Origin of the sequence: Pseudomonas fluorescens (genome assembly GCF_001307155.1) — a bacterium.
GTDB lineage: Bacteria > Pseudomonadota > Gammaproteobacteria > Pseudomonadales > Pseudomonadaceae > Aquipseudomonas > Aquipseudomonas helvetica.
This window is the reverse complement of record NZ_CP012830.1, coordinates 5683048-5738976: the sequence shown is the minus strand read 5'-3', so window position 1 is coordinate 5738976 and position 55929 is coordinate 5683048. Positions and strand designations below refer to the sequence as shown.

Here is a 55929-nt window from a genome sequence, read left to right as displayed (position 1 = left end):
CGTTGACGCCGCAGCTACTGGCTACGTGATTGATCCCGCGGCGGTGGTCAATGCTTTCAAACGTCTCGATGCTGCCGGCCATCCCATCAAAGGGCTCATGACCTGGTCGATCAACTGGGACGATGGCGTTAGCGCGCACAATGTCCCCTACGATTGGGAGTTCTACAATCGCTACGCCCCGTTGATTCACGGTGAGGTAGGTATTGGTGACCGGCCAACAGCTCCGGCGAATCTGTCCGCCAAGGACGTGACCGAAATCAGTCTGACTTTGAGCTGGGGAGCCTCAGCCGGTCCTCGTCCGATCGAGACGTACACGTTGTACCGAAACGGGACTGCAATAGGTCATACACCGGCTTTAACGCTGAAAGACTCGGGTCTGACGCCGAACACGCAGTACAGCTACTTTGTCACGGCAACAGATTCTTCCGGAAAAGAGTCGCTTCCGAGCAAGCGCCTGAGCGTTAGAACCGCTGGAGACATCTCCGATCCAGAATACCCTGAGTGGCAATTGAACCACCGGTATCGCAAGGAAGATGGTGTGACTTACGAAGGCAATAAGTACTTGTGCCTGCAAGAGCACACATCGAACTCAGGTTGGACACCACCAGTCGCATTTACCCTTTGGTCGAAGGTCGCAATCCAGCGGCGCGCGTAAAGCTGTATGTGAAGCCCGGCAGAAATGCCGGGCTTTTCTTTGCTTTCGGGAAAGAGATTTACCCAAAATTTTGGGACTCAGGATCTTGTGTATGTCGATTTCACGAGGGGGGCATTCGGTTGGCAGGACACCGGGAAGGGTTCACCAGCTGATACCAATTTTGATACCAACTGGTGTGTTTTACTGTGTCTTTGAGGGGGAGAAACCCCTGTATTTGCTACTTATGACCGACCAGAAAACCCCGATGCATACTGCATCGTGATATTTGCTGTGGAGATCAATTACTTTACCTATCAATGGGTTGCGAGCTACGCATCTGACGCTTGGGCCATTCCTGGGGCATTTTGGAGTTTTTCCATCTCTCCCCAGTCGCCGCTAGAGTTCAGCCAGCGCGCATAAGTCGAGAGCAGCATCTGGACGCTGTGTCCAAGCTGTTGAGCTATAAAGGCGGGGTTCATGCCAGACATTGTGCATATTGTCGCATAAGTGTGACGGCAGTTGTACGGCGGCCGATAACGCGTCGCCAGCTTCTTCAGTGTTGGCCCCCATTGTTTGTGCAGGTCTGAGGTCTGACGGATGTACTGACTCATCTTTGAGGGCGGGAAAACGTAGGGGAACTGCTTGATTGAACTACTCCCAGCTTTCCGGCGCTCCGCGTATTGAGCGGCGAACTCCAGGGCGTGCAATACCCGTCCCACGGATTCCCAGCGTAGAGCAATGATCTCCTGCGGGCGCATGCCGGTGAAGAAAGCGAATTCGAAAAATGCAGCGTAGATCGTGCTCGGCCAATGGGCTGTGTCGTATAGCTGAGCGATTATCTGGTTAGCCTCATCCAGGGTGAATGGATCAGGCTCCCCCTTCTTGCGCTTCGGCGTGTCCAAAAGTTCTGCGGGATTCTTCGCGATGAGCTCCTCCCGAACGGCATCATCCAGAATCGTACTGAGCCGCACCATTGCGTTGAGTTTTACGTCAGGTGATGACCAGTTTATCTCTCCGATGATTTTCCGCAGCATCACGGTGCTGATCGTACTCAGGCGAGTCAGCGCCAAGTACGGCATCCAGTACAGGTTCAACTCACTCTTGTAATTTAGATGCGTTCCTTCCTCGATCTCCCTCCCGCTCAACCACGCACGCGCGTGTTGCCGTTGGGCGCGGAGGGGAGTGCATGCGGGTAGATTCGGGGAGGGGGTGACTAACTCTTCGCGATGGCATCTATGGGAAACACAACGGAAAAGTAATAAGGAAATTGCGTGCTACGGAAGCTCATTTTGATATTCAGCCTTTCACAGTTGAGCGGCTGCGCTTGGCTTGTTGCAAATTCTCACGGGTCCATTGCCTGCTTTAACGGAACGGAGCTTGAGTTCAAAGAGATGATGCCTTTAGTTGGGCCGTTCATTATTCTCGACTTACCCTTTACGTTGGTGGCGGACACGCTATCGCTTCCTGCGTGTTTGTAACTGCCTGCCAATCGCTACTTGCAAGAAAATGTCGGGTATCTACAATATGCGGCGTACAGCCCTGTGCCCGGGTGGTTTGAATCGGCACACTGTATGAGGTCCAGCGCTCCTCATGGCCGAGGCTCAGAGCGCTAGTGCTGGTTTTTTTGCTGAGGTGACATGGATACGCCAACCCAACAGCTTCATCGATTATTTTTCGACGCGTTTCTTGTGCCAGGGCTTTTGTCGTTTGCCTTGGTCATTACTTTGAGCATCCTCCACAGAAAGCTTAAAAACATTTCCGGTTGGTGGCTGTGCGGGCTTTTTGTTATCGGTTTTTTTTGCATAACTTGTCTACCGCATGCTTGGCTAATGTTGTTTCCTGAACCTTGCATTATTCGTTTTGCTACCCCAACGAACATGTGCGAGTTCGGCCCCTCGGTATATCTTCAGATTGGTATATTCGCTGGTACGGTTGGCGCATTAATGGCTTTGATGTCGTTGAAAATTTGGCAGATCGCGGCAAGAAAACGCGAGTAGATGGTCCTGCCTTTAAGAGAAACCTGGTTACTGCGCCGGTTTTTTTTATTGCCTAAAATTTACACTGCAGCCAGCACGGCTGTTCGCGCACCCCGCACTCCAACGCTTACGGTTGGTGCGAGACTGGATCGGGGATCGGCGCAGTGAAGGGCTTTGGCAGGCAGCGGGAAGACCGCGCAGCTATTTCGAATACAAACTGCTTAGGTACTTTTTACAAAAATCGGACTCTGCGATTTTTTTTGCTCGATCATCCCACTCTTGCACTGGGGATTCAGGGGCACCCATTATTTCTTTTGTTATCTTGTCTGTGATAACGGTCATCTCTTCAAAACTCATTTTGATTCCGTGCTCTCGCCCGTACAGCCCCACTGCTTCGGCAGATCGGGTTACCACAGATGGATCGGAATGGACGTCCAAACCGGCAGCTAAACCACATCGAGTCAGTTGGAATATGTGTTCCTCTTTATTTTCGCATCCCTGCAAGAAGAGAAAGGTTGCTGCGATTAACATTGAGAAAGCTCTACTTCCCTTCATATTTCGATCCGCGTATTTCGTTTTTTTTCGATGAATATTCGGCCGGTGTTATACCTCGTGCGCTGCAAATTCGCACCTATTCAGGGCCTCAGTATTCGCTGGTTTTTTTCATTTCTGGAGTAACACCTATGGCCGAGCCGAGTACCGGCGCCCTGGCATTAGCTGGCGTACTTAGCGGCGTTGGCGCTGGCGTTGCATTCCCCCAGATTGACCTGGCCGTATTGGTCGGGGCTTTCTTTTACGTCGTGTTCGCCAAGGACATGACATCGCTACGCCGATTGGGTTACCTGGTGGCTGGCTGGCTGGATTGGTGGTGGCTTCGGTGCTGCTGAGCTGCTGGGCAGAGCCTGGACCAAGACCGCAGACTTCAGCGGCTTTCTGTATGGTTCACTCTGCGTTGTTGTCTTCGCCGGGATAGTGGGCTCGCGCTGGGCTATCAACTTTATGGTTCTCTAGCTGCAACATTCAACGGCTCGCACATCGTCGTGGCCCAGGCCGTGATCTGGAGCCAGAGCAAGTAAGGCGTCGTTCCTGATGTGAAAAAGCCCAGTTTAGTGCTGGGCTTTGTTGTTTCTGGGATGTGTTCCTGTGGGGCCGACATCGCTACGCATCGGCGACGTGATCAGCCTTGCCGCGCGCGCTTCGATCAACCATTGCGATGATCGTTTCGAAGAGTTCGTCCTGCGCTTGGGCGGGCGTGATTTCTCCGGTCGCAGCGGCATGGGATAGAGCCTCGGCCGCGCCAAGCATTGCCCGAAGACCTGCAGGCGCAATATCTCCTGCCCTGGCAAAAGGGGCCAGGGCGATTCGGCACTTATTCATGAAGATCACTTCGTAATCACGCTTGATCTTTTCGAGCTCCGGTGAACTGGCCAGCGCCGCTATCACGCCAGGTATCTCATTGCCCTGGAGAAGCACGCAGTCGACGTAAGACGATGCGATGACAGCAGCCCTGCTCACTAACGTAGATTCACTCGCTTGGAGCGCGGCGTCCATAAGCGTTGTCTGGCGTGCATCGAACTCCTGATAGAGCGCCGCGAGCAGTCCAGGCCTTGTGCCGAAATGGTCGTAAACGACGGGTTTTGTAACTCCGGCCTGCTCGGCAAGCCGTCCAAGCGTCAGTGCTTCCGTGCCTTCTTCTCGAACCAATCGCCATGCGACATCCAAAAGCTGACGCTGTCTTTCCTCTCTAGACAGGCGACGACGTGGCTGCGTGCTGGAGACCTGCTCTCTATTTTCGGCGCTTGACATGACTATATACCAAAAGTAACTTAAAGATAGTAACTTACTAAAAGTATATAAGCTTCGCCTTTTGCCCTCAATCAGTAGCAGGAGTTTTCGACATGCACGCGCTTATCGTTGTTGCTCATCATGATCCAAGGTCGCTCAGTCACAGCATCGCTGCGCATGTCGCCGAGGGCCTATCCTTGGCTGACGCAGGCAACTCTTTCGAAATCGCGGATCTCTCCGAGGAAGGTTTCGATCCGCGGTTCTCCGCGGCTGATCTCGCTGTACATCACAGGGAAGGGCCACCGCCGGCCGATGTTGCTGCCGAGCAGGCGAGAATTGATCGCGCCGATACCCTTGTGTTGGTGTATCCCGTTTATTGGTGGTCTATGCCGGCACTACTCAAGGGATGGATCGATCGTGTGTTCGCCAATGGTTGGGCGTTCGACTTCAGTTCTGATGCGAAGCTGGTGAAGAAGCTTCGCCACCTACGAGTTCATCTTGTCGGTATTGGTGGCGCAGACGGGGGAACCTATGAACGGCACGGTTATGCCAACGCGATGAAGACGCAGATTGACCATGGGATCTTTGACTATTGCGGCGCATGTGTCGTGACCTCCGAGCTCCTGCTCGAATCGGAAACGCAGGATCCGACTGTTCATCTGGACGTCGCGCGGGCCCTGGGCCGCGATCTATTTACTACATCTCAGCGATGCAAAATGGCCGGGGTAGTATGAACATGTAGTGTTCTGGACCGCTGGCGACAACCCAATGATTCCGGCCATTGGGGCATTTCCAGTCAGGTGCCGCTCATCCAAAGCTAAACGACTGAAATTAAAAAGAAACATTGCTGTTATAGAGTGCTGGCCTGATTCATGAGGGCTACTGAAGTGAACCGATCAGCACGAAACCTGCGTAAAACACTGGACGCTGCAGCAGCCAATAATGAGGCCGCAGCACTTGATGTCATGCGGGCCATTGATCAGCTTGGTGACGAAGTGCTGCGCCAGCGGCTGCTGGGCGTGGTCCATCGCCTGAATCAGGATGCGAGCGAGTTGCGGCAAGCCAGAGATAATGTCTCTGGAGCGCTGATGAAGCTGGCCTGATATCGCCCTCCGTGAGCGGATGCGACAGTGGGGTGGGAGGTGTATTCCTGGCTGGTCTAAGCTTTGTGGCGCGGACTTAGTGCCAGCCCTTACTCCGCTTCGGGGCACTTGAAGCCCCAATCATCAACTATCATGTTTTTTACCTCTTCGCCAGTAGTGCTGACAACTAGGAAAGTTTTATTTTTTCTGTAATTAAACTCGCAGTATTGAACTCCCTCGGTGCATCTTTCGACTTCACTAATGCCCATATCTCTAAGTGTTTTCATAACGCCGCCCGGTTCCATCACGTTCGTTAAATTTGGCTTCCAGCCATGTTTAATCAATACCTTTCGTGCACTTAAGAATGGCATTCCTTTTTTAATTGGCACATCTGTTGCGTTCGCAAAAATGCTAACGCAACAAAGCACAATGCAAGCAATTGGCAAGACCCTAAAAGTAGCAGGGCTGACATTAGTGCATCTATCTCGTGACATGGCGCCAGCCCTCAATCCTTCTCCGGACATTTAAAGTTCCAGGAGTAAATCTTCATTTCTTTAATCTTTTCGCCGACAGTTCCCACACCAAGGCAGGTTCCATTCTTGATGTAATTGAAGCTGCAGTACCGGATGCCCTCCGTGCAGGATTCGATCTCTTTGAAACCTTTTCTCATGATGATGTTTTCGACCCCAAACTCACCTGTATAGGTTGGGTTCGGCTTCCAGCCATTTTGAATTAATACTTTTCTGGCATTTAGAAAGGACATTCCCTCTTTTATAGGGGCGTCCGTTGCGTTGGCAAAAAAACTGGTGCAGCAAAAAAGGCTGATGAGGAATGTTTGCAGCTTCATTTAACGGTACCGCCAAAGTTTTTATATATTTTTTCTACTTCACCGTACTCAGTATATGGTTGGCCCGATGGTTTTTCTTTGACTGGCCGATTCGCCAAGCCTGGGCTCATGGGTAAGGCTTCCCATTTTTCGAGACTTTTTCCACTGCAACTTTTAAGTCTCCACTGATTAACGGTTCGATTGCATTCACGTTGCGCAGCAGTTCAACTGCAATCAAATTGCTTTAACGGAGCGCTTCCGGGAAGCGGTCAATGGGTGGGGGGCTGTCATTCGGGCAGCCGGTTTGCCACTCATGAGAAGTTCCTTTTCAAGGTTTCAAATGGGGTAATAGTGGTCGGTGGGCGCGTCGGAAAAAACGCCAGCATTCATCCATAGAGTTGAACAGTGCTTGGTGGTTTTCGCGCATGGGACGGCAGGCCAGTAACGCCTGCCAGGCGATTTCGACGCAGGGTATCGAGCGTGCAGGCGCAGGGGATAAGCACGTCCATGAGTGAGGAGCGCATCAAATGTTACCGTCCATGTAGATTTGCATCGCGAAGAATGCCCCAGGCAGACATCACATACAACGATCCTTACATTATTTAGGTTGGCAGTCATTTGCGTAGGCCGACCTTTCACTGGCTGGCCATATATGATGCTTTGAAGGCCCAGATCAGTTGGTGTATCGTTTCAGCTGTTCGCCCGGCCATATGACTCTTTACCGGTCCAAGGATGGCAAGGTCATATGCGCAGGGCGAACGCTATATCCTCTTGAGGTGATGGAATCGCTATCCAGCCTTTACAGGGGCTCAATGGAGTGTCTTACGGCTCTCACCAATCCTGATCCGATCCAGCGCCCGATTTAACGCATTCAAGGCATCGAGAAGGGCTTTCGCCTCAGCTTCCCGGCCATCCCCCCACAGGCGTTCAGCCATCTTGTTCAGCGCCTGGATAGAGCGCTCAATTTCAGCTGCGGTCGCCGCTGCTTTATTTTCCTGCTGTTTCTTCGGCATTGCTGTAGTCCTCAAACCTGTGATCAGGTGCTGGTCGCTCAGGACGCAAACCAGACTCGACCTCCAGGATCCTGTCCGCGCCGATATGGGTGAAATCCTGGTCCCTGGGCCGGCAGGCAAAGGAATGGGGGAATCCGTTGCCTAGGGGCAGGAGGCTACTGTCCGTGATTGGCGGGAGGTTACTGGGGATTCGTACCGGAGGCATTCTCTATCGCTCGTGGCTTCAGTGCTGCTTGATACTTTTCCAGGCAACAGGTGCTAGAAGTAGTACTGCCAGCAAAAACACTGTCTGCGAAATATAGAACGTCTCCAGCCATTGTCGGTTTAGCGCCACATAGAACGTGTTATGGATCACGTCCACAACGATGATTGCAGCCGTGAAAAGGATGCCTGGTCGGGGGTTTCTGAAGAGCAAAAGTGCGGCCAGAGGATCTAAAAACGTGAGCGCTCCCCAGAACAAACGACTGGCCCATGGAGTACTGTCACCATATCCGTAGTCCCAGAGCAGCCCATGCGTAAGGCCTGCATGCAGGTGATTGGCTGTTGCAACGAGTAGGCAGCCCGCAAACAGAGCGCGGATGGCAAAAGATAATCCCGGCACGGCATCGTCCGCTGATGGTCATTGGTATCACCATCGTATCGAAATTGGCGAGCTATAAGCGACGGGCTACTGCTAGCCGATTGGGGTTAGCGCCGCCCTTCGACGATCATGCGTACGGCCAAACCCGCGAGGACCGTCCCCATCAGCCAGCGTTGCACGATCTGCCACACGGGCCTGCCTGCGAGAAATGTCGCGATGGAGCCAGCCATGACGGCAATCAGCGCGTTGACGCTCACGCTAATGACGATCTGCGTAAAGCCAAGCACGATCGATTGCGTCAGCACGCTGCCGTGGTCGGTGGGGTCGATGAACTGAGGTAGCAGCGACAAATACATGACTGCAACTTTTGGATTCAGCAGGTTGGTGACAAAGCCCATCATGAACAGCTTGCGCGGGCCATCCTTGGGCAGGTCTCGCACATGGAACGGGGAACGGCCGCCGGGCTTGACCGCCTGCCAGGCCAGGTAGAGCAGATAGAGCGCGCCGCCGAGTCGCAGGGCGTCATACGCATAGGGAACGGCCATGACCAGGGCCGTGATACCCAATGCGGCGCAAAACATATAAACGACGAAACCCAATGCCACTCCGCCCAAAGAAACCAGTCCGGCCATTCGTCCCTGGCAGATCGACCGCGAGATGAGATAGATCATGTTCGGGCCGGGAGTCAGCACCATGCCGAGTGAGATCAGACCGTAGGCGAGCAGGTTGGACAGTTCGGGCATCGCGTAACTCCTAATGGATGAGATAACGAATCGAAAGCTCCGTTAAATCAATACGAGCGGTTTTCGCCACCGCTGAGGTTTGCACCTGGAGCGAACGATAGTAGGGCGGTCAACGGGAGAGTGTTAGACACAGATTGACTTGCAAAACGTCATACAGCGGTCGCAGCACCCGGTATCCACTCCCTGGGATACGTTGCAAGTTCAACGTGAGTAATGGCTTGCTCCATTAATAACAGCCAAGGTGCCTTATAGGCACCTGGCTGTTATTTACGAGAGAACGAATAGGCTCGTGATGATTCTTATGGTGTTCAGGGCAGCGGTTGGAGGCTGGTCTTGATGGCAGTGACCACACGATTACGGCCTTGGTGTTTCGCGTGATACAGGCGTTGATCAGCTACGTGCAGAATGGCCTCGATGGTGTCGCCGTCGCGGCCAGATTGCGATATGCCGATGCTCACGGTGACCATGGTCAGCCGCTGGAAGCCGCTATTAAAAGAAGTATTTGCAACGCTGGTTCGCAGACGCTCGGCGATGACATGCGCGGCCTCTAGTGAGGTATGAGGTAGCAGTATCATGAATTCTTCCCCACCCACTCGGGCTACACCGTCATACGGTCGGATCGAATCGAGGCATTTCTGCACGAACTCTTTCAGGATGTCATCGCCAACCTGATGCCCGAAGCGATCATTGATGGACTTGAAATTGTCCAGATCAAGTGCCAACACGGAGAACGGCTCACCGCCACGGTTGGTCCGGCCAATTTCGGCTTCGACCCGCTCTATGAACCGACGCCGATTATCAGCGCCTGTCAGTGGATCGGTCGCCGCAAGGTGTCCGAGTTCCTGATTGGTGCGCTGGAGCTCCACCAGGGCGTTTTCGGTGTACTCCATAGCCTCGGCAAGACGCACCATCAGCTCCTCCTGGGTGTAAATTGTCGAGAAGGACCGCGTGGTGAGGAACGCTTGTACTACCCCATAGCTCAACAGGAAGAATCCAGCGGCGAAGATCGCATGGGCGAGCCACCACATGTGGTTCCAGGGACGTCCAAGGATGAATGCAAGAGATGACAACGCGAACGCCGTGACCGAGATGACAAAAATCACCATCAGCTGCGAACGGATTCGGCGCAACAGGAGCATTGCCACGTTCAATGTGGATAGAACCAGGGCGCCACCTTCCAGCGAAAGGCGCACCGCAAGTTCGCCGGCGATTGACGAGTTCGCGACGAACGCCACTACCAGGTCAACCAGCAGGAACAGTCCTATCCAGGTCAACCACCGGCGGGGCTGCATTCGGCGGTCCGCAGCATCAGGTGGGCGGTGGTACGACAGCATTCCGACCAGCAGCAGTATCGACATGACCAGTCGAGAGGCCGGTCCATAAAGCAGGAAGAGCCAGATATTGTGATGTGCGAGCCCGGTGAACGCACCATGCAATGCATAGATCAGTACAAAACCGAGAAAACCAAGCGTCATCCATCGCAGCAGCGGCTCTCCCGATGACTGATAGCAGCGCCACGTCACGTAAGTCACAAACAAGCCTTCCAGGGTGGCTGCCGTGATCGCAATGATATGGAACGCGTGGTTCTCGAATAGAAGGGTGGGGTCCTGAAAGAAGTACAAGTAGCTAATCAGGTAGGCCGGAATGAACGCAAACCCTGCGAGCAGCAGGCAGGCATAAATCTTGATGATGAGACGGACGGCTTCAGGTGGCTCGCCGGTGGCGACGCTATTGCTCATGGCTCCCTCCAATTTTCAATATATTTTGCCAGCACCGGACCGGTAGTAGCTCCGTCGCCGCATACACGCTGCGTTGGATTTAGATTATGGAGCGCGAAATTGATCGGGCTCCGGTCTTCCATGGCTTTGGCTCCTGTGGCGATTAATAGCCTAGTCGAGTAATGACAGGGCTGCAGAAGGAGCGGTCTGAATTTGCTATCGCGAACCCCTTTGTGGAGGTCGCGACGCAGCGGTAGGAAATCTTGAGGCGACAGAGGGGCTTTCGTTCGGTCGGCAGGACACCGAGGGAGGGATTTTCAGTCTGCGTATGATTTGAGCCAGCAGGCATACGTCTATTGAGACGATCGTCGCAGCTCTCAATGATGTCTTGCGTCTCGCTGAGCTGAGCAGGCGCGTTTCTGGCACAACGCCTCCACAGTTTTTCACAAATGTAGGTTAACCTTTGATTACAAAGTATGACTAAAATACGCCCCGGTGGCCATGAGCTAGCTTTCTGCTCAGACTCCCGTGCTTGACCGATTCGCTTGATCGTTGGATCTCGGACGCTGCGTTCAAATCAGGTTTGTGGCGCGCGGCATGTACTCTTCTGAACTGTGACGAATTCCCGTGAAACTCATCATTGTCTCCCTCTACGTTTTATCCATTGCGTATGTGCATCTACGTGGTCGCATCCGGCACAAACTGAGTCGCCAATTGAGTGATCATTCGACCTTTCTGGCGCCGGTCAACTGCTTCCTGTACCTGTTTTCGAAAATCCCCAACAAGCCTTATCTGAATCCGGCCGACTTCCCGGACCTGAGCCCCTTGCAGGCCAATTGGCAGGAAATTCGCGCCGAAGGCCAAAATCTGCTCAGGGCAGGGGAGATCAAACGCTCGGACCAATACGACGATGTGGGCTTCAATTCGTTCTTCAAAACCGGCTGGAAGCGCTTCTATCTGAAGTGGTATGGCGACAGCCACCCATCGGCCACCAAGCTCTGCCCGCGTACCACAGAGCTGGTACAAAGCATTGGCTCGATCAAGGCGGCGATGTTCGCCGAATTGCCACCGGGTTCGAAACTGGTCCGCCACCGTGACCCGTATGCCGGCTCGTACCGTTACCACCTGGGTCTGGACACGCCGAACGATGAGGGTTGCTACATCGACGTCGACGGCGAGCGCTACCACTGGCGTGATGGTGAGGCGGTGATGTTTGACGAGACTTACATTCACTATGCCGAGAACACCACCCAGCAGAATCGCATCATCCTGTTCTGCGACATCGAGCGCCCGCTGAAATACCGTTGGGCCACAGCGTTCAATCGCTGGTTCAGCCGCAACGTGATGTCCGCTGCTGGCGCGCCAAACGATGCGGGCGATAAAACCGGTGGCATAAACCGTTTTTTCGGAAAAATCTACAAAATTCGTTTGCGCGGTAAAGAACTGAAAAAGCGCAACCGGACGCGTTACTACCTGGAAAAGTGGGCGATTTTCGGCGGTTTGCTGGCCATTATTGTATTGATCTGAGCACGACCATTGCGCCAGCAACCTTTGCTGGCGCGACGTTGAGATTTCGGGCGAGTCTGCAATACGCTCAATCGGTGTGACATCTGCGCTGGAGTATTATCTTCCCTGGGATGAATCCTGCGCGTAGCGTGTTATCGAAGACCCTATCTGCATGTACTGGAGGAACTCCACCATGAACAGGTTTGTGCTCGGTACCAGTGCGTTGGCGTTGAGTGGCTTGCTTGGCACTCTGACCCAGGCCGGCGCAGACATTGGCATGCTGGCTGCCACGGTGGAGCATCCGGCCCTGCTGGCCCAGAATCTCCCTGACAACTCCGATAACCCCTACAACAGCCCGATTCGCCGGGTAAATCCCAACAGCATGCAGGGCACCCAGCCCAGCGCACCGGTTATTCGCGGGCCGAACACCGTGCCGGTTCCCCGCCCACCGACCCTCGAAAACGGCGGGATTGGCAATGGCTATCCGCGCAGCGGTACTGCGCCGGGTACAGTCAAACCGTATAGTGCGCCCAAGCCGCCATCCCGAGATTCGGACACCAGCAGTTATTGAGCGGCATTGACCGTCACGCAGGCGCCATTCTTCCGGGCAGAACGGAGTTCTTGGATGCTTTTTTCCAGCCGCAAGGCATCGGCATGGTCCTCGTAGTAGTCGTGAATCAACGCAAAACGCCGGTAGCCGTTACGTTCATACAGCGCAATCGCTACCGGGTTGTCGATACGCACCTCCAGTCGCAGACAGGTGCAGTCATGCTCCAGCGCACAAGCCTCGATTCGCTCCAACAGCTGTTTGCCCAGACCCGTACCGCGGGCCTGAACCGAGCTGGCAATCGAGTACAGCCGCGCCAGCGAAGTGCGGCGGTGAAACAGCACCAAGGCGTATCCGAGCAATTGATCCGCACACTCGGCGATGATCAACTGCCCGTGAGCCCGGTTGATCATCCACTGAAAATTACGGCGGTTAAGCCGGTCGCTGGTGAAACATTGCTGCTCAAGTTCCAGGAGTGCTGCCAGGTCAGCCGGTACTGCAAGGCGGAAGACAAGATTCATATGACCACCGTAAAAGTTGTGTAACGAAACGGGACTTTCGAAAAACTTCGTGCTTAATAGGAAAGGTCTTGTTCTCCAACGGATCAATCACTATGTCAGCGCTACAAGGTCATTGGCGTGAAGTATCGGAGCAACGTTTACCGACAGCAATAACCAAAGCAACTTATTTATCAGAGGCTGCCAGAACCTCCAGTCAGTTGGTTATTATTGTCGAACGCAAGGAAGACTGGGCGTCTTACTTTCCCAGTGAAGACATCGTCAGTGCCCAGGAGTATCTCGAGCAAACCCGTGGCAGCGAGCAGGGCAAGCGGGTACAGGTAATCAACCTGTGCCGCAGCTACAAGTACCTGGGACACGGCTACTACTGCTCATTGCTGGCCGAAGCCCGGGGGCACAAGGTGATTCCTTCGGTGCGAACCATCAGTGAGTTGACGCGCAAGTCCCTGTATGGCCTGTCTCTGGACGATTTGGATAAAGCCTTGGACAAGGCGCTCAATAATCACCTTTACAGCGACACTGAAGGATTTACCCTGACGCTGTATTTCGGCAAGACCAATATCGAACCGTTACAGGATTTGGCGCGTCAGTTGTTTGAAGTGTTCCCCTGTCCAATCTTGCTGGTAGAGTTTCGCCGACGTAACGGCTGGCACATCGAAGGTGTAAAGTTTGGTGCGTTACATAAGTTGCGAGAAGATCAGGAAGATCACTTCGCCAACGCTCTGGACAACTTCAGTCGCAAGATCTGGCGCATGCCGCGTTCACGCCGGCTGGCCCGTTATGACCTGGCAATCCTCCACGATCCGCAGGAAGCGCTGCCGCCATCCAATGCCAGGGCGTTGGAGAATTTCGTTCGGGTGGGCAAGGGCCTGGGCATCGATGTCGAGTTGATCGAGCGCAAGGACTACGCGCGTATCGCCGAATATGACGGGTTGCTGATCCGCGAGACCACCAGCGTCGATAACCATACCTACCGATTTGCGAAAAAGGCCGAAAGTGAAGGCTTGGTGGTGATGGACGACCCGGCATCAATTCTGCGCTGTACCAACAAGGTCTACCTGACAGACTTGCTCAACAGCCATCAACTGGGCATGCCGGCCACGGAAATTCTCTACAAGGAACGACCGCAAGATTTTGAGCGGGTAGGCGAGCGACTCGGTTTTCCATTGGTGCTGAAAATTCCTGACGGCTGCTTCTCGCGAGGGGTGATCAAGGTCGAAAGTCAGCAAGCCTTGCTCGAAGCCACGGCTGAGTTGTTCGAGCACTCGGTGTTGCTGCTGGCTCAGGAGTTCTTCTACACCGAGTATGACTGGCGCATTGGCGTGCTCAACCGCAAACCGATCTTCGCCTGCCAGTACTTCATGTCCAAAGGCCACTGGCAGATTTATAACCACAAAGCCAAGGGCCAGGACATCAACGGCGAGTGCCGTACCCTGGCGGTTCATGAGGCGCCCAAGGCCGTGGTGGACCTTGCAGTGAAAACCGCCAACCTCATCGGCGACGGTCTGTACGGCGTCGACCTCAAGCAGTCCGGCGACAAAGTGGTGGTGATCGAGGTCAACGACAACCCGAACATCGACGCTGGTATCGAAGATGCTTACCTGCAGGACGATCTGTATTCACTGGTACTCGAGGAGTTTGTCCGCAGACTCGAACTCAAGCGTCGCGGGCAAGTCTGGTGAACAGTCGTTCATGCCGACAACATCCTTAAGCTGAACTACGCTCCCCTGCATTAGTGCGGAGTCATCCGCGCAGGGTTTTCAAGCAATCAGCAGGAATGCCGGATGAACAGGGAACAGGCGATTGCCGCGATCGTCTACCGCGGTAATAGCATTGAAAACACTCACATCGCGCATGTCGCGGTCGTCGATGCCCAAGGCCGCTTGCTCAGCGGTTTTGGTGATCCATCGCGCATGACATTGGCCCGGTCCGCCGCCAAACCTGCGCAAGCGTTGGCGGTCATGGAAACTGGTGCACTCGAACAATTCGGTCTGGACGATGCTGACCTGGCCTTGATGTGTGGCTCCCATAGCAGCGAAACACGGCATATCCAGCGAGCGCTGGGCATGCTGGCCAAGGCCGGCGCCAGTGAAGCAGACATGCGCTGCGGCGGTCATCCGCCTATCTCGGATGAGGTCTATCGGGCCTGGATCAAAAGCGATTTTGTCCCCGGTCCGGTGTGCAGCAATTGTTCAGGTAAACACGCTGGCATGTTGGCGGCCGCCCAAGCGCTGGGTGCAACGCTGGAGGGTTATCACCTTCCAGCTCATCCGCTTCAGCAGCGGGTGATGCAGACGGTGGCTGAGGTTTGCGAGGTTTCAGGTGACGCCATTCAGTGGGCTACCGACGGCTGCAACCTGCCGACACCGGCCTTCGCGCTGGATCGCCTGGCGTTGCTCTTTGCCAAAATAGCCAGTGCTGCCGATACCGGTGAAAGTGCCCGGTCGCCACGTGAAGCTGAATTGGCGAGAATTTACCGAGCCATGGCCACATACCCTGAGCTGGTCGCCGGGAAGGGCCGTTTCTGTACAGCACTGATGAAGGCCTTCAACGGTCAACTGGTGGGCAAGGTCGGTGCCGACGCGAGCTATGCAATCGGTATACGCGGTGTGACCGACCAGCAGGCGCGGGGTATTGCGGTAAAAGTCGAGGACGGAAATCAAACCGTCCTCTATGCGGTAGTCTGTGAAGTGTTGACGCAACTGAACATCGGTACGGCCGCGCAACGTGCCCAACTCAGTGCCTGGCATCACCCGCCAATGCTCAACACGGTGAAGGTACAGACCGGGCGTATCGAGCTGACGTTTTCACTGCCGCCCATTTAGCGCTCTTCTGCTCACGCTTGCTGCCCGAAAACAGCACTGGTTTTTCGGCTGCGAAGCCCGCGCACCACCAAATACAGCAGTGGCCCGACGGAAACGAATACTGCGGTAATCAGCAGGTACGGCAGCACTGACAACACTGAACGGCCACGGCTGCGGGCATCCTTGTACATCCAGATGCCTGCGAGGGTGGCTAGCAGATAAAGGTCGATCACCACTTGGGCAGTATCGGGGCGGGACATCAGGCTGATGCCGAAATCGATGAGTGACCGCTCGGCCTGGAGCATCACTGAAACGGTATAGCCAGCAAAGGCGAGAAGGGCGATCAACGGGAGTGCGACAGACTTCATGCTTTCCTTCCTTGGGACAATGAACGGTTTTCGAAGACTATCGCATTCGACAGAAAACTGGCCATTGACTTGCCTTTCGCGCGCAGCTAATTTCGAGCCATGACTTCCACCGTATCGCGCTGCCAGCCAAGCATTATTACCGCCATTCCTTATTTGGCGGGCTAGCTGACGACTGCACCCAACCCGCCCTAGAGGCGGGTTTTCATTTTCTGTCTCCGGGGCCGTGAACAAAGCCAGGAGACGTTGATGGACACCAACACCGACACTGCAACCGCCAAGCAGGCCCTGCTTGAGCGTTACGTGAAAAAAATCCTCGCCGCACCGGTTTATGAACTGGCAGTGCGCACGCCTTTGCAGGTGGCACCGGCGTTATCCGAGGTGCTGGGCAACCAGATCCTGCTCAAGCGTGAAGACCTGCAACCGACCTTTTCCTTCAAGATTCGTGGCGCCTACAACAAACTGGCCCAACTGAGTGCCGAGCAAAAGGCTCGCGGGGTGATTACCGCCTCGGCTGGCAATCACGCCCAAGGCGTGGCACTGGCGGCGCGGGAGTTGGGGATCGAGGCGAGCATCGTCATGCCCACGTCAACGCCGGAGCTGAAAGTGATTGGTGTGCGCAGTCGTGGCGCGAATGCGGTGTTGCATGGCGAGAGCTTTCCGTTCGCCCTGGAGTACGCATTGAACCTGGCCCGGCAAACCGGCCGGACCTTTGTTTCGCCCTTCGACGATCCGGACGTGATCGCCGGGCAGGGGACGGTGGCCATGGAAATCCTGCGTCAGCATCAAGGCGCATTGGACGCAATCTTCGTCCCGGTGGGCGGCGGCGGTTTGATCGCCGGCATCGCCGCGTACGTCAAATACCTGCGGCCGGAGATCCGTATCGTCGGCGTCGAGTCGGAACACTCCGCATGCTTGCAAGCAGCAATGCTCGCGGGAGAGCGAGTGGTGTTGCCAAAAGTGGGCACCTTCGCCGATGGTGTAGCCGTCGCACAGATCGGTGAGTATGGCTTTGAAATCTGCCGCCATCACGTTGATGAAGTGCTCACGGTCAGCAACGACGAACTGTGCGCGGCGATCAAGAATATCTACGACGATACCCGCTCGATCACCGAGCCATCCGGCGCGCTGGCCGTGGCCGGAATCAAGAAGTACGTGGCACAAACCGGTGTCCGGGGGCAGACACTGGTGGCGATCGACTCAGGCGCCAATATCAATTTTGATAGCTTGCGGCATGTGGCCGAGCGCGCCGCATTGTGCGGCGCTCCGGTGTAAGTCGCTGAAAGGGATTCAGGCGAGCAGCGGACGCAGAAACGTCCGCTCGTAACTGAGGATGAATTTCTTCTCCATCACCTGCGCCACTAACGCGGTGCTTTCGGAGTCGGTCAGGGCAATATGCCGATAGCTTTCGTAGTCGGCCAGCGAAGGAAAGCTGAACAGGCAATAAGCGATATTGCTCGCGCCTTCGGACGGTAGGAAGTACCCATGGTGCGTACCGCCCAGGCGTTCGACAACACCAAGCCAGGCCTTGGCGTAGGCTTCAAACTCGGCGAGCTGGTAAGGGTCGATCACGTATTTGACGTGGCAGGTAATCATAGTGTGTGCTCCGTTTATTCTTGACGGGCTTTCTCGACCTTGGCCGACGCCGACCAGATCCGGTAGCGCACTTCGATGTCTTTCGGCACGTAGACCACAATCGGCAGCTTGCTGTTGTAACGCAGCCGGAAACCCTCACCGACGACCGGCACGAAGTCCTGCTTGTTCTTGCCATCCGGGCACGCCATCAGGGTGCTCATCGGGCCGATGACTTTCTCCAGTCGATAGAACGGATAACCCCAGCCTTCGAGGTTTTTTTCCTCCAGCGTGCCACCCAGACGCTGGTGATTGCAATCGACAGTCAGGGTTTTCCCGGCGAGGATTTCGACCTGGTAGCTGTCTTCCCGAGTCTGCGGCGCGAGGTGAATCACTTGGCGGGTAAAACCGGTTTCAGCCTTGGGATAGGGGGCAACGTCTTCGAGTTTCGCAGCGCTGGCCAGAGTGGACAGACCGGACAGCAGCACCGCCGCAGCGGTGAGAGTTGATGAGCGCATGATGCCTCCTTGCTCTTGGTTGAGTCGGTGAATGCGAGCATTCTTACTGTGCAGGTCGCTCAATGCAAATCACGACGGCGAAGTTGGCAACGTGAGAGATGATTAGTGGCAATCATGCGTTTTGCACGAGGTCACTTGGCGGTTCGTCGCAAATAGCTGATTTACCGACGGCCCGTCGTGCGAATTCCCGGGCATACCTTATGCTTCATTCCAGTGCATGAAAAACACGCCAGGAAAAACCGCGAGATAAGGATGGGCAAGACTGACGGCGGTTAACCCGGCGATTGATCGATGGTCCTACAAAAAGGGAGGGGTGTAATGTTTCTTTCTGCCTTGGAACTTCGCAATATCATTGAACACAGCTTTTTGCCTAAACGGTGCCAATGCACCTTGTCACCGGACTTGTCGATGACCGTCAAGGTCTACGACAACCACCGGACGGACCAACTGGATCTGCTGGTGACCGGCATCGATGCGAACGCTCTTAACGGCTGTCGTGAAATCAACGATTTGATCGCTGAATTGCGCCACGACCTGGAGGATCACACCCCCGGCAGCCATGTGCTCGCGTCAAAGGTCCGCGCGCATTAATCCACGATTTCTGCGAGTTCGACGGGCGCACGCCGGGTCTGGAGAAATGCCAGGCCCAGCGCAATCTCCACCGCCACCGCCAGCAAGATACCCGGGCCGGCGTGGCCGTTGAGCCATTCGCCGACACCCAGTGTGGCCAGCCCGAAAACCGCCACCACGAGACCGCTGCTCAGCGCGCTACGCGAAACGGACGGCGGCGTGTTGCGAGCCTGATAAAACATCACGCCCAGCGCCACAAACAACATCGCACTGCGTCTGGCCACCAAGCCTGTCGCGTCCGAGTATCCGATACTCCAGATCGACAGCATCACCTCGGGTATAAAGCCCCAGACCAGCGCCAGCGCAAAACACAGACCAGCGGTAAACATCGACAGTGTGCGAAACGAAAACTGCATGGCGAATCCTTGCGGCAGTGAGGGGAGGCCAAAGCATAACCTTTGGCCTCGCCCATCACCAAATGCCTGGCGTTGCGCAGCGCCATGACTCAGTTCTGATAGCTGCAGGCATCCGACAGCTTGCGATAGCTGATGTATTCCTGTTTACCCACGTCGTCGATGAACTTCATCTCCGCCGTCACCACCTTGCAGTCTTGCGTTGTGGGCTCGGTCATCGAAACCACTTTCTTGACGTGCAGCGACATTCCGTAGTGATACGGCACAGGCTGGGAGGGTGCGGAGTCGGCCAGCGCCAGCCCGGTAAACCCGGTGCAGGCGAGGGCAGAGGCCACCAGAAAAATACGCATGTTCATGAGAAGTCTCCGGTGCAGACGTGAAGTCAGCGCGACACCTGACGATGTCGGCCCTGCCGCGCAGGGCGTCAGAAGATTCTGCGCGAACGCGGTCCAGTTAATTTTAGACCGCAGGATTAACCGGGGGTTAAGCTCGGTGGGGTTCCTAACGGACGTAGCGGGTTGATCGACTTACGGTTGAGGACCATGCAGTTCGATCAGGGGACCTCCATTTTCATCAGATGCTGGTGGTAACTCATCAAGCTCCAGATACGTGTCGCCTTTTCCGTAGACCAAATACTTGTGGGAGCTCTCATTACCCGTGTTCTCGAAAATCACGCGAGCCCCCTGTTCGGACATTTGCACCCAGCGCGGGCGATTTCTTTCGGCGAAATCGACACGCTCTATTTGCCCTGTTTTCGGGTCGTAGTAAAAAAGAGCGCCCTGGAGATAGTTCGACGTGAATTCACCAGAGACCACCAGTACGTTTATATTCGATTGATTGGATGCGCACTGCCACTGAACAGAGGTACCTCGAGAGGCATCCTGGGTGCCAAAGATAAGTCGGTTTTTTTGAGTGTGGCGGATGTTGTAGATGTAGGAGTCAACAATGGGTGAGCCACGTAACAGTTCGACCGTATTCCTGGGGCCTGCCAACTCACAGCTGACGACAGATATTATCTGTGGTGGTGCAGCAAAAGTATGTACGCAGAATAGGGCAAGCGAGATGCCAAGCGAAAATTGTCTCATTTGAATGATATGCCGTATGAGCCGTATTGAGTCGGAGTAAAGAGTATTAATGCGGCTAACTGCCCGGCATGTGAGCAGTGATGGAAGTGTCAATGCCAAACGTTTGCTCATTTCAAGCGTAGAACCTTAAATCCGAGCTTGTCTGGAAGAGTATCAACGCCTTCGACTTCTTCCGGCTGTCCCTTTTCATTGACGAAATCGTAGACCAGAAACTTTGCGGCGACTTCATGTCCACTGTTTGGAATGACGAGTCGCATCTGTTCACGCCCGACATAGAGCCAGCGAGGAAGCGCTTTTTCAGAAAAATCAATCCGTTCGGTAGCGTGACTTATTGGATTCTTTCGTAAGAGGACTCCCTTGGAGTACGGGGTTCCGTAGTTGAGTGCGAATATCAAGCCGGAGGCAACACACTTGGCCATGACAATCTGTCCGACAAAATCAGCGTTCGGCATATCGGAAAATGCACTCTGGATATTCCCGTCGACTTTCAAAAACAGCTTCTGACCTTCCAAAGTCGATGTGGCCAACAGCGATGCATGCGTTCCATCGGAGAATGGACAGTTGAGGATCGCCTTGATGGGTTCTGCGTAAGCAGGGCCGCCCACCAACAGAGCTATCGTATACAGCCAAATTTTTCTCATTTGACCATGTTCTTTAATATCTGCGCCGAGGCGGGTTAAAGGGAGAGGGACACAAAAAGGGTCACGCTGGTCAGAAGAGGCTCAGGGCGCGACGCATGACTCCTTGGCCGAGACGGGCACTCGGCTCAAAAACAGCTGCAAACCTTGCTGATACGAATCCGCGTCCATCACATCGCTATGCCTGGGGATGTGATAGGCCTTGTCCTCACGATACAGTTTGGCGCAGGCAACGGAGTAGAAGTCGGGCGTTACTGTGAGACGCGCAATCTGCCCCCAGGCCAGCCTACTTATGGCGCCTTTGCCCCTGGTATTGATCAGGGTGAAGCCCTGGTCGTCGAATTGCAGGCGATAACCACCTTCAGCTGCCTTGAGGGAAATGCGCAATTTCATTGCTATGAGACGCTGGTTCGCGCTGCGAAAAGGCGCGCGCGGCTTGGCACGGTTGTCGGCGATACGTTCACGTAAATGGCTTAGCAGGCGACCGGAGTAGACCCGCCAGAACACCAAGAAGATCACCCCAAACAGCGCCATGGAGATGAACTTCTGAGTGCTGAACTCGCGCGCAGGGAAATAGATTGCCAGCATGCCGCCAACCAGGCCCAGGAGAAACAGCAGCGGGGCGATCAGGCGGTCCTGAAAGCGTGCGACATAGCCCAGCAGTCGGGCCTGCTGTTGATCATGCTTGAGCATCTCGCGCTCCAGCAGTTTGCCGATCCTGATCTCGGTATGCTTGGGGGTAATGCTGAATTGCAATTCCATGACGTTGAATCCGAAGTCCGTTTCCTGATAAGGGCGGGAGTTTACGTGTTTACGCTGCTCCTGGCATACGTAACCAGTCGGACAGAATGCGCCTCTAGGGTCGTGGCTAGTCTGGTCTTGTCACCGAAAAAACGATGAGTACGTGTTCATTAAGCGCTATCGGTAACTCATCGGCGGGCAGTAATTGGCAGTCATTTTCAGACTAAAGTCGTCTGTATCAGCTAGCAGCCATCTGCCACTATTGGCAATCACCCCCGTAACTTTTCACTTCATCACGGCGAACCTTTTCGCTGGATGAACGCTATTTGTGTTGGCTGATTGTCCTGCCGCAAAGATGCGCTGTTGGAGCTTTTTTTCATGCGTCCCCCGTTTCCCCTCATCACACCGTGCCCGGTTCTGGGCTTCGGCGCTTTGCTGCTGTGCGCAGGTTTTACCGCGCAGTCCCAGGCCAGCGGTTTTATCGAAGACAGCAGCGTCAAAGTCGAATCGCGCACGGTGTATTTCAACCGCGATTTTCGTGATGGTCATACCTCGAACGAGCAGGGTGCGTCGAAGCGTGACGAGTCGGCCCAGGGTTTCATTCTCAATCTGCAATCGGGCTACACCGAAGGCACCGTAGGGTTCGGCGTCGATGCGTTGGGCATGCTCGGGCTCAAACTCGATTCCAGCCCCGACAGCAGCAACAGCGGCTTGTTGCCGTCCACCGGCGAGAACCCGCGAGGCTCGAAAGACCAATACGCCAAGCTGGGTTTGACGGCCAAAGTCCGCGTCTCGCAAAGCGTTCTGAAGTACGGTGCGCAGTTGCCTGACTTGCCACTGCTCAAGTACAACGATGGCCGTCTGCTGCCGACGATGTTAAACGGTGTGATGCTCACATCGAAAGAATTCAAGGACCTGACCTTCACGGCCGCTCGCCTGGACAAATACACCGCTCGGGATTCCACCGACGCCCAGGACATCCGCGTGCACTGCAAGAACAAGCGTTACGCCTGCAACGTCACGGCCGATCACTTCGATATGTATGGCATCGATTACAAGATCAACGAGCGCCTGACCGCTCAGTATCATTACGCCGAACTGGAAGATATCTACCGTCAGCACTTTGTCGGTTTGCTGGCCAATCAGCCATTAGGCTCGGGCCTGTTGAAGGCTGACCTGCGCGTATTCGACAGTGCCGACAGCGGCGCCGCTCGCGCCGGCTCCATCGAGAACCGTGCCTTGAGTGGCATGCTCGGCTACACCCTTGGCGGTCACACGCTAAGCGCCGGCTGGCAGCGAATGATCGGTGATAACTCGATGCCGTACCTGGATGGCAGTAACCCGTATCTGGTCAACTATGTGCAGGTCAACGACTTCGCTGCGGCCCAGGAACGCTCCTGGCAGTTGCGCTACGACTACGACTTCAAGGCCGTCGGCCTCAATGGCTTGAGCTTCCTGACCCGCTATGTGAATGGCGATCAGATCAAGGTGCCGGGCAGCGAGCAGGAAGGCAAGGAGTGGGAGCGCGACAGCGAGCTCAAGTATGTAGTGCAGAGCGGGACGTTCAAGGATCTGAGCCTGCGGCTGCGCAACGCGACGTATCGGAGCAACTACGAGAAGTTCGCCCGGGATGTGGATGAGACCCGGTTGATTGTGAGTTACAACTTTTCGGTGTTGTGACAGTGAGAGTGGTGGTGTGAGGTAGACCGCTTTCGCGGGCAAGCCTTGCTCCTACGGGTGATCAATGTCGTCAAGTAACACGTGACCTGTAGGAGCAAAGCTTGCTCGCGAAGAGGCCCTCACATTCAGCGCATTTCCAACTGATGCCGGTACGGCAAATCCGGCCCGGTCTTGCTGCACGTCAGGGCGGCTGCGCTGATGGCGAACCTGAGCATCGCGTCGATCTGTTCGCGGCTCAAGCGCTGCAAGCCGTCGACTGAATCGAGCTGTTGCTCGGTCAGCCAGGTGATCAATGCAGCCTGGAAAGTGTCACCGGCACCAACGGTGTCGGCAATGACCACCTTGCTTGCCGGCGCGGACCAACTGCCATGACGACGGCTGAACACCGTCGCACCCTGGCCGCCGCGGGTCAGGAACACCAATTGGCAGCGATGTTCGAGCCAGCTGTCGATCACACTCTGCGGCTCGCGCCCCGGATACAGCAGGCTCAAGTCTTCGTCGCTGACCTTGATCAGGTCGGCGTATTTCATCAACTCGGCAATCCGCGAACGCCACAATTCGATGTCCGGCTCGGGATTAAGCCGTACATTCGGATCGAGGCTGATCAGGCGTTTACCGCTTTCCCGACGTACCAGCGCCAGCAGTGTGTCGGCAATCGGTTGCACCACCAGCGAGAACGAGCCGATGTGCAGACCGCGCACCTCATCACTCAACTCTGGCAGATGGGCGAGCGTGAGCTGGCGATCAGCGCAACCTTCACCGCGAAAGCTGTAATGTGGCGAGCCATTGGCACCGACCGCGACCATCGCCAGGGTGGTTGGCGCGTCGAAGTCCAGCAAGTAATCAGCACGTACCCCTTCATCAGCTAACACCTGCTGCAAGCGACGGCCGAGGTAGTCGGTGGACAGCCCGGCGAACAGCGCCGAGTCCACCCCCAATCGACGTAAGCCGACCGCCACGTTGAATGGTGATCCGCCGGCAATTGCCTTGTAATTCACGGTCGAAGCCTGACTGCTGGCCGCGTTTTCGCTGAAGAAATCGAACAGTGCTTCTCCACACACCAGATACATAGTTGTTCACTCTTTAAAGGGTTGCGACCTGTTGGCGATAACGCTCATAGGCCTGTTGGTAGGCCGCTACATTCGCCGCAACGGGTTGGGTTTCGCTGCTGGGGTCGAGGCTGACACAGCGCTCGCACAACGCCAACAGACTTTGCTGGGTACCGGCGGCCGACTCGCACCACGCCGCCTGAATCGCTGCACCGAGGGCTGCGGCCTCGCTGTGTTCGGTGCACACCACCGGGGTATTCATGATGTCGGCGACCATCTGCCGCCATGCCGGGCTTTTTGAGCCACCACCGGTGAGGCGAATGCTGCGGCTCTGCAATCCGTTGTGACGCAATAGGTCCAGACCATAACGCAAACCGAAAGTGGTGCCTTCAACCACCGCGCGGCAGAGGTTGGCCTGGGTCAGGTTGCTCATGTTCAGCCCCAGCAGGCTGCCGGTGGCATGGGGCAGGGCGGGGACGCGCTCGCCGTTGAGGAACGGCAGCATGCTCACGCCTTCGGCGCCAATCGGTGACTGCTCGACCCGGGCATTGAATTGTGAGAGGTCGAGATCGAACAGCTCACGCACGGCGCTGGTCGCGTTGGTCAGATTCATTGTGCAAATCAACGGCAGCCAGCCGCCACTGGAGGAGCAGAACGTTGCGACTGCCGCGTCCGGGCTGACGTTGGGCTGCTCGGCGTAGGCATACACGGTGCCCGAAGAGCCCAGGCTCATGGTGATTGCACCGGGCTGGATATTGCCGGTGCCGAGGGCGCCCATCATGTTGTCGCCGCCACCGCTGGCGACCAGCGCCTTTGGGTTGATGCCCAATCGTTCGGCGATGTCCGGCAAAATCGTGCCGACCGCCTGATGCGCCTCCAGCAGTTCGGGCAGCGCCGCTTGCAAGCGCCCACTGGGGTCGATGTCACGAAGTAGCTGCAGATCCCATTGGCGGCTTCGCACATTGAAGTAGCCGGTACCCGAAGCATCGCCGAACTCGCTGCAGCAGCGCCCGGTCAGCCAATAGTTGAGGTAGTCGTGGGGCAACAGAATGTGAGCGATGCGGGCGAAAATTTGCGGATGCTGCTCTTCGGTCCACAACAGTTTGGACACGGTATAGCCCGGTGCGATGGCCACGCCGAGGCGTTCCAACGAGCCACTTTCGCCGCCCAGATGAGCTAGCAATCGCTGGTTTTCTGCGGTGGTTTCAGTGTCGCACCAGAGCTTGGCCGGGCGCAGGACCTGACCTTGTTCATCGAGCAGGACCAGGCCATGTTGCTGGCCTGAGACGCCGATGCCGAGAATCTCCCGGCCGCTGATGTTGGCGGCGAGTAAGGCCTGGCGAGTGGCGAGGGTCAAGGCTTCAAGCCATTGGGCCGGGTCTTGTTCACGACGGCCATTGGCGCTGCTGATCAGGCTGTGGGCGGCGGCGCCTTGACCGAGAACTTTACCGCTGCGCGAATCGAGGATCAGCGCTTTGGTGCCCTGGGTGCCGCAGTCGATGCCGAGGAACAGGTTCCTGATACTCATGAAAACTCCGATGCAGATCGTTCCCACGCTCTGCGTGGGAACGATCATTGTGCGAGTATTTTTTCGAGCGTTCGCGTCACACCATCTTCACGCAAGCTGTTGCAGCACCATTCAAACGCTGCAACAAACTCCGCAGAGTGGGGGATCGCCGTGCCAAAGATTTCCTCAACCTCCAGCATCCGCTGAGTGATCAACGCATCATCGGCCACCAGCGCCTGACAGAACTCTGCCCGTGGGTCGGGAATCGGGTAGGTATCGCCATTCTCATCCACGCCCTTCAAATAAATCGCCCACGCGGCCACTACCAATGCCGCCCGCTTGGTCTCGCGACCATCGGCAATCAAGCGGTTGATGGTTGGTACGGTGAATTTCGGAAACTTCGACGAGCCGTCGGAGCAAACCCGCGCCAGTTGATCGGCAATCGCCTGATTGGAGAAGCGTTCGACCAGGGTGTTCTTGTACTGCGTCAGGTCAATGCCCGGCACCGGCGCCAATTGCGGCGTTACGTCGAGGTCCATATAGGCGCGCATGTAACGCACGAACAATGGATCGTTCATGGTTTCGTGGACGAAGCGATAGCCCTTGAGAAAGCCCAGGTAGGTCAGGGCCAGGTGGCTGCCGTTGAGCAGTTTGATTTTCATCTCTTCGTAAGGCGTGACGTCGTCGGTGAACTGCACACCGACTTTTTCCCAGGCCGGACGACCGTTGACGAAGTTGTCTTCCAGCACCCATTGCACGAAAGGTTCGCAGACCACTGGCCATAGATCGTCGATGCCGTGTTCGTCGTGCAGGTGCAAACGGTGAGCCGAGCTGGTCATCGGGGTGATGCGGTCGACCATGGCGTTGGGGAAACTGACGTTTGCGCCGATCCAGTCCCGCAGGTCGGCGTCGCGCAGGGCGGCGAAGGCCAGCAGGGCCTTACGGGTGACCGCGCCGTTGTGCGGCAGGTTATCGCAGGACATCAAGGTGAACGCTGGAATGCCGGCGGCGCGGCGTTTGGCCAGGGCCGCACAGAGGAAACCGAACACGGTTTTCGGTGCGTTCGGATGCGCCAGGTCATGCTGGATCTGTGGCAGCTGGGCCATGAACTCACCCGTGCTGTCGTCAATGCAATAACCCCCCTCGGTGATGGTCAGCGAGACGATGCGAATGTCCGGGCTGGCGAGTTTATCGATCAGCGCCTGGGTGTCGTCTTCGGCCAGCAGCATGTCGCTGATGGCACCGATGACCCGTACTTCGGTGTCGCCGCTGTCGCCCAGTTCAAACAGCGTGAACAGGTAATCCTGGCTGGCCAGGTCATCCCGGGCGCGGCGATCTTCGGCACGCAGGCCGATGCCGCAGATGCTCCAGTCCAGGCCTTCTCCAGTATTCATCAAGGCATCGGTGTAATAGGCCTGATGGGCGCGATGGAAACCGCCGACGCCGATGTGTGCGATACCTTGGCGAGTCGCACTCAGGGTGTAGGCGGGCAGAGCCACTTCAGGTGCCAGACGGGTAAGGTTGGGCTTGTTCAGTTTCATGTCGGATCTCGTCAATCAGGCAGCGGCACGCAGCGGTCTGGCCACTGCCACCCCGTTGGCATCGAATAAGTGGCAGTGTTCGGCGTCCAGGTGCAGGCTCAGTTGTTCGCCATAACGACTCGCCAGATCGCCGCGAATGCGCATGGTCAGCGCTTCACCGGAGGCGGTCAGAACGTGGCAGAAGGTGTCGCTGCCCAGGCGTTCGCTGACGTCCGCGGTGACTTGCAAGGTGCAGTCGCCGGGTAACGCGAGGTTCAGGTGTTCCGGACGAATACCCAGCGTCACCGCGCCGCCAATGCTCAGGTTGGCACCGCTCAGTGGCAATGTGATGCGAGTGCCAGCGTCCAGTAGCACTTCGCAGTTCTGGCGTTCGACACGGGTGACCTTACCCTTGAGAAAGCCCATTTTCGGGGTGCCGAGAAAGCCTGCGACAAACAGGTTGGCCGGTTGGTGATAGAGCTCCAGCGGCGAGCCGACCTGTTCGATCCGGCCACCGTTGAGCACCACGACTTTGTCAGCCAGGGTCATGGCTTCGACCTGGTCGTGGGTCACGTAAATCATCGTCGCCTGCAGTTCTTTATGCAGTCGTGCCAGCTCCAGGCGCATCTGTACTCGCAGGGCGGCGTCGAGGTTGGACAGTGGTTCATCGAACAGGAAGATTTTCGGGTTGCGCACAATCGCCCGGCCAATCGCCACGCGCTGACGCTGACCACCGGAGAGCTGTTTCGGCTTGCGTTCGAGCATCGGCCCGAGTTCGAGAATCCGTGCCGCTTCGTTGACTTTTTTCTCCACCTCGGCCTTGTTCACTCCGGCCAGGTCGAGGGCGAAGGACATGTTCTTGCGCACGCTCATGTGCGGATACAAGGCGTAGGTCTGGAACACCATTGCCAGATCGCGCTTGGCCGGGCTGACTTCGGTGATGTCGCGTCCGTCCAGTTCGATGGTGCCGGCAGTGACTTCTTCCAGACCGGCGATCAGCCGCAGCAGGGTTGATTTACCACAACCGGACGGGCCGACGAAGACCACGAACTCGCGGTCGTTCACTTCAAGGTCGATGCCTTTGATGATGGAAAAGCCTTCGAAACCTTTTTGCAGATTCTTGATTTTCAGATGGGCCATGACGGGCCTCCGCTTTTAATGATTCGAAAGGGGCGTTATTTCACGGCGCCGAAGGACAGGCCGCGGACCAGTTGTTTCTGGCTGATCCAGCCGAAGATCAGGATCGGTGCGCAGGCCAGCGTCGAGACCGCCGACAACTTGGCCCAGAACAACCCTTCGGGACTGGAGTACGAGGCGATCAATGCAGTCAATGGCGCGGCTTTGGAGGAGGTGAGGTTCAGCGACCAGAACGCCTCGTTCCAGCACAGGATCAACGACAGCAACACGGTCGATGCCAGTCCGCCCTTGGCAATCGGCAGCAGCACCCGGACCATTTCCTGCCACAGCGTGGCGCCATCCAGGCGCGCGGCTTCGAGGATGTCCTTGGGAATGTCCTTGAAGTAGGTGTAAATCATCCAGACCACAATCGGCAGGTTGATCAACGTGTAGATGATGATCAGCGCGATCCGCGTATCGAGCAGGCCGAAACTCTTGGCCAGCAGGTAGATCGGCATCAGCACGCCCACCGGCGGCAGCATCTTGGTCGAGAGCATCCACAACAGCGTGCCTTTGGTGCGCTGGGTTTCGTAGAACGCCATCGAGTACGCCGCCGGCACCGCGATCAGCAGGCACAGGGCGGTGGCGCTGAACGAAATCACCACCGAGTTCCAGGCGAAGCTGAAGTAGCCGCTGCGCTCGTTGACGTGCAGGTAGTTCTCTAAAGTTGGCGTGAAGATGAACTGCGGCGGCGTGGCGAACGCATCGATCTCGGTTTTGAAACTGGTCAGCACCATCCAGAAGATCGGGAAGAAGATCAGGATCGCGATGGCCCAGGCCAGGGTGCCCAGCAGCAGGCTTTGCAGGCGGCGGGTTTGTTGAAGAGTCATGGCGCAGGCCTCAGGCTTTATCTGTCAGGTTTTTGCCGAGCATCCGCACCAGGATGATCGCTGCGATGTTGGCAATCACCACCGCAATCAAGCCACCGGCCGAGGCCATGCCGACGTCGAACTGCACCAGCGCCTGGTTGTAGATCAGGTAGGCGAGGTTGGTCGAGGCGTAGCCGGGGCCACCGTTGGTGGTGGTGAAGATTTCGGCAAACACCGAGAGCAGGAAGATGGTTTCGATCATCACCACCACTGCAATCGGCCGTGCCAGGTGCGGCAGGGTCAGGTGCCAGAAGATCGCGATGGGGCCGGCACCATCCAGGCGCGCGGCTTCTTTCTGTTCCTGATCGAGTGACTGCATGGCGGTCATCAGGATCAGGATCGCGAAGGGCAGCCATTGCCACGAGACAATGATGATGATCGACAGCAGCGGGTAGTGCGCGAGCCAGTCCACCGGTTGCGCGCCGAAGAGTTTCCACACGGCCGCGAGAATCCCCGAGACCGGATGGAAGATCAGGTTCTTCCAGATCAGCGCGCCGACGGTGGGCATGATGAAGAACGGCGAGATCAACATCACCCGCACGATGCCGCGACCGAGGAACTCACTGGCCTCCAGCAGGGCACTGATCAACACCCCGAACACCACGCTGATCAGCAGCACGCTGCCAACCAGCAACAAGGTATTGGTGGCGCCGGGCAGGAAGCCCGAATCGGTCAGGAAGTAGCTGAAGTTCTCCAGCCCGACGAAGGCGTTGTCGCCGGGGTACAGCAGGTTGTAGCGGATCAGCGAAAAGTACAGGGTCATGCCCAGCGGCACGATCATCCACAGCAGCAACAGCGCCACCGAAGGGCTGACCAGAAACCAGCCCGGGTTGGCCAGCCGGCTTTTACGCAGCGGCGCCGGAATGTCCATTTGTGCTTTGAGAGTCGAGGTATTCATGGCGATCACAACCGATTGGTGACAGCTCTTGTAGGAGCTGAGCTTGCTAGCGATGAACGATAATGAGGTTCATCTGACAGACCGCATTGCGGCAATCGCGGGCAAGCCTTGCTCCTACAGAGGCAGTTATTATTTGGGATAACCGGCGCGCTTCATTTCACGTTCGGTGGTTTGCTGGGCGGCCGCCAGGGCCTGGTCGACGGTGGTCTGACCGATCAGCGCGGCGGAGAACAGCTTGCCGACCTGGGTACCAACGGCCTGGAACTCAGGAATGGTCACCAACTGGATGCCGATGTAGGGCACCGGCTTGAGGGTCGGTTTGCCTGGATCGGCAACCTTCAGCGATTCCAGCGTGACCTTGGCGAACGGCGCGGCATTCATGTAGGCCTCGCTGTAGGTCGAGGCGCGAGTGCCAGGCGGCACGTTGGCGATGCCGTCCTTCTCGGCCACCAGTGCGCCGTACTCTTTGGAGGTGGCCCAGGCGCTGAAGGTTTTCGCTGCATCCTTGGCTTTGGAGCTGGTGGGAATCGCCAGTGCCCAGGAGTACAACCAGGCCGAGCCTTTGTCGGTCACTTGATGGGGCGCGTAAGTGAAGCCGACGTGCTCGCTGACTTTGCTTTGAGTCTTGTCGGTGACGAACGAACCGGCGACGCTGGCGTCGACCCAGATCGCGCACTTGCCACTGTTGAACAGCGCGAGGTTCTCGTTGAAACCATTACTGGAAGCACCCGGTGGGCCGGATTTTTTCATGGTGTCGGCGTAGAAGCTCAGCGCGTTCTTCCACTCGGGACCGCTGAATTCCGGCTGCCACTTCTCATCGAACCAGCGTGCGCCGTAGGCATTGGCGATAGTGGTGATCAGCGCCATGTTCTCGCCCCAGCCGGCCTTGCCGCGCAGGCAGATACCGTACTGTTCCTGGTCGGGTTTGTTGAGTTTGCCAGCGAATTCGCCGATCTGCTCCCAGGTCGGATGCTCGGGCATCGCCAGGCCTGCGTCCTTGAACAGGTCGGTGCGGTAATAGGTCATGGAGCTTTCGGCATAGAACGGCAGGGCGTAGAGCGTGCCCTTGACCGACAGGCCTTCACGCACGGAAGGGAATACGTCGTCGAGCGCGTAACCGGCGGGGAGATCCTTCATCGGTTCCAGCCAGCCCTTGGCGCCCCACAGTGCAGCTTCGTACATGCCGATGGTCAACACATCGAACTGGCCGCCCTGGGTGGCGATGTCGGTGGTCAGGCGCTGACGCAGGACGTTTTCTTCCAGTACCACCCAATTGAGCTTGATCTCCGGGTGCTCGGCCTCGAAGGTTTTCGAGAGCTTTTGCATGCGGATCATGTCGCTGTTGTTGACGGTGGCAATGGTCAAGGTTTGTGCGCCAAGGCTGACGCTGCTGAGGGTCATGCAGGTGCAGGCAAGCAGAGCTTTTACAGTGGGTTTCATCGCGCACTCCTCTTCTGAGCCCTGGGGGCAGCAGAAGGACAGTTATTGTTTTTGTGTCTTCCGGAGGTAGGAAGAATCTGAGGCTGATTACAGCCCTCAACACACGCGATGACAAATCATTGGTAGCACTTGCACTGATACTTTTTTGCACATGGAAAGATCGCAGGCTACGCCAGCCATTTGTTGGAGACGGCGCAGCCTGCGATTTTTAATGTTTTCTTACCAAAGTTTGACGCTGTAACTGAGGACCAGGCGGTTTTCGTTGGTGTCGCGTTGGTAGTTGCTTTTGCTCATACCGTTGCGCCAGCGGGCGCTGACGTTCTTCAGCGGTCCGCTCTGGATGGTGTAGCCGAGGTCGATGTCTCGTTCCCACTCCCGGCCTTCGCCGACAAATTTTTTGATCTGCGCCTGATCGCCCTTGGCGTAGCGTGTGGAGAACAGCAGCCCCGGAATGCCCACCGTAGCAAAGTCAAAATCGTAGCGGGCGTGCCACGCGCGTTCCCTGGTTTGCGAGAAGTTGCTCAGTTGGTATTCGGTGAACAGGTAAGTGTTGCTGCCGTCGACATACGCAAACGGTGTTTCACCGTACTGCTGCTGGAAGCCGCCACCGATGGAGTGTCCGGCAATCGCATACATGAAGCGCGTGCTCAATGCGCGGTTGTCGACGGTGCCGGCCAAGCCTGCACCGGCAGCGTCAGCACTGAAATAGCGAATATCGCTCTTCAGCGTACCGCCGCCCAGCGCCAGGCTGTGCTTGAGGCCGACGTAGTGCTGCTGATATATGTCCTCAAGCTGCGCGTAGTAATAGCTACCGGTAAGCGTTGGGTTGAACCGGTAATCAGCGCCGCCGAAACGGAACTCATCGCTTTTTGCCGAGTTCTTGTAAGCGCCGTTCTGGCTGGTCAGTCCCATCTTTTCGTAGTTGGTTGATTCCCGCTGTTTGACCTGATCGATCTGCCCGCCGCGTAAGGTCAGGCCCTTGATGTCGCTGGAGCTGAGCAGGGCGCCTTCGAAGCTCTGCGGCAGGACTCGGCTGGTGTTCGGTTGCAGCAGCGGCAAGTCGGGCAGCAAATGGCCGACTCGCAGCTCGCTCTTGGCAACGCGGGCCTTGGCGGTCAGGCCTACCTTGGAATAGCTGTCGTGGGCACGTCTGGCGTAACTCGGTTTGCCCGGTTCGGCTGTGCTTTCTCGGGATAACAAACCGCTGCCGGAGCGATCCGGGCTGGAGTCGAGCTTCAGCCCGAGCATGCCGAGTGCATCCAGGCCAAAACCGACCGTGCCTTCGGTGTAGCCCGACTGCAGGTTCAGCAGAAATCCCTGGGCCCATTCATCACGCTTGGACTGGCCATTACCTTCGCGGTAGTCGCGGTTGAAGTAGTAGTTTTTCGAGTCCAGCGTGGCCTTGCTGTCCTTGAGGAACTCCGCTTCGGCGGCCATCGGCAGCAGGCTGGTGCCGCCGATCAAGGTCAAGTGCTGCATGAGTCTGGCGTTCATGGTGTTGGCTCCTGTGAGGGCTCGTTGTTGTTTTTCGGGCATGGCTTCGCCATGGACGCATTCAGTGATGTCTGAAGGCGTCCGAGGCAAAGTCAGTGATGATTAAGGTGTGGGCTGCAGGTTTTCGGGTTTTGGTCGCAGCCGGTAACCGCCGCTTGCCAATTGTTCCAATGGGCTTGCGGCTGCCAGTAATTGGCGGGTGTAGGGGTGCAAGGGATTATCGAAGACCGCTTCGCGGCTGCCGATTTCCACGATATGGCCCTGGTGCATGACCGCCACCCGATGGGCGATGCGTTCGACGGCCGCCAGGTCATGGGAAATGAACAGGCAGGCAAAACCGTACTGCGCCTGCAAGCGCTCGAACAGTTCAAGGATTTGCTTCTGGATGGTCATGTCCAGCGCCGAAATCGGTTCGTCGGCGATCACCAGTTGCGGGTGCCGCACCAGCGCTCGGCCGATGGCCACCCGCTGGCGTTGACCGCCCGACAGTTGATGGGGAAAGCGCTCCATGAACGCTTCCGACAAACCGATATCCACCAGCGTGGTGGCGATACGCTGACGTTTTTGCTCCTCGCTTAGCTCCGGCAGATGGCGCAACGGTTCGGCGAGGGTTTCGCCAATGCGCATCCGCGGATCGAGGGACGAGTAGGGGTCTTGAAAGATCATCTGGCATTGCAGCCGATGATCACGCTGACCGGCCTTGAGGATATCGACGCCCTTGAAGCGAATCTCGCCGGCACAGGGTTTGACCAGTCCCACCAGTGCGCGGCCCAGTGTGGTTTTACCCGAGCCACTGCCGCCGACCAACGCCAGGGTTTCACCGGGGGCGATGCTCAGGTTGGCACTGTGTACGGCGCGCTTGGGCTGAGATTTACCCCAGAACCGTGCATGCCCCGGATGCTCGATGCTGACGCCGGTAATTTCCACCAGCGGTTTGTCGGTCGCTGGCAACGCGGCCAGTTCGCCGCGCTTGGGCAGCGCTTCGAGCAATTGGCGGGTGTAGGCGTGTTGCGGGGCCAGCAGAATGTGATTGATCGAACCTTGCTCCACGGCCTGACCGTGGCGCATGACCACCACCTTGTGGGCGTAACGCGCCACCAGCGACAGGTCGTGGCTGATGAACAGGATCGCCGTGCCTTGCTCGCGGGTCAGCTCCAGCATCAGCTCGATCACGTCCAGTTGCGCCAGGCAATCGAGGGCGGTGGTGGGTTCGTCAGCAATCAGCAACGCCGGGCGCAGCAGCATCACCGAGGCGAGCATGATCCGCTGGCGCATGCCGCCGGAGAACTCATGGGGATAGGCGCTCAGGCAGCGCTCGGGGTCGGTGATGCCGATGCGGGTGAGCATGTCGATGCAGCGTTGGCGAATCTGTGCCTTGTTCAGGTCGGTGTGCAGGCGCAGACCTTCGGCCATTTGCTCGCCAATGCGGATGGCCGGGTTGAGCGAAACCATCGGTTCCTGGAACACCATGCCGATTCGAGCACCGCGGATATCACGCAATTGCGCACAACTCAGCTGATGGAGGTCCTGGCCTTCGAAGCGGATCGCACCGCCACAGACTTCCATCGGCAGTGGCAGCAGGCCAATCGCTGCGCGTGCGGCCATGGTCTTGCCGCTCCCGGATTCGCCCACCAGCGCGACAATCTCGCCGGGCGCGACGGTAAAACTCAGGTCGTTGACCGCCAACGGGCCTTCGGCACCAGCGCGGATCAGCAGATGGTCGACTTCAAGCAACAGTTTTGGACTGGGCATGATCAACGGCTCATTCGAGGGTCGAGGCGGTCGCGCAGGGCGTCGCCGAACAGGTTGATGGCGACCAGCGCCAGGGCGATGAACAACCCCGGGAACAGGCCGAGCCAGGAGGCGTTGGCAATGTACGGGCGGCTGGCGGCGAGCATATTGCCCCAGGTCGCTGCGGGTGGCGGAACACCCAGGCCGAGGAAGCTCAAGGCACTTTCCGACAGCAGCGTCCAGCCGAACATGCTGGTGGCGAGTACGCAGAGCGGCGCAACACAGTTGGGGGCGACGTGGCGGTACAGCGTGTAGAACTCCGAATTGCCGATCACCCGTGAGGCTTCGATGAACTCGCGTTCACGCAGCGACAGCACACTGCCGCGCACCACCCGAACCACCGACGGCGTATAGGCGATGCTCAAGGCCAAAACGATGCCGTACTGGCTGGCCCCGATGATCGCCATCAAGCCCAGCGCCATCAGGATGCCGGGGAACGCCAGCAATGCATCATTGATCATCATCAGAACTCGATCGGTCCAGCCCCGCAGGTAACCGGCGAGCATGCCGATCACACTGCCGAAAAACAGCGCCAGGCACACGGTCAGCAAGCTGATCCACAAACTGGTGCGTGCACCGATGATCAAGCGGCTGAGCACGTCACGGCCAAACTCGTCGGTGCCTAGCCAATGCAGCGCCGAGGGTGCCTTGAGGCGAGACAATAGATCGATTTTCAGCGGGTCGTAAGGTGTCCAGAACACACCAAGCAGGGCCATGCTGACCAGCAGAGCCAGCAAGGTGCCGCCAATCAAGGCATTCGCCGGTGGCCAGCGCAGTGGGCGACGCGCCGGTGTAGCGCTCACGGAAAGCCGGGAGACGGTCATAATTTCACCCTTGGGTCGAAGAGTGGATAGAGCAGGTCGACCAGCAGGTTGACCGCCACGTAGATGAAAGTGATCAGTAGCAGGCAGCCTTGCAGTACGGGGTAGTCGCGAGCGTAGATAGCGTCGACCATCAAGCGACCGATGCCGGGCAGGGTGAACACTGTTTCCAGCACTGCGATGCCGCCCAGCAAATTGCCGAGGATCAGGCCGATCAAGGTCCAGGTTGGCGCAAAGGCATTCGGCAGTGCGTGACGCCACAGCACCGCGCGTTCCGATAAACCCTTGGCTCTGGCGTGGGCGATGTATTCCAGCCGTAGCACCTCGATGGTGCTGGCCCGGGCCATCCGGGTAATGGCGCCCAATTCCACCAGCGTCAGGGTGACAATCGGCAGCACCAGATAGGTCACGGCTTCAGCGGGGTTCTGGGCGAACGGCGCATAACCGACCACGGGCAGCCAGTTGAGCTTGATCCCGAACGCGTAGAGCAACAGCAAACCGAGCCAGAAACTGGGAATCGACAGCAACAGGGTTGCGCCGGTGACCAGCCCGAGGTCCAGCGCGCTGTCCTGTTTCCAGGCCGCGAACAGGCCTGCTGGAACGGCAATCAACGCCGCCAGCAGCACCGCCACCAGCACGATGCTGGCGCTGACCGAGAAGCGGTCGAGGATCAGTTCGAGCACCGGTTGTTTGCTGGTGATCGACACGCCGAGGTCGCCACTGAGCACCGACTGCAACCAATACGCGAACTGCACGCCAATCGAGTGATCCAGCCCCAATGCTGCGCGGGTGCTGGCCAGGCTTTGCGGGTCGGCCATATCGCCGAGCATCAGCAGCGCCGGGTCGCCGGGGATGAAGCGGATCAGCGCGAACACCACCACGGAAATCAGCAGCAAGGTCGGCACCGACAGTGCCAGGCGTTGAGCGATAAATCGCAACATGATCGATCTCCTAGTCGGCCAGTTTCACGCCCCACAGGCGCGGTTTGGCGATGGGCCAGGAGCGGTAACCTTCGACCCGATCCTGAAAGGCTCCGACGGTGCTGCCGTTGTACATCACCACCATCGGTACATCGGCAAGCATCTGTTGGTGCAACTGATCGAACAGGGCCTGACGTTTGCCCGGTACGATTTCGCGCATGGACTCAAGCATCCAGCCCTGCGCCTGGGGGTTGTCCCAGACCTTGCGGGGTTGCTGGTTTTTGTCGCCCATCACCGACTCGAAGTTCAGCGCCGCGTCAAAACGCGCCGAATAGGAGAACGCCATGATCTGGTACGCACCGCTCTGGTAGCGCTCCAGTTGCGTGCCCCATTCGAGGGTTTCGATATCGATGTTCAACCCGGCCGCCTGGGCCATGGCCTGGCTCAGTACGGCCATGTCGAACACGCTCTGGTAGCGTTTGTTGGTGATGATTTTCAGCGGCTGGCCGTTGTAACCGGCTTCCTTGAGCAGACGCTTGGCTTCTTCGATGTTGGCTTTGTAGCCCAGCTTCTGAACGTTCTTGTGGTACGGGCTGGTGTCTGGCACCACCGAGTTGTTGGCGTGGGACGTGCCTTCGGTGAGTGCCTGGACCATTTGTTCACTGTCCAGCGACAGCGCGATGGCACGCCGAATACGCACGTCCTTGAGCAGTGGATCGCGGGTCTGGAACAGCAGGGCGTTGAGCGACATGTTGGCACTGCTGGAGGTCTTGATGCCTGGCAAGGCGCCGAGTTCGTGGGCATCCATCACCGTGACATCGGGCAGCACATCGACCCCTTTCGATTGCAACGCGGCTTTGGCGGCTGCCGCATCGGGGATGACCATGAAGCGCAGGTTATCGATAAACGCCTGCTTGTTGCCGGTATAACCGTCGGTGCCTGTCTCCGGGCGGGCGCTGTAGTCGGCAAAGCGTTGCAGATCGACATATTGCCCCGGTTTCCATTCGGCAAGCTTGAACGGCCCGGTACCGATCGGCGCTTGCCACTTGCCGTTCGCATCGACAGAGGTCGGGTGCAGGATGCCGGTGCCGCCGCAATCGGAGCGGGCCATTTGTGCGAGGAACAGGCCATTGGGTTTGTCCAGCGTGAAGACCACGGTCAATGGATCCGGCGCGCTGATGTCGGCGACTTTTGCCACCCCGCGGCCATCGAAGTCTGCGAGACAGCGCCATTGGGTTTGCGGGTCGAGATAGCGTTTCCAGGTCCACAGCACGTCGGCGGACGTGAGGGCGGCGCCGTCATGAAACTTCACCCCGTCACGCAGGGTGAAGCGGTACTCGAGGCCATCGGCCGACACCTCGACCTTGCTGGCCAGCAGCATGCCGACCGAGGCGTCTTCGCGGTAAGCCACCAGGCCTTCGACAATGTGCAGGATCACCGCGTCGGTGTTTTCGTCGCGATTGACGCCGGGATCGGTGCTGCGAATATCCGCGTTGAGGGCTACACGCAAGGTGCTGGCGGTGGCGTTGAGACTGCCAAGAGCGAGACTGCTGAACCCTAGCGTCAGGGCGATACGAGTGAATGTATGCACGGGAGTGATTCTCCATGGGCGGTTTGCGACGGTGAGAGCCGGCAGGCGTCGCAAACCGTTAGTTGTTTATTGTCATTGTTCTTGTCGTGCCGCCCGCAGGGCAGGGTGTCGCGTGAGTTACTTGAGGTAGCGGTTGATGTCGCCCTCCATGGCCAGCGAATAGGCGGTGAATTCTCGGTTCACGGCCGGCAGCGGTGCGACTTCCATCAAGCCCTTGGCCGGGCGCATCACCACCATGGCAACGGTAGCCGACAGGTTGCCGGCCATGTTGGAAAGCGGCGGGCGACACACCGCCCACGGCGTGCCGAAGTCATCGAAGAAAGCTTTTTTCAGGTGCTCGGCGGTCAATTGCCCGGGCGTTTCGCTGAGGATTTGCCGCACACGCACGTCGCGATAGAGGCTTTCGGGAACGCTGTTCAAGCCGGCTTCACGCAACTTGCCCAATGCCACCGGGCTCTGCCAATGGTTGGCGTGTACCAGCAACCCCTGTTCGGCCTGAATCGGGAAGACTTCATCCGGGGCGCATTCAAAGTTGATCGCATAGCCACCAGCGTGACTGAGCATCATGTTGTTGGAGGTGGATTTGGCGGTGGTGGCGACCACCTTGATCGACAGCGCAAAATGCGCGGCCTCCAGCGCCTTGCGTCGAATGAATGGCAGTGGCACGCCGACCTGGGTGTAGTCGCGTTCGGACTCCAGGTAGTTGGCGGTGATTGCGGTGCCGATCGAGTTCAGGCCGTTGCGGGCCAGGCCGCCGGCTTCGGTGAAGGTCAGTACATCCGGGCCGTCTTCGCGCAGGACTTTCAGCACAATGGCGCTCTCGGCACATTCCGCGCGCCAGTCCCAGTTTTGTCCGTGAATCACTTCGTTGGCGGCCGATGCCGTCGGCAGAATCACCGCGCCAGTGCAGCCATCCGGATCTGGCAGGCGAGCCTTGCGTCGGCCCAGCTGGATGATCTCGGTGCGGGCGTTGATCAGCACGATAGCTTCGAAATCGCAGCCTGCACCCTCGGCGATACCGCGCATTTCCTGAGCGTACTCCGGCTCGAATGCTTCGATGCTGGGCACGAACTCATTGGCAAAGCCACGGATGTCGGCCCAGGTGTAGCCCATCTTCAGCAGCTGGACAGAGTAGATCTCGATGCTTTTGTGAATGCGCTGGCTGACCGCTTGACCGTATTGGAGGCCGCGGTCGAAGGGGGTGCCGCTGATCTCGACGAGAGGGAAAGGGGAGTGGTTCATAGTTGGCAATCTCATGTTTTTTGTTTGCGTTGGGTACAAGAGTTGCCGGATATAAACGGACTGTCAATGCTTTTGGGTGACCGATAAAACCTTGTTGTAGGAATCCTACAGCGGGCTATTGAGTGCGTTGTGTGCGCAAAGGCCCTGTTTATCAGTGGTGTAGCGATGTTTAAAACGTGTCGCCGGCTGTATTGTTTATATTCTGTGTATTTAGCTTTCGTAAAAATCGGAAAGGTCCTGCTTTTTGTGCGTGCGAGTGACGAAGGACGTTGCCCTATAGCGCATTGCGCTAAAAACACCGGGCTGTGATGATTTGGCGGTTGTCCGAAGCGTTCCAGTCACGCTAATGTCGTCTGACCCAGGCGCAGGAAGACGATGCGCGCAGGGATGCACACTCATTGTTTGATCGAGGATGGAAATGGAATCCGCAGAAATCCTGGTACTCCAGGCCAGCTACAGCAATCCGATACACGCCGAAGCGATCAGTCTGGTTCTGAATCAATACGCTGAAGACCCGATGGGCGGTGGCACACCGTTATCGGCCGATGTCTTGCAGCAGTTGCCCAGCGAGCTGGCCAAGCGACCCCATGCGTTCAGTGTCCTGGCGTTCGTTCACGGGGAGCCTGCCGGGCTGGTGAATTGCTTCGAAGGTTTCTCGACCTTTGCTTGCCGTCCACTGGTCAATGTCCATGACGTCATGGTGGTCGGAAAATTTCGCGGGCTGGGCCTGAGCCAGAAAATGCTGCAAAAGGTCGAGGACATTGCCCGTCAGCGTGGCTGCTGCAAAATCACTCTGGAAGTGCTGGAAGGCAATGCCGTCGCACAGGGTTCCTATAGCAAATTCGGGTTTTCGGCGGGGATGTTCGATCCCGCTCATGGCCGGATGCTGTTCTGGATCAAGTCGCTTTAAACAAGAAGGGCGCCTCTGGGGGCGTGCACATCAATGCTGCGCAGAAAGCGGGGGCTGGAACCAGCCCCCGAAGAGATTACGGCTTGATGGTTGAGGCGCTGACAGCGGCAGCCTTGGGTTTCATCAGGCTGAAGTCGATCAGCGCTTTCTGTTCGCGCTCATAAGGGTTGCCGATCAACTGCGGGCGCGGTTTGAAGCTGTCGCTGACCAGGCTCTTGCTGCGGTCCAGTTCATCGAAACTCAAGCCTGCAAGGTCTGCCCAGGTGTGGATCAGCTGCGAACTGCTGTAAGGCCGTTGCAGGTCCGCGGCAAAGCTCCAGTCGTGGGCTTCTCGCCATTTTGGCGAAGCCCAGGCGATGAACGGAATCGTGTACATCGGTGCAGTCGGTTTGGCTTCGTTACGACCCAGTGTGGTGTGACCTGCGGAGTCAAAAACGTCTTCACCATGGTCGGAGAGGTACAGCAGGAAGCCGTTTGGATCGGTCTTGGCGTAGTCCTTGATCAGGCTCGACACCACGAAGTCGTTGTACAAAACCGCATTGTCGTAGCTGTTGTAGGTCGGCAACTGATCATCGCTGATGCCTGCCGGTACACCCTGACGATCGTTGAATTTGTCGAACATCGGCGGATAACGGTACTGGTAACTCATGTGCGTGCCGAGCAAATGCACGACGATGAGCTTGCGCGGAGCGCTGTCGGCCAGGGCCTTGGAGAACGGCTCCAGCACATCGCCATCGTACTGGCGGGCGTTTTGGTTGCGGTTGTTGTTCAGGTAGACCTGTTCATCAGCCTGCTCGGAGAACGTCGTGAGCATGGTGTTGCGCTTGGTCATGGTCTGCTGGTTGGTGATCCAGAAGGTCTTGTAACCCGCCTGTTTCATCATGCTGACCAGGGATGGCGTCTTCAGGTACAGGTCTGGATTTTCTTCATCGGCGAAGGTCAGAACCTGTTGCAGCGCCTCGATGGTGTAAGGGCGCGGGGTAACGACGTTGTCGAAAACCGCCAGTTGATCCTTGAGCTTGTCGAGTTCCGGCGTGGTTTCACGCGGGTAGCCATACAGGCTCATGCGCTGACGGTTGGTCGATTCGCCAATCACCAGCACCAGGGTCGCGGGCTGGTTCGCCATTGCATCCTTGAAGTTGTGCAGCGGCGGGATCTGACTGGCGTTGTCGAGCATGCCTTGCATGCTGCCGAGCGTTTCACGGTAGCGACGATAGGCAACCATCATCTGCCACGGCACCGCTGGCTCGACTCGGGTTTCGAATTTTTCGAGGCCGCTGGCGAAGCTGCCGGTACGGGCCGTCTGCTTGATCAGCGGATAACCGATAATGGCGACCAGAATGGCAGTCGCGGTCAGCAGGGCTTTGCCACGAGAGAGGTAAACCGGGCGCAGACGCGTCCACAGCAATACTGCAACGGCGGTATGCGCCAGGAAGGCCAGGACCATCCACCAGGCGAAATACTGAGTCATGTATTCGCCAGCTTCCGACACGTTCGATTCGAACATGATGAAGATGACGCTTTGCGAGAATTCCTGCTGATAGATAAAGAAGTAACCCAAGCTCGCCATCGAGCAGGCCCAGAGCACGACACCGATGACCGCCGCCAGCAAGCGCGTACGCGCCGGGAACAGTAGCATCGGTGCCAGCCAGATGGCGCTCATGATAAAGGCTTGGCGGAAACCGGCGAAACCCGCGGTGTCAGACAAGAGGATGAGGAGTTGGGTGATGCCGGAGAAATACCAGAAGAACAGGAAAAGCCAGCCAAGTCCTGCCCAATCGAAACCTTTCGCAGACGTATTGCTGCGTTTAAACATCGCCATTCAGCGCTCCATCCGGTTAATTACTGCGGATACTGGAGCATTTCCAGACACCAACAATTGCACCGCTCACAAAGTGAGCGGCTATAACCGATGAATTATCATCAGGCAGATGTGAAAAATTTGTGAGTATCGTTCAGCTAACTGACAGCTTGTGTAGTGGCTATTGCTCGGTTTCAGCGCGTTACCGGCTGTGCAGGCAGTTGTGCCTGGGCAAGCAACAGGCGCAATTGCGCGACCTGGTCGAGCAGTTGTTCGCGTTCGGTTTTGAGCTGGCGCAATTCGTCACGACGAATAGTGACGTAAAGGGTCTGTGGAGGTGGTGCGTTTACTACGGTGCCCATTGCTCACCTCGCAAATGGCGTGTCACATCTGTGGGGGGGCTGCTCTGGAGCCAGGCCCGAACCACTATCGGCGCCGATTCTGGTTTCTTTTTGTTATTTATGGAACTTTTTTATTTTTTGCGGTCCCTGTGTCTTCGCCAACGTTTTGGACGTTATCCCTATAGCTCGGGCAAATCGTCCGGAAACTATGTTGCAGCGCTCTGGACTAACCTTAATCAGGCTCATTGCGCTATAACCTTTGGCACACCTTTATTTGTAGTAAGGAGCATCAGCACATGCAACTGGGGATTATCGGACTGGGCCGCATGGGCGGCAACATTGCGCGGCGCCTGATGCTCAATGGGCACACCACTGTGGTCTATGACCGTAACACCGCGTTTGTTGAGACCCTGAGTGAAGAGGGCGCCACTGGCGTTGCGGACTTGCCGGCACTGGTCGCGGCACTGGATAAACCCCGAGCGGTCTGGGTCATGCTGCCAGCAGGCGCGCCAACCGAAGAAACCATCGACACCCTGAGCCAGTTGCTGGACGCCGGCGATGTGATCATCGATGGCGGCAACACCTTCTATAAGGACGATATCCGTCGGGCGAAAACCTTGTCGGAAAAGGGCCTGAAGTACATCGATGTCGGCACCTCCGGCGGAGTTTGGGGGCTGGAGCGCGGTTACTGCATGATGATCGGCGGTGACGCTGACGTGGTTGATCGCCTCGACCCGCTGTTCGACGCATTGGCGCCTGGCCTGGGTGATATCCCGCGGACCAAGGACCGGGTGGCTGAAGATGATCGTGCCGAACGCGGCTACATTCATGCCGGCCCTGCTGGTTCCGGGCACTTTGTGAAGATGATTCACAATGGCATCGAATACGGGATGATGCAGGCATTTGCCGAGGGTTTCGACATCCTCAAGACCAAAGCCTCGGAAAACCTGCCGGAAGATCAGCGCTTTGATCTGAATGTGGCCGATATTGCCGAAGTCTGGCGTCGTGGCAGCGTCGTCTCGTCCTGGTTGCTGGACCTGACGGCCGATGCCTTGGCCAGCGATCCGAAACTCGACGGCTACTCCGGTGCCGTGGCTGACAGCGGCGAAGGTCGCTGGACCATCGAAGCGGCCATGGAACAGTCGGTTCCGGTGCCGGTATTGTCCAACTCGCTGTTTGCCCGTTTCCGTTCGCGCCAGCAAAGTACCTATGGCGACAAGCTGCTGTCGGCCATGCGCTTCGGCTTTGGCGGCCATGTCGAGACGCCGAAAAAATGACTTCTATCCGCAAGAAATCCAAGGCACACCCCGCACCACCTACCACGCTGTTCCTGTTTGGTGCTCACGGCGACCTGGTGAAGCGCTTGCTGATGCCGGCGCTGTACAACCTCAGTCGTGACGGTTTGCTTGGCGATGGATTGCGGATCATCGGTGTCGACCACAATGCGATCAGCGACGCGGACTTCGCCAAAAAGCTTGAAGACTTCATTCGCGCCGAGGCGGCCAACAAGGTCGGCCATGACTCTCTGGACCCGGTGCTCTGGGCCAAGCTGGCCAAGGGCATCAGCTATGTCCAGGGCGATTTTCTCGACGACAGCACCTATCAGGCGCTCGGCGCAAAAATCGCCGAGAGTGGTACCGGCAACGCGGTGTTCTATCTGGCCACCGCGCCGCGCTTTTTCAGTGAAGTGGTGCGTCGTCTGGGCTCGTCCGGGCTGCTGGAAGAGGGCGACGACGCCTTCCGCCGGGTCGTGGTCGAAAAACCCTTCGGTTCCGATCTGCACACCGCCGAAGCCTTGAACGCGTGCTTGCTCAAGGTCATGACGGAGAAACAGATTTACCGGATCGACCATTATCTGGGCAAGGAGACCGTGCAGAACATTTTGGTCAGCCGGTTCTCCAACAGCCTGTTTGAAGCGTTCTGGAACAACCATTACATCGACCACGTACAAATCACCGCGGCAGAAACCGTTGGCGTCGAAACCCGTGGCAGTTTTTATGAGCACACGGGGGCGCTACGGGACATGGTGCCTAATCACCTGTTCCAGTTGCTGGCGATGGTTGCGATGGAGCCGCCGGCGGCCTTCGGTGCCGATGCGGTGCGTGGTGAAAAAGCCAAAGTGGTTGGGGCGATTCGTCCCTGGTCCACCGAAGAGGCGCGAGCCAACTCGGTACGCGGTCAGTATGTTGCCGGTGAAATCGCCGGCAAGCCGTTGGCCGGTTACTGCGAAGAACCCAATGTCGCGCCAGACAGCACGACGGAAACCTTCGTCGCGCTCAAGGTGATGATCGACAACTGGCGTTGGGTCGGCGTGCCGTTCTACTTGCGCACTGGCAAGCGCATGAGCGTACGTGACACCGAAATCGCCATCTGCTTCAAGCCTGCGCCCTACGCGCAGTTTCGCGACACCGAAGTCGATGAGCTGCAACCGACTTACCTCAGGATCCAGATTCAGCCGAACGAAGGGATGTGGTTCGACCTGCTGGCCAAGCGTCCCGGGCCTGCGCTGAACATGGCTAACATCGAGCTGGGCTTTGCCTACAAGGATTACTTCGAGATGCAGCCGTCCACTGGGTATGAAACCTTGATCTACGACTGCCTGACCGGTGATCAAACGCTGTTTCAGCGCGCTGACAACATCGAAAATGGCTGGCGTGCGGTTCAGCCGTTCCTCGATGCCTGGAAAGAGGATGCCAGTGTGCAAACCTATGCAGCAGGTGAAAATGGTCCAACGGCTGCCGATGAGTTACTGACCCGTGACGGTCGTGCCTGGCACAGCCTCGGCTGAGTCAGGCAATACTTCATACAAACCCCTTGTGGGAGCGAGCAGGCTCGCTCCCACAAGGTAAGTGTCACAACCAGTAGCTCACCGCATACCAGCCCAGCACGCCCATCACCACGGTGTACGGCAACGCCATCCAGACCATGCGCCCGTAGGATAGCCGAATCAGTGGGGCAATTGCCGAGGTCAGCAGAAACAGGAACGCTGCCTGACCATTGGGTGTTGCCACGCTGGGCAGGTTGGTGCCGGTATTGATGGCAATCGCCAGCGTTTCGAAATGCTCGCGGCTCATATGGCCGGAGATGAATGCCTGTTTCACCTCGGTGATGTAGATCGTCGCCACGAACACGTTATCGCTGATGGCCGACAACACGCCATTGGCGATAAACAACATGCCTGGTTGCTGATCTGCCGGCAGGGACAGCACCCACTGGATCAACGGCGTGAACAGTTGCTGATCGTGAATCACTGCTACAACGGCGAAGAACACCACCAGCAAGGCGGTAAACGGCATCGCATCCTTGAAGGCATTGCCGATCCGGTGCTCTTCGGTAATGCCGGTGAACGCCGTGATCAAGACGATCACCATCAAGCCGATCAGCCCGACCTCGGCAATGTGAAACGCCAATCCGGCAATCAGAATCAGCGCGGCCGCGCCTTGTACCAGCAGTGCAGCGCGTTGGCGGGCGGTGCGTTCGGCGTTGTCCTGTGCCGCATAGTTGGCCAGCACCGCGCGAACGTTGTCTGGCAGCAAGGTGCCATAACCAAACCAGCGCAGTTTCTCCAGCAACACACAGGTCACCAGGCCCGCGACCAGTACTGGCAGCGAGACCGGGGCGACCTTCAGGAAGAAGTCTGCAAAGTGCCAACCCATTTCATGGCCGATCAGCAGGTTCTGTGGCTCACCCACCAAGGTGCAGACACCACCGAGCGCGGTGCCCACTGCGCCGTGCATCAACAGACTGCGCAGGAATGAACGGAATTGTTCAAGGTCTTCGTGATGCAGGACCGGCAGGTTCTGATCATCGCTGAATTCGCTGTCCTGCCGTGGATCGTTGCCCGATGCCACACGGTGATAGACCGAGTAAAACCCTACGGCCGCGCTGATGATCACGGCGGTCACCGTCAAGGCGTCGAGAAACGCCGACAGAAACGCCGACAGAAAACAGAACATCAGCCCCAGCAGTGCCTTGGAGCGAACCCCGAGCAATAGCCGCGAAAACAGAAACAGCAGCAGGTCTTTCATGAAGTAAATGCCCGCCACCATGAACATCAGCAGCAGGATCACCGGAAAGTTATGCAGCAGCTCGTCATACAGCGCTTCAGGTGTGGTCATGCGCAACAGCAGCGCTTCGACCATCAACAGGCCGCCCGGCATCAGCGGGTAGCATTTGAGTGCCATGGCCAGAGTAAAAATGAACTCAGCCACCAGCAACCAGCCAGCCGCTACCGGACCTGCCGTCCACAGCACCAGCGGGTTGAAAATCAGGAAGGCGAGAATGCTTGCCTTGTACCAGCGCGGTGAATGCCCGAGGAAATTGTGTGTAAACGCCTGGGCCATTGAGCCGGACATCAGTTGCTCCTTCTATCAAGAAGCGCGCAACTTGCCGTAACAGTCCCGGAAGATCAAGCTCTTGAGTTTCATTATCAATAGGTGACGGCGCACCTGCAGCGCAACAACGACACAGCACTACCCCAGATAGCGCGCCACTACCGCCCGGTAGTGGCCGTCCAGCGAGTATCCGCTGACCACAATTCGCTCGTCAGCCTGCACGGCCAGCGAGGTTGCGGTGTCCAGGCTGCGCCCCAGGCGAGTACGAACCCAGCCTTGGCCATTGGCAAAATGGCGATCCAGGCGTCCGTCCGGGAGATGCCGCGCCAAAAGAAAATCCGCTGCAATGCCGCCAATGGTTGCTCCGACGCTGAGCACCCGGCCATCGGCGAGCACCTGGGCGGCTGTCCATTGGCAGCCGCTGTTACCTATTTCAGTGAGTCGCGCGTGACCGTTATTGCAATGAGTGTCCGGCCGACCATTGTTGCGCACGGTCAGCGACAGGCATTGCATCGGGTCGCGGCTGCTACCGAAACACTGCAGGCGCCCATCCGGTTGCTCGATCACCTGACTCACCTGGGCACTGCGCCCCTGGACCTTGAAGCTTAAAAAGCCGTCTTCAGCGAAGTCTTCGTCCAGCCGGCCGGTGTTGTCGAAGCGTGCCAGCAAACCTTCCTGCGGCAGGTTGATCGATCCGGCGACCACAATCCGACCATCTGCCTGCAACAGGAGGCTGCTCAGCCAGGTATTCAGCAGCAGGTGCCTGACCATGACAAATCCGTGGCCGTTGAATGTCTCGTCCAGTGTCCCGTCCGGATTGAGCCGTATCAGGATGCCGACGTGATCCGCGAATTTGTAGTGATGGTTGGCCAACAGCAGGATTCGGCCGTCGGCCAGTACCCGAAAGTCGCAGGCTTCGGCGCCCGAGACTCCCGGTGGTAACCAGTCGTCACGCAGGCCTCTGGACAAATCACCGGGCAAACGCACGATCTGTACCCCCCGGTCGCCAAATTGCAGAACCAGGTGTCCCTGCGAGTCAAACATTGCCAGTGCCGGGAGTGTGCGGTGGGGGCTTTCGTAATGCAGGCCGGATAACAGGATTTTTCCATCGGGCAGTTCTCGAACCTTGCCTCCTGTGGCTTCGAAGCCGCTTGCGAACTGTCCGGTAATGCTGCCCTCCATGCCGAAGCTCCGATCCGCTGAGCCATCCTCAAGTAGTCGGGCCAGCCCATAACCGTAACCGTCCCAGGTTCCGACCTTGGCCGCGACCAGCAAGCGGCCCATCGAATCGACCACCACATCGTTGGCCATACTTGAAAGGCTGCCCGCGAACTGCACCCAGGCCTTGCCGGATGATGCAAAACTTGAGTCGAGTTGTCCCGCTGTGCCGAGAGGGGCCGCGAAGGCAAAAGCGTTATGGATGGGCATGTCGCATCTCCTTGCGAGTCGACCAGATCCAGAACCTCGGAGGAAGACCTTGAAGGAAATATTCAATCCCTGATTGATGCAATGCACAACGGTCTGAAATCACAAACGGAGCGTCGTTCTGTGCCAGAACAATGTCTTTGCGAACCGCTGACAAGTTGGTCTGGTTTATACGACCGTCTATCGCAATAAAGCGTTAACCGAGAGGGTCGAAGAGGAGGGGGTATCTTGAGAGGTATCGATAAAAAAGTGCGGATCACGGCGCAGTGATCCGCACTTTTTGTTTACTGCGGCATTGTCCAGGATTGCAACTGATAACCTTCCTCGCTCAATTCGGCGCGAACTTGTTCCAGCAAGGATGCAAGTTGGGCCGGGTCGGTATAGGTGCTGCTGGGGATCTGTTTGCGGCCGATAGGGGTGCTGGTGCGGTCGATGACGGTCAGGCTGAGTTCGCCGGTGCCGTCCTGTGGAGCCCAGGCCACGCATTGGAAGGGGGTAAATGCGCGGTCGGCAATCAAAAGAGCTTCGTTGATACGGAGCGGGGCGTTCATGGGGTCTTCTCTCGTCTGTGCCCAATCAAGTGATGTGCCGTCGGTTGGGCTTACCGTTCGGCTGGTTACTTGTACTGATGCGCGCAATGGGGGGGCGGGTCACACACATTCAAAAGAATTTTCAACTTTCTTTTATAAAGGCAATGACAAGGGGCGCGTTGAAAGCTGGATGAAAGGTTCAAACGTGTCAGGTCGCTAATATGGGCAGGTTTTATAACGTAAACAACGTTGACCTTATTATTAAACGATACAAGGCCGCGTCAAGATCTTGCTAACGTTACATTCAAGGACGCCAAACGACTGTTTCTAATAAATTTTCTAATTTTTGGCGCCAAGGAACAGTCATGATCGAAACGCCCGCATTGCGACGTTTGCTAGTGGTTGATCCGTGTGACGACTGCCATCGCTTATTACCCGGCCTGCGTACGATCGGCTGGGATGTCGACAGTTGTACCCTGGAGAACGCTTCCCATCGTTCCTGTGATGTCGGCCTGCTGCGCCTTAAACCTGTTCATTTTGAGCGTCCTGAAGCCGTCAAGGAACTGATCAGCCGTAGCGGCACTGAATGGATCGCTGTTCTCAACCAGGAAGTCCTGCGGTTGCAGAATGCCGGCGATTTTGTCTGCGAATGGTTTTTCGATTTCCATACCTTGCCGTTTGACGTCTCCAGGGTTCAAGTGACCCTTGGGCGGGCGTTTGGCATGGCCCGTTTGCGCGGCCAGGGCACGATTCACGTCCACCAGCCCGAGCATGAACTGCTGGGCGACAGTCGGCCGATCCGCGAACTGCGCAAATTGCTGAGCAAATTGGCGCCTACCGAGTCGCCGGTGTTGATTCGAGGGGAAAGTGGTACCGGTAAAGAGCTGGTCGCCAGAACCTTGCACCGTCAGTCGCAACGCCACAGTAAACCGTTTGTCGCGATCAATTGCGGGGCGATTCCCGAGCATCTGATTCAGTCCGAGCTGTTTGGTCACGAAAAGGGCGCTTTTACCGGTGCACACCAACGTAAAGTCGGACGCATTGAAGCCGCCAATGGTGGCACCCTGTTTCTGGATGAAATAGGTGATCTGCCCCTTGAACTGCAAGCGAACCTGTTGCGTTTCCTGCAGGAAAAGCACATCGAACGGGTGGGGGGCAGTCAGCTTATTCCGGTGGATGTCCGGGTCTTGGCAGCCACTCACGTGGACCTGGAAGCTGCGATCGAGGCCAAGTGTTTTCGCGAGGACTTGTACTACCGGCTCAACGTCCTGCAGGTGGTCACTGTGCCGCTACGCGAGCGTCACGGCGACCTGGCTTTGCTGGCCAACCATTTTTCTCACTTCTACAGCCGGGAAACCGGACGTCGGCCGCGCAGCTTCAGCGAAGACGCACTGATTGCCATGGGCAAGCACGATTGGCCGGGCAATGTCCGTGAGCTGGCGAACCGAGTGCGTCGAGGGCTGGTGCTGGCTGAAGGCCGACAGATCGAGGCACGGGATCTGGGGTTGATTGGCCAGCAGGTGATTGCCACGCCGATGGGCACCCTCGAAGACTACAAGACTCGCGCCGAACGCCAGGCATTGTGCGACGTATTGAACCGCCACAGTGACAACCTCAGTGTGGCCGCTCGAGTACTGGGCGTTTCACGGCCGACTTTTTACCGATTGCTGCACAAGCACCAGATCCGCTAGGGCGCGGAGAAACGAAAAGGCCCGCTGCGATTTACCTCGCAGTGGGCCTTTTCCTTGTGTGGCGTTTAGAAGTAGTACGGGAATTTCAGGCTGAAGGAGAAGGCCGGTGCGTCCTGGGTCAAGCCGATGGCGAGGTTGGGGACTATCGTCAGTTTGTCGGTTGCCGCCATGGTCAGGCCGATGTTGAAGTTGGCAGCGTTGTAGTCGCTGTCCGGGATTGATTGCCAGTCCTGGCCGCTTGGTTTGACTTTGCTTTTGCGGGCGAATTGGTCGGAAAACGAAAACGACATACTCATTTTCTCGTTCAAGGCAAACGCAATGCCGGCGCCGATCTGCCAGGAATCGCCCAGTTTCACGTCTCCCGGAACCGTAGAATTTACAGTGGGGCTGATATCGCTGAAGGAGTCCTGCATGTTGTAGGTATAGGACAGGCTGCCGAAGAGCACGGCAGGGTCGAAGGTCTTGACCAGTGAGATACCCGGGGTAATCGACCAGACACCGTTGCCGGTAGGGAGTGACTGAGGTACCGACAAATTGTCGTTGCCCGGGTCCTTGATCAGCTTGATTCCGTACGGATTTTTGCCGGTCGGCGCCTTGACTCGCAGAGTGACGACCGCGTCGGGCAGGTTTTCCGATTCATCCAGGAACTTGTAGGCAATACCAAAGTTGACATCGCCTATGGTCGGATCGCGCTTGACGGTGGCGTCGGATGAGACCGGGGCTGCGCCTCCTGCGCCACCAGAAGAGTATGTCGATTCTCGATAGACGACCGGGACATTGATGTCGAACTGCCAGCGTTGCGCCACGTTGTAGCGGCCTGTCAGGTCCAGGGTCCAGTTGTCGGCCTTGATGCGGTCAATGTTGATGTTGCCGAGAAAAATCGAGTCAAGGGCCAGAAAGCCATTGAGCACCAATGCACGGGTATCGTAGTGGGTATAGGTCATGCCCGTTTCGAAACTGAACTTGCCACCACCGAAGAAACCGCTGGCTTCGTCATACAGGTTGGACACGCTTTGCGCCGGTCCCGAGTCGTCCTTGAGCGACTGCCCATACGAACTGGTCCCCGGGGCACCCGTGGCCACGGTCTTGGCGCCTGCGGTCTTCTCGGCAGGGGAGCGGGTCAGGCGCTTGGGAGCAGGTGTTGCTGGTGTTTCTTCGACTTGTTTAACGCGCTGCTCAAGTACCATCAGCGCGTTTTGTTGTTCTTGGTAGCGCTGTTTCAGCTCCATGAGTTCTTGTTTTAAGGCTTCTACCTGGGGGTCCGGTGCGGCTTGCAGCAAAGTGGCCGGGACCAAGGTACTCAAACAAACGACAGCTCTGAACGTAAAAGATCTGTGCATGGGTTTGTCGTCCCTTCTGACTACATTCAATGAGACTCAGCGTAGATCAGTATCCTAGAGTGCGTAGGCCTTTTAGTTGGTCCAGACTGCAGTCCAGCGCCCCGACGGTCGGCAGGTTATTGCGCAGGACAACATTGAGGGACGTCAGGTTGTTCACCTGGTTTCTTCCGCCGAGCAAGGTCGCGTTCTGCATCAGGCCGCCCTGGGCAAGGCGTTGCACGGTACTGCCCTGATTGTTGTTGGCCTGGATGCTCAACTGCACGCCAGTGTTACTTGACGACATACTGAAGGTGCCGGCACCGTTGGACGCAGACAGGGTCGTACCGGCGGCCAATGGCTGGCCCTGGGTATCCATTTGTGGTGCCTGGTTGGCTTCTTTGACGTTGATGTCGACATTGTTGTAGGCGCTGTTGTAGTCGCCAGCGGCGCGCACGACCTGGGTTACGCCCTGGGTGGTGCTGAGGCCGGCGCCGCCGCTGACATTGCCGGAACCCTGGGAGACCGGTGAACCATCACCTTTCTTGTCGATCATCGACACATAGAACTGTGGCTTGATGGTCGATTCCTGAATCTGCATCGAGGAGGTTGCCCCGATCACTTCGCCGCTGGCATTTTGCCAGGTACTGGTCATGACAATCCCGAAACTGATGATCCGGCCCGGCATGACATACCGGCCGCGAAGGGTCGCCAACTCCTGATCCTTGAGTTCAATCGGTTTGAACGTGAGTGCTTGTGTTGGCAGGCTGGCGGCCAGGCAAACGACGGCCAGCCAGTATGGAGTCTTCATTGGGTACTCCCGGAGCTTCGTGCTCCCTTGTCATTAGAAAAAGTCGCTCTGGATGAATCCGAAATCCATCAATTCTGTGTCCCGCACCGGACTGAAGGTGTTGATGCGGTTCTTGGCGGTCAGTGGCAAAGGCGGATCGCGCAAGACGTTGGTCTTGTCGTAGCCCTGGCCTATGACGGCGAAGATGATGCCGTTCCAGCCTTTGACAAAATCGTCGAACTTGAAGCGTCTGTGACCGAGTACCGGATCACCGATATACACCCAGTCTTTCTCCGCTTTTTGCATGACCACGAAGTGCTTGTAGCCGCGGATGTCCATGAGCACGATGACCGGAATGGCGACGCTGGTCAGAGTTTCCGGCGTTACCCGATAACCACGGGCCCGCATGCCGATACTTTCGACGTAACGCTTCATGTCGAGCATGGAGAAGCCCTGGACGCGGACCAGATTCTGGTCGGAGTGAGCCAGCATGCCTTCGATGATTTGTGCCTCGGTTACGTCCAGCCAATAGGCCTGGCGCAATATGGTCGCCAGGGAAGCTGCACCGCAACTGAAGTCGGTTTTCTGTTGGACCAGGTCGGCAAATTTGCGCTCACGCATGCTCTGGACCGGTTTGAAAATGACCGCTCCGCCTGGCAAGACGGACAGCGGCATTTGTCCTGCTTCGCTCAGGCCAGCCAGAAAAACCAGGAACGCCAGGGCGAAAATGCGCATGATCGGAAGCCCTCGTGCAAGAGTGAAAAAAAGCCCCCCGAAGGGGGCTCTCCAGACTCTGGAGCCAGGTTTACAGGCAGGTTCTGCAGCCGGATGCAATGGACAGCGAGTTGCTTTGCTGGTTGCCAACACCGGCCGCCACGTTGACGCCGAGGTTGCCACTGCCACCGTTCACCGAACCGTTCAGGTTGGCAGTGTTGGTCACAGGGTTTGCCCAGCCAGTTGGGGTCAGCACTTGCCAGGACACGGTGTTGCTCAAGTCAAAGGCACTGGACTCGCTGAAGCTTTGCGATTTATTTTTCGATTCACTGCCAGAAGCGGCGAGTGATGCGCTGCCCGATGCGTCGCGCGATGCGCTGCTCGATGCGCTGCGCGATGCGCTGGTCGATGCGCTGTGCGATGCGCTGCTCGATGCGCTGCGCGATTTGTCGATCGATGCGGCGAGCGATGCGTCGATATCGGCGTCGAAAGCCGCGCTGCTGCTGCTGTGGTGCAAGCCATTAGTCCTGCTAGAGCTAACGTCCACGTCCACGTCCACATCCAGACTAGCTTTCAAAGCAGCATGCGAAGCAGCGGCGCTGGCGGCGGCGCTGGCATCGGCGCTGGCAGAGGCGCTGGCAGAGCTCGAAGCAGATTTCGTAGCTTCGTGCGTAGCAAAGGCGGTATCCAAGCGCTTGGTAAAGTCCGAAGCAGAGTGCGATTTGGATGCTTCGCTGAAAGACTCATGACCACTGGCTGAGACGGTACGCGACAGCGTATCCACGCGGAACGTCCGATCGGCGTCGTTATCCACTCTCAGGCCTGGGCCTGATTGATCGGCACTCGCAGTTGCAGTAGCGTGCTTACCGCCAGACACAGCGATCGCCATGGTGTTTTTCTGTTGGTTAAGGTCGCCAGCAGCCATGTTGATACCCATGTTGCCGCTGCCACCGTTAGCCGAACCACTCATATTGGCGCTGTTGTTGGTGGATTGGTTGTAGACCTCGTTGTTGTTTTGGGTTTGCGTAACCTTGGCAGTTGCCACCACAGACCCAAAGACAAACGAGCCATCGCCGCTGGCAATGGCGGCAGCATTGTCTTGTTGGTTACCGTCGCCTGCTGCAACGTTGACGCCCACGTTACCGGAGGCACCCGTGGCCGAGTTGTTCATGTTGGCAGTGTTTTTAGTCCCTTCATTGCTGATGTAGTTGCCAGTGCTGGTTTGTTTATCGGTGGCGTTGGCAGTGGCGCCGGCATTGGTGGTGTCTTTTGGATTTACGTGATGACGATGATGATGATGCTCGTCATCACGCTGGCCAGCTTGTACTGCAATAGCCATTACCGCAGCGATTGCGAAAACCAGAGGCTTGAGTGCCATTGAGGGTTTCATGCTGATTCTCCGTACTTTATTTTTAGGTTAAGTGTTGTTTTTTTACCTTTTGGGTCAATCCGCGACCCGTACGCTCAGGGTGTTGGCCGTTCGGTTTCCCACCCCGGCGCTCTGATTCAACTGGATCACCCCACGGCTACCGGTGAAGGCCTGGTCGCTGGTAGCGACCTGGCGATGGCCAGGAGTAGGATCCGTTGAATCGGAGCTGTTGAGCAGCGCCACGTTCTGTTGCTTGAGGACGCTGTCGTCGATACTTTGCGGCGTAGCACTGATGCTTATCCGTAGGGCGTTGGCTTGCTGGTTGCTGGCGCCCGAACTCTGGTTGACCCCCAGTACGCCATTGCCGTTACTGAAGGCGTTGCCTTTAATGGCTGACTGGGCATCGATCCTGGGATCGACCTGAGTACGCAACCGTTGGCGAATCTGTGTGGTGGCGCTGGCGTCGGTGTCAATGGCGATGGCTCGGGCGTTGGCCTGTTGTTGCTGATCGCCGGCAGCCTGGTTGACCGAGAAGTTGCCCTGGTACTGACTGCCGGAGTTGTCGATGGTGGCCGTATCGATGACAGGCGGTTGGGCAAAGGTCGGCGCACTGCAAAACATGGCCAGAATCAGCAGAGTGCGATTCATTTCAACGGTCTCCCGATATCATTTTCAGACTGCCCAGGCCTTGCTGGATGGTGCCGTCGATCCTGTTGGCAATACCGTTGCCGGAGCCCGCGGAATGTCCTGCGGACAAACCGGGCAACTGTGTCTGACCATTGATGTTGCCGCTCAGCGTGCCGGTGGCTTGAGTGATCGTGCCGGCGATGCTTGCACCGCTGCTGATGCCGGAAATGTCACTGTCCGACAGTTCATTGGTTGCACTGATGACTTGTTTGGACGGGTTGGCATTGACGGTCAGGGGGGTGGGGTCGGGAACCATGGGGCGGCGAGTCGCGTTACGCGTTTGAACTTCCCGCTGGATGACGATGATTCCATCGGCGGCCGGGACAGGCAGACTGATGACAGAGCTGAACGCACATCCGATCAGCAGGAGGCGGATAAAGCCTTTATCG

At 57.2% G+C, this 55929-nt stretch carries 57 protein-coding genes and 3 pseudogenes (2 of these 60 cut by a window edge); 18 read left to right on the top strand and 42 right to left on the bottom strand.

The annotated features are described in order from the left end of the window. A protein-coding gene (locus AO353_RS26065) for a carbohydrate-binding protein (RefSeq protein ID WP_054597561.1) crosses the window boundary here: on the top strand, nucleotides 1-655 show its final stretch. 812 nt of this gene lie to the left of the window's left edge; only the last 655 of its 1467 coding nucleotides appear in the window; the start codon falls outside the window, past its left edge; it ends in the stop codon at nucleotides 653-655. 308 nt (nucleotides 656-963) lie between these two features. On the opposite strand, the pseudogene AO353_RS26060 reads toward AO353_RS26065, so the two are convergent. Beyond that, nucleotides 964-1797: pseudogene (locus AO353_RS26060) on the bottom strand (tyrosine-type recombinase/integrase); the annotation flags it as partial. 228 nt (nucleotides 1798-2025) lie between these two features. Here AO353_RS26060 and AO353_RS32275 point away from each other — a divergent pair. Both AO353_RS32275 and AO353_RS26050 read left to right on the top strand, forming a co-directional pair. After that, nucleotides 2026-2112: a YceK/YidQ family lipoprotein gene (locus AO353_RS32275; RefSeq protein ID WP_347930044.1), complete on the top strand. Its 87-nt coding sequence runs from the start codon at nucleotides 2026-2028 to the stop codon at nucleotides 2110-2112. A gap of 159 nt (nucleotides 2113-2271) precedes the next feature. Further along, nucleotides 2272-2631: a hypothetical protein gene (locus AO353_RS26050; RefSeq protein WP_054597559.1), complete on the top strand. Its 360-nt coding sequence runs from the start codon at nucleotides 2272-2274 to the stop codon at nucleotides 2629-2631. Between the two features lie 180 nt (nucleotides 2632-2811). Here the strand turns inward: AO353_RS26050 and AO353_RS26045 are convergent, their stop codons facing one another. Further along, complete coding sequence (locus AO353_RS26045; RefSeq protein WP_054597558.1) at nucleotides 2812-3141, bottom strand: hypothetical protein; 330 nt, start codon at nucleotides 3139-3141, stop codon at nucleotides 2812-2814. Between the two features lie 152 nt (nucleotides 3142-3293). Here AO353_RS26045 and AO353_RS31420 point away from each other — a divergent pair, with 152 nt between their 5' ends. Together AO353_RS31420 and AO353_RS31980 are read left to right on the top strand one after the other, a co-directional pair. Next, complete coding sequence (locus AO353_RS31420) at nucleotides 3294-3497, top strand: putative holin (RefSeq protein ID WP_173859979.1); 204 nt, start codon at nucleotides 3294-3296, stop codon at nucleotides 3495-3497. Nucleotides 3498-3512: 15 nt separating this feature from the next. Further along, a complete protein-coding gene (locus AO353_RS31980) occupies nucleotides 3513-3686 on the top strand; it encodes a DUF1737 domain-containing protein (RefSeq protein ID WP_081013883.1) in 174 nt (57 codons plus the stop codon). 82 nt (nucleotides 3687-3768) lie between these two features. Here the strand turns inward: AO353_RS31980 and AO353_RS26035 are convergent, their stop codons facing one another. Beyond that, the gene (locus tag AO353_RS26035) at nucleotides 3769-4416 is read right to left on the bottom strand and encodes a TetR/AcrR family transcriptional regulator (RefSeq protein WP_054597557.1); all 648 of its coding nucleotides are present in this window, start codon (nucleotides 4414-4416) and stop codon (nucleotides 3769-3771) included. Nucleotides 4417-4508: 92 nt separating this feature from the next. On the opposite strand from AO353_RS26035, the gene AO353_RS26030 reads away from it, so the two are divergent. Continuing rightward, nucleotides 4509-5129 (top strand): NAD(P)H-dependent oxidoreductase, encoded by a 621-nt coding sequence (locus AO353_RS26030; protein ID WP_054597556.1) that lies wholly within the window; start codon nucleotides 4509-4511, stop codon nucleotides 5127-5129. Nucleotides 5130-5282: 153 nt separating this feature from the next. Continuing rightward, nucleotides 5283-5498 (top strand): hypothetical protein, encoded by a 216-nt coding sequence (locus AO353_RS26025; protein ID WP_054597555.1) that lies wholly within the window; start codon nucleotides 5283-5285, stop codon nucleotides 5496-5498. An 89-nt stretch (nucleotides 5499-5587) separates the two neighbouring features. Here the strand turns inward: AO353_RS26025 and AO353_RS31720 are convergent, their stop codons facing one another. The 6 genes from AO353_RS31720 to AO353_RS25995 all read right to left on the bottom strand — a co-directional run bounded on the left by AO353_RS31720 (nucleotide 5588) and on the right by AO353_RS25995 (nucleotide 10378). Further along, the gene (locus AO353_RS31720) at nucleotides 5588-6001 is read right to left on the bottom strand and encodes a hypothetical protein (protein WP_237142932.1); all 414 of its coding nucleotides are present in this window, start codon (nucleotides 5999-6001) and stop codon (nucleotides 5588-5590) included. Next, on the bottom strand, nucleotides 5983-6324 hold the full coding sequence (locus tag AO353_RS26015; RefSeq protein ID WP_237142931.1) for a hypothetical protein: 342 nt from the start codon (nucleotides 6322-6324) through the stop codon (nucleotides 5983-5985). Before AO353_RS26015 ends, AO353_RS31720 begins: the two co-directional genes overlap by 19 nt. A 788-nt stretch (nucleotides 6325-7112) precedes the next feature. Beyond that, on the bottom strand, nucleotides 7113-7316 hold the full coding sequence (locus AO353_RS26010) for an exodeoxyribonuclease VII small subunit (protein WP_054597553.1): 204 nt from the start codon (nucleotides 7314-7316) through the stop codon (nucleotides 7113-7115). 223 nt (nucleotides 7317-7539) lie between these two features. Further along, nucleotides 7540-7917, bottom strand: coding sequence for a hypothetical protein (locus AO353_RS26005; protein ID WP_054597552.1), 378 nt, complete (start codon nucleotides 7915-7917; stop codon nucleotides 7540-7542). A gap of 86 nt (nucleotides 7918-8003) precedes the next feature. Next, nucleotides 8004-8639, bottom strand: a complete 636-nt coding sequence (locus AO353_RS26000) for a LysE family translocator (RefSeq protein WP_054597551.1) — start codon at nucleotides 8637-8639, stop codon at nucleotides 8004-8006. Between the two features lie 308 nt (nucleotides 8640-8947). Continuing rightward, nucleotides 8948-10378 (bottom strand): GGDEF domain-containing protein, encoded by a 1431-nt coding sequence (locus tag AO353_RS25995; protein WP_054597550.1) that lies wholly within the window; start codon nucleotides 10376-10378, stop codon nucleotides 8948-8950. 606 nt (nucleotides 10379-10984) lie between these two features. On the opposite strand from AO353_RS25995, the gene lpxO reads away from it, so the two are divergent. Together lpxO and AO353_RS25985 are read left to right on the top strand one after the other, a co-directional pair. After that, the gene (gene lpxO / locus AO353_RS25990; protein WP_054597549.1) at nucleotides 10985-11884 is read left to right on the top strand and encodes a lipid A hydroxylase LpxO; all 900 of its coding nucleotides are present in this window, start codon (nucleotides 10985-10987) and stop codon (nucleotides 11882-11884) included. Between the two features lie 172 nt (nucleotides 11885-12056). Then, entirely contained in the window at nucleotides 12057-12434 is a 378-nt protein-coding gene (locus AO353_RS25985) for a hypothetical protein (RefSeq protein WP_054597548.1), read from the top strand. Between the two features lie 32 nt (nucleotides 12435-12466). On the opposite strand, the pseudogene AO353_RS25980 reads toward AO353_RS25985, so the two are convergent. Next, a pseudogene (locus AO353_RS25980) lies at nucleotides 12467-12931 on the bottom strand (GNAT family N-acetyltransferase); the annotation flags it as partial. 92 nt (nucleotides 12932-13023) lie between these two features. Between AO353_RS25980 and AO353_RS25975 the strand changes: the two are divergent. Together AO353_RS25975 and AO353_RS25970 are read left to right on the top strand one after the other, a co-directional pair. After that, nucleotides 13024-14610, top strand: coding sequence for a RimK family protein (locus AO353_RS25975; protein ID WP_054597546.1), 1587 nt, complete (start codon nucleotides 13024-13026; stop codon nucleotides 14608-14610). Nucleotides 14611-14712: 102 nt separating this feature from the next. Then, nucleotides 14713-15753, top strand: a complete 1041-nt coding sequence (locus AO353_RS25970; protein WP_054597545.1) for an asparaginase — start codon at nucleotides 14713-14715, stop codon at nucleotides 15751-15753. A gap of 11 nt (nucleotides 15754-15764) precedes the next feature. Here the strand turns inward: AO353_RS25970 and AO353_RS25965 are convergent, their stop codons facing one another. Further along, on the bottom strand, nucleotides 15765-16100 hold the full coding sequence (locus AO353_RS25965; protein WP_054597544.1) for a DUF2834 domain-containing protein: 336 nt from the start codon (nucleotides 16098-16100) through the stop codon (nucleotides 15765-15767). Between the two features lie 246 nt (nucleotides 16101-16346). On the opposite strand from AO353_RS25965, the pseudogene ilvA reads away from it, so the two are divergent. Continuing rightward, nucleotides 16347-17354 (top strand): annotated as a pseudogene (gene ilvA / locus AO353_RS25960) (threonine ammonia-lyase, biosynthetic); the annotation flags it as partial. Nucleotides 17355-17387: 33 nt separating this feature from the next. Here ilvA and AO353_RS25955 read toward each other — a convergent pair. Both AO353_RS25955 and eco read right to left on the bottom strand, forming a co-directional pair. Then, nucleotides 17388-17693 (bottom strand): NIPSNAP family protein, encoded by a 306-nt coding sequence (locus tag AO353_RS25955; RefSeq protein ID WP_054597543.1) that lies wholly within the window; start codon nucleotides 17691-17693, stop codon nucleotides 17388-17390. A gap of 14 nt (nucleotides 17694-17707) precedes the next feature. Then, complete coding sequence (eco, locus tag AO353_RS25950) at nucleotides 17708-18187, bottom strand: serine protease inhibitor ecotin (protein ID WP_054597542.1); 480 nt, start codon at nucleotides 18185-18187, stop codon at nucleotides 17708-17710. Between the two features lie 318 nt (nucleotides 18188-18505). Between eco and AO353_RS25945 the strand changes: the two genes are divergently transcribed. Further along, nucleotides 18506-18778, top strand: coding sequence for a DUF1652 domain-containing protein (locus tag AO353_RS25945; protein WP_054597541.1), 273 nt, complete (start codon nucleotides 18506-18508; stop codon nucleotides 18776-18778). On the opposite strand, the gene AO353_RS25940 is transcribed toward AO353_RS25945, so the two are convergent. The 5 genes from AO353_RS25940 to AO353_RS25920 all read right to left on the bottom strand — a co-directional run bounded on the left by AO353_RS25940 (nucleotide 18775) and on the right by AO353_RS25920 (nucleotide 21655). Then, a complete protein-coding gene (locus AO353_RS25940) occupies nucleotides 18775-19173 on the bottom strand; it encodes a hypothetical protein (RefSeq protein ID WP_054597540.1) in 399 nt (132 codons plus the stop codon). The genes AO353_RS25945 and AO353_RS25940 overlap by 4 nt on opposite strands. 89 nt (nucleotides 19174-19262) lie before the next feature. Further along, entirely contained in the window at nucleotides 19263-19526 is a 264-nt protein-coding gene (locus tag AO353_RS25935; RefSeq protein WP_054597539.1) for a DUF2790 domain-containing protein, read from the bottom strand. Between the two features lie 171 nt (nucleotides 19527-19697). Beyond that, nucleotides 19698-20366, bottom strand: coding sequence for a hypothetical protein (locus tag AO353_RS25930; RefSeq protein WP_146016093.1), 669 nt, complete (start codon nucleotides 20364-20366; stop codon nucleotides 19698-19700). Then, a complete protein-coding gene (locus tag AO353_RS25925; RefSeq protein WP_054597537.1) occupies nucleotides 20363-20896 on the bottom strand; it encodes a hypothetical protein in 534 nt (177 codons plus the stop codon). Before AO353_RS25925 ends, AO353_RS25930 begins: the two co-directional genes overlap by 4 nt. 81 nt (nucleotides 20897-20977) lie before the next feature. After that, complete coding sequence (locus tag AO353_RS25920; protein WP_054597536.1) at nucleotides 20978-21655, bottom strand: hypothetical protein; 678 nt, start codon at nucleotides 21653-21655, stop codon at nucleotides 20978-20980. Nucleotides 21656-22012: 357 nt separating this feature from the next. On the opposite strand from AO353_RS25920, the gene AO353_RS25915 reads away from it, so the two are divergent. Continuing rightward, nucleotides 22013-23314 carry an OprD family porin gene (locus tag AO353_RS25915; RefSeq protein ID WP_054597535.1) on the top strand — a complete coding sequence of 434 codons (1302 nt, stop codon included), beginning with the start codon at nucleotides 22013-22015 and terminating at the stop codon, nucleotides 23312-23314. A gap of 125 nt (nucleotides 23315-23439) precedes the next feature. Here the strand turns inward: AO353_RS25915 and AO353_RS25910 are convergent, their stop codons facing one another. The 13 genes from AO353_RS25910 to AO353_RS25850 form a co-directional block, all read right to left on the bottom strand. Then, complete coding sequence (locus tag AO353_RS25910) at nucleotides 23440-24384, bottom strand: carbohydrate kinase family protein (RefSeq protein WP_054597534.1); 945 nt, start codon at nucleotides 24382-24384, stop codon at nucleotides 23440-23442. Nucleotides 24385-24397: 13 nt separating this feature from the next. Continuing rightward, nucleotides 24398-25891: a xylulokinase gene (gene xylB / locus AO353_RS25905; RefSeq protein ID WP_054597533.1), complete on the bottom strand. Its 1494-nt coding sequence runs from the start codon at nucleotides 25889-25891 to the stop codon at nucleotides 24398-24400. A gap of 44 nt (nucleotides 25892-25935) precedes the next feature. Next, nucleotides 25936-27411, bottom strand: a complete 1476-nt coding sequence (locus AO353_RS25900) for a mannitol dehydrogenase family protein (protein WP_054597532.1) — start codon at nucleotides 27409-27411, stop codon at nucleotides 25936-25938. Between the two features lie 15 nt (nucleotides 27412-27426). Continuing rightward, complete coding sequence (locus AO353_RS25895) at nucleotides 27427-28530, bottom strand: ABC transporter ATP-binding protein (RefSeq protein ID WP_054597531.1); 1104 nt, start codon at nucleotides 28528-28530, stop codon at nucleotides 27427-27429. A gap of 35 nt (nucleotides 28531-28565) precedes the next feature. Continuing rightward, entirely contained in the window at nucleotides 28566-29396 is an 831-nt protein-coding gene (locus tag AO353_RS25890; protein WP_054597530.1) for a carbohydrate ABC transporter permease, read from the bottom strand. Nucleotides 29397-29406: 10 nt separating this feature from the next. Next, nucleotides 29407-30333, bottom strand: coding sequence for a carbohydrate ABC transporter permease (locus AO353_RS25885; protein WP_054597529.1), 927 nt, complete (start codon nucleotides 30331-30333; stop codon nucleotides 29407-29409). 129 nt (nucleotides 30334-30462) lie between these two features. Then, on the bottom strand, nucleotides 30463-31773 hold the full coding sequence (locus AO353_RS25880; protein ID WP_054597528.1) for an ABC transporter substrate-binding protein: 1311 nt from the start codon (nucleotides 31771-31773) through the stop codon (nucleotides 30463-30465). Between the two features lie 219 nt (nucleotides 31774-31992). Further along, nucleotides 31993-33267, bottom strand: a complete 1275-nt coding sequence (locus AO353_RS25875) for an OprD family porin (RefSeq protein WP_054597527.1) — start codon at nucleotides 33265-33267, stop codon at nucleotides 31993-31995. A gap of 102 nt (nucleotides 33268-33369) precedes the next feature. Further along, on the bottom strand, nucleotides 33370-35019 hold the full coding sequence (locus tag AO353_RS25870; protein WP_054597526.1) for an ABC transporter ATP-binding protein: 1650 nt from the start codon (nucleotides 35017-35019) through the stop codon (nucleotides 33370-33372). 2 nt (nucleotides 35020-35021) lie between these two features. After that, on the bottom strand, nucleotides 35022-35882 hold the full coding sequence (locus AO353_RS25865; RefSeq protein ID WP_081013825.1) for an ABC transporter permease: 861 nt from the start codon (nucleotides 35880-35882) through the stop codon (nucleotides 35022-35024). Continuing rightward, a complete protein-coding gene (locus AO353_RS25860) occupies nucleotides 35879-36820 on the bottom strand; it encodes an ABC transporter permease (protein ID WP_054597525.1) in 942 nt (313 codons plus the stop codon). The genes AO353_RS25865 and AO353_RS25860 overlap by 4 nt, the downstream gene beginning before the upstream one ends. Nucleotides 36821-36830: 10 nt before the next feature. Beyond that, nucleotides 36831-38390 carry an ABC transporter substrate-binding protein gene (locus AO353_RS25855; RefSeq protein WP_054597524.1) on the bottom strand — a complete coding sequence of 520 codons (1560 nt, stop codon included), beginning with the start codon at nucleotides 38388-38390 and terminating at the stop codon, nucleotides 36831-36833. 117 nt (nucleotides 38391-38507) lie between these two features. After that, entirely contained in the window at nucleotides 38508-39632 is a 1125-nt protein-coding gene (locus AO353_RS25850; RefSeq protein WP_081013824.1) for a C45 family autoproteolytic acyltransferase/hydolase, read from the bottom strand. A gap of 418 nt (nucleotides 39633-40050) precedes the next feature. On the opposite strand from AO353_RS25850, the gene AO353_RS25845 reads away from it, so the two are divergent. Then, the gene (locus tag AO353_RS25845; protein ID WP_054597522.1) at nucleotides 40051-40542 is read left to right on the top strand and encodes a GNAT family N-acetyltransferase; all 492 of its coding nucleotides are present in this window, start codon (nucleotides 40051-40053) and stop codon (nucleotides 40540-40542) included. A 76-nt stretch (nucleotides 40543-40618) separates the two neighbouring features. Here the strand turns inward: AO353_RS25845 and AO353_RS25840 are convergent, their stop codons facing one another. Together AO353_RS25840 and AO353_RS31415 are read right to left on the bottom strand one after the other, a co-directional pair. Continuing rightward, complete coding sequence (locus AO353_RS25840) at nucleotides 40619-42364, bottom strand: phosphoethanolamine transferase CptA (RefSeq protein WP_054597521.1); 1746 nt, start codon at nucleotides 42362-42364, stop codon at nucleotides 40619-40621. A 173-nt stretch (nucleotides 42365-42537) separates the two neighbouring features. Continuing rightward, nucleotides 42538-42705: a DUF6026 family protein gene (locus tag AO353_RS31415; protein ID WP_173859981.1), complete on the bottom strand. Its 168-nt coding sequence runs from the start codon at nucleotides 42703-42705 to the stop codon at nucleotides 42538-42540. Nucleotides 42706-42956: 251 nt separating this feature from the next. Here AO353_RS31415 and gnd point away from each other — a divergent pair, with 251 nt between their 5' ends. Further along, on the top strand, nucleotides 42957-43961 hold the full coding sequence (gene gnd, locus AO353_RS25835; protein ID WP_256583829.1) for a phosphogluconate dehydrogenase (NAD(+)-dependent, decarboxylating): 1005 nt from the start codon (nucleotides 42957-42959) through the stop codon (nucleotides 43959-43961). Then, nucleotides 43958-45472 (top strand): glucose-6-phosphate dehydrogenase, encoded by a 1515-nt coding sequence (gene zwf, locus AO353_RS25830; protein WP_054597519.1) that lies wholly within the window; start codon nucleotides 43958-43960, stop codon nucleotides 45470-45472. The genes gnd and zwf overlap by 4 nt, the downstream gene beginning before the upstream one ends. 64 nt (nucleotides 45473-45536) lie before the next feature. Here zwf and nhaB read toward each other — a convergent pair whose 3' ends face one another. The 3 genes from nhaB to AO353_RS25815 form a co-directional block, all read right to left on the bottom strand. Further along, the gene (nhaB, locus tag AO353_RS25825; RefSeq protein ID WP_054597518.1) at nucleotides 45537-47039 is read right to left on the bottom strand and encodes a sodium/proton antiporter NhaB; all 1503 of its coding nucleotides are present in this window, start codon (nucleotides 47037-47039) and stop codon (nucleotides 45537-45539) included. Nucleotides 47040-47156: 117 nt separating this feature from the next. After that, nucleotides 47157-48446 (bottom strand): hypothetical protein, encoded by a 1290-nt coding sequence (locus tag AO353_RS25820; RefSeq protein WP_054597517.1) that lies wholly within the window; start codon nucleotides 48444-48446, stop codon nucleotides 47157-47159. A 281-nt stretch (nucleotides 48447-48727) separates the two neighbouring features. Next, nucleotides 48728-48994: a hypothetical protein gene (locus AO353_RS25815; protein ID WP_054597516.1), complete on the bottom strand. Its 267-nt coding sequence runs from the start codon at nucleotides 48992-48994 to the stop codon at nucleotides 48728-48730. A gap of 344 nt (nucleotides 48995-49338) precedes the next feature. Here AO353_RS25815 and AO353_RS25810 point away from each other — a divergent pair, with 344 nt between their 5' ends. After that, the gene (locus AO353_RS25810) at nucleotides 49339-50664 is read left to right on the top strand and encodes a sigma-54 dependent transcriptional regulator (RefSeq protein WP_054597515.1); all 1326 of its coding nucleotides are present in this window, start codon (nucleotides 49339-49341) and stop codon (nucleotides 50662-50664) included. A 65-nt stretch (nucleotides 50665-50729) separates the two neighbouring features. On the opposite strand, the gene AO353_RS25805 is transcribed toward AO353_RS25810, so the two are convergent. From AO353_RS25805 to AO353_RS25780, 6 genes are all read right to left on the bottom strand, one after another. After that, nucleotides 50730-52004, bottom strand: coding sequence for a hypothetical protein (locus tag AO353_RS25805; RefSeq protein WP_054597514.1), 1275 nt, complete (start codon nucleotides 52002-52004; stop codon nucleotides 50730-50732). Between the two features lie 46 nt (nucleotides 52005-52050). Next, entirely contained in the window at nucleotides 52051-52791 is a 741-nt protein-coding gene (locus AO353_RS25800; RefSeq protein WP_054597513.1) for a hypothetical protein, read from the bottom strand. A 33-nt stretch (nucleotides 52792-52824) separates the two neighbouring features. After that, complete coding sequence (locus AO353_RS25795; protein WP_054597512.1) at nucleotides 52825-53505, bottom strand: C39 family peptidase; 681 nt, start codon at nucleotides 53503-53505, stop codon at nucleotides 52825-52827. A gap of 70 nt (nucleotides 53506-53575) precedes the next feature. Further along, nucleotides 53576-54874, bottom strand: a complete 1299-nt coding sequence (locus AO353_RS25790) for a hypothetical protein (protein ID WP_054597511.1) — start codon at nucleotides 54872-54874, stop codon at nucleotides 53576-53578. Between the two features lie 54 nt (nucleotides 54875-54928). Next, entirely contained in the window at nucleotides 54929-55501 is a 573-nt protein-coding gene (locus AO353_RS25785) for a hypothetical protein (RefSeq protein WP_054597510.1), read from the bottom strand. A 1-nt stretch (nucleotide 55502) separates the two neighbouring features. Next, nucleotides 55503-55929 carry the 3' portion of a hypothetical protein gene (locus AO353_RS25780; protein WP_054597509.1) on the bottom strand. Its footprint extends 11 nt past the window's final position, so 427 of the gene's 438 nt are visible here — the last part of the coding sequence; its start codon lies beyond the right edge, outside the window; its stop codon occupies nucleotides 55503-55505.

Excerpts from the sequence above, each read along its gene's own strand:
- AO353_RS25800 (WP_054597513.1), bottom strand. The coding sequence starts at position 52,791 with ATGAAGACTCCATACTGGCTGGCCGTCGTTTGCCTGGCCGCCAGCCTG.
- AO353_RS25925 (WP_054597537.1), bottom strand. The coding sequence starts at position 20,896 with ATGAGAAAAATTTGGCTGTATACGATAGCTCTGTTGGTGGGCGGCCCT.
- zwf (WP_054597519.1), top strand. The coding sequence starts at position 43,958 with ATGACTTCTATCCGCAAGAAATCCAAGGCACACCCCGCACCACCTACC.
- AO353_RS31720 (WP_237142932.1), bottom strand. The coding sequence starts at position 6,001 with ATGTCCGGAGAAGGATTGAGGGCTGGCGCCATGTCACGAGATAGATGC.
- AO353_RS25875 (WP_054597527.1), bottom strand. The coding sequence starts at position 33,267 with ATGAACGCCAGACTCATGCAGCACTTGACCTTGATCGGCGGCACCAGC.
- AO353_RS25955 (WP_054597543.1), bottom strand. The coding sequence starts at position 17,693 with ATGATTACCTGCCACGTCAAATACGTGATCGACCCTTACCAGCTCGCC.
- AO353_RS25785 (WP_054597510.1), bottom strand. The coding sequence starts at position 55,501 with ATGAATCGCACTCTGCTGATTCTGGCCATGTTTTGCAGTGCGCCGACC.
- AO353_RS25935 (WP_054597539.1), bottom strand. The coding sequence starts at position 19,526 with ATGAACATGCGTATTTTTCTGGTGGCCTCTGCCCTCGCCTGCACCGGG.
- AO353_RS25975 (WP_054597546.1), top strand. The coding sequence starts at position 13,024 with ATGTCAGCGCTACAAGGTCATTGGCGTGAAGTATCGGAGCAACGTTTA.
- AO353_RS25840 (WP_054597521.1), bottom strand. The coding sequence starts at position 42,364 with ATGGCGATGTTTAAACGCAGCAATACGTCTGCGAAAGGTTTCGATTGG.
- AO353_RS25890 (WP_054597530.1), bottom strand. The coding sequence starts at position 29,396 with ATGACTCTTCAACAAACCCGCCGCCTGCAAAGCCTGCTGCTGGGCACC.
- eco (WP_054597542.1), bottom strand. The coding sequence starts at position 18,187 with ATGCGCTCATCAACTCTCACCGCTGCGGCGGTGCTGCTGTCCGGTCTG.
- AO353_RS25815 (WP_054597516.1), bottom strand. The coding sequence starts at position 48,994 with ATGAACGCCCCGCTCCGTATCAACGAAGCTCTTTTGATTGCCGACCGC.
- AO353_RS25965 (WP_054597544.1), bottom strand. The coding sequence starts at position 16,100 with ATGAAGTCTGTCGCACTCCCGTTGATCGCCCTTCTCGCCTTTGCTGGC.
- AO353_RS25885 (WP_054597529.1), bottom strand. The coding sequence starts at position 30,333 with ATGAATACCTCGACTCTCAAAGCACAAATGGACATTCCGGCGCCGCTG.
- AO353_RS26035 (WP_054597557.1), bottom strand. The coding sequence starts at position 4,416 with ATGTCAAGCGCCGAAAATAGAGAGCAGGTCTCCAGCACGCAGCCACGT.
- AO353_RS26045 (WP_054597558.1), bottom strand. The coding sequence starts at position 3,141 with ATGTTAATCGCAGCAACCTTTCTCTTCTTGCAGGGATGCGAAAATAAA.
- AO353_RS25790 (WP_054597511.1), bottom strand. The coding sequence starts at position 54,874 with ATGAAACCCTCAATGGCACTCAAGCCTCTGGTTTTCGCAATCGCTGCG.
- AO353_RS25845 (WP_054597522.1), top strand. The coding sequence starts at position 40,051 with ATGGAATCCGCAGAAATCCTGGTACTCCAGGCCAGCTACAGCAATCCG.
- xylB (WP_054597533.1), bottom strand. The coding sequence starts at position 25,891 with ATGAGTATCAGGAACCTGTTCCTCGGCATCGACTGCGGCACCCAGGGC.
- AO353_RS25970 (WP_054597545.1), top strand. The coding sequence starts at position 14,713 with ATGAACAGGGAACAGGCGATTGCCGCGATCGTCTACCGCGGTAATAGC.
- AO353_RS25995 (WP_054597550.1), bottom strand. The coding sequence starts at position 10,378 with ATGAGCAATAGCGTCGCCACCGGCGAGCCACCTGAAGCCGTCCGTCTC.
- AO353_RS25940 (WP_054597540.1), bottom strand. The coding sequence starts at position 19,173 with ATGCAGTTTTCGTTTCGCACACTGTCGATGTTTACCGCTGGTCTGTGT.
- nhaB (WP_054597518.1), bottom strand. The coding sequence starts at position 47,039 with ATGTCCGGCTCAATGGCCCAGGCGTTTACACACAATTTCCTCGGGCAT.
- AO353_RS25810 (WP_054597515.1), top strand. The coding sequence starts at position 49,339 with ATGATCGAAACGCCCGCATTGCGACGTTTGCTAGTGGTTGATCCGTGT.
- AO353_RS31420 (WP_173859979.1), top strand. The coding sequence starts at position 3,294 with ATGGCCGAGCCGAGTACCGGCGCCCTGGCATTAGCTGGCGTACTTAGC.
- AO353_RS25820 (WP_054597517.1), bottom strand. The coding sequence starts at position 48,446 with ATGCCCATCCATAACGCTTTTGCCTTCGCGGCCCCTCTCGGCACAGCG.
- AO353_RS25945 (WP_054597541.1), top strand. The coding sequence starts at position 18,506 with ATGTTTCTTTCTGCCTTGGAACTTCGCAATATCATTGAACACAGCTTT.
- AO353_RS25895 (WP_054597531.1), bottom strand. The coding sequence starts at position 28,530 with ATGGCCCATCTGAAAATCAAGAATCTGCAAAAAGGTTTCGAAGGCTTT.
- AO353_RS25880 (WP_054597528.1), bottom strand. The coding sequence starts at position 31,773 with ATGAAACCCACTGTAAAAGCTCTGCTTGCCTGCACCTGCATGACCCTC.
- AO353_RS25860 (WP_054597525.1), bottom strand. The coding sequence starts at position 36,820 with ATGTTGCGATTTATCGCTCAACGCCTGGCACTGTCGGTGCCGACCTTG.
- AO353_RS25865 (WP_081013825.1), bottom strand. The coding sequence starts at position 35,882 with ATGACCGTCTCCCGGCTTTCCGTGAGCGCTACACCGGCGCGTCGCCCA.
- AO353_RS31415 (WP_173859981.1), bottom strand. The coding sequence starts at position 42,705 with ATGGGCACCGTAGTAAACGCACCACCTCCACAGACCCTTTACGTCACT.
- AO353_RS25850 (WP_081013824.1), bottom strand. The coding sequence starts at position 39,632 with ATGAACCACTCCCCTTTCCCTCTCGTCGAGATCAGCGGCACCCCCTTC.
- AO353_RS25910 (WP_054597534.1), bottom strand. The coding sequence starts at position 24,384 with ATGTATCTGGTGTGTGGAGAAGCACTGTTCGATTTCTTCAGCGAAAAC.
- AO353_RS26000 (WP_054597551.1), bottom strand. The coding sequence starts at position 8,639 with ATGCCCGAACTGTCCAACCTGCTCGCCTACGGTCTGATCTCACTCGGC.
- AO353_RS25920 (WP_054597536.1), bottom strand. The coding sequence starts at position 21,655 with ATGGAATTGCAATTCAGCATTACCCCCAAGCATACCGAGATCAGGATC.
- AO353_RS25805 (WP_054597514.1), bottom strand. The coding sequence starts at position 52,004 with ATGCACAGATCTTTTACGTTCAGAGCTGTCGTTTGTTTGAGTACCTTG.
- AO353_RS25870 (WP_054597526.1), bottom strand. The coding sequence starts at position 35,019 with ATGCCCAGTCCAAAACTGTTGCTTGAAGTCGACCATCTGCTGATCCGC.
- AO353_RS26010 (WP_054597553.1), bottom strand. The coding sequence starts at position 7,316 with ATGCCGAAGAAACAGCAGGAAAATAAAGCAGCGGCGACCGCAGCTGAA.
- AO353_RS25795 (WP_054597512.1), bottom strand. The coding sequence starts at position 53,505 with ATGCGCATTTTCGCCCTGGCGTTCCTGGTTTTTCTGGCTGGCCTGAGC.
- AO353_RS26050 (WP_054597559.1), top strand. The coding sequence starts at position 2,272 with ATGGATACGCCAACCCAACAGCTTCATCGATTATTTTTCGACGCGTTT.
- AO353_RS26030 (WP_054597556.1), top strand. The coding sequence starts at position 4,509 with ATGCACGCGCTTATCGTTGTTGCTCATCATGATCCAAGGTCGCTCAGT.
- AO353_RS25985 (WP_054597548.1), top strand. The coding sequence starts at position 12,057 with ATGAACAGGTTTGTGCTCGGTACCAGTGCGTTGGCGTTGAGTGGCTTG.
- AO353_RS25900 (WP_054597532.1), bottom strand. The coding sequence starts at position 27,411 with ATGAAACTGAACAAGCCCAACCTTACCCGTCTGGCACCTGAAGTGGCT.
- AO353_RS25915 (WP_054597535.1), top strand. The coding sequence starts at position 22,013 with ATGCGTCCCCCGTTTCCCCTCATCACACCGTGCCCGGTTCTGGGCTTC.
- AO353_RS26015 (WP_237142931.1), bottom strand. The coding sequence starts at position 6,324 with ATGAAGCTGCAAACATTCCTCATCAGCCTTTTTTGCTGCACCAGTTTT.
- AO353_RS32275 (WP_347930044.1), top strand. The coding sequence starts at position 2,026 with ATGATGCCTTTAGTTGGGCCGTTCATTATTCTCGACTTACCCTTTACG.
- AO353_RS25930 (WP_146016093.1), bottom strand. The coding sequence starts at position 20,366 with ATGAGCAAACGTTTGGCATTGACACTTCCATCACTGCTCACATGCCGG.